The sequence below is a fragment of the Pseudarthrobacter sp. Hb11 genome (genome assembly GCF_059383655.1).
Genome location: NZ_JBWZCM010000006.1, coordinates 56,779 through 113,884, shown reverse-complemented (window position 1 = coordinate 113,884; position 57,106 = coordinate 56,779). Strand labels below are relative to the sequence as shown.

The window sequence follows — 57,106 nt, the reverse complement described above, 5'->3', positions numbered from 1 at the left end:
CACTTTCTGCGCGGAGTTGATGCGCCCGTCGTCGAGGGTTGGCATATCATCCACGGGGTCAAGGGCATCTCCCGTGTCCGAGACGTGCAGGACGGGCAGTGTCACTTCCTCGGCGGCAAAGTGCTCGGCAACCTGGGCTGCCAGCCACAGCGCGCGCTCGTTGGTCCACACGAACGTGTCCGAGATGGCAGCAGCCGCGCATTCCTCAAGCCATTTGGAGAACTCGGGCCAGGCCGGCCCGGGATCGCCCTGGTCAATGGCGGCTTCGGCTTCGCGCTGTATCCGCCGCAGCCGGTCCCGGAGGTCATATTCCATGTCCGCGATGAGATCGCTGATGCCGTCGTTGAGCGTGATCTGCCACCGCGCGGAGCGTTTGCGGAGGTCGTCAGCTTCGGCCCGCGCCGCCTCGAGGCCGGCGATCATCTGCGGGGTCCGTTCCGGGTTCTCGAGTGCTTCAAGTTCGGATTGCAGCGACAAGCGGAGGTTCTCGCACACAGAGAGCAGGTCCTGGCTGACTGACCGCCGTTGGAGGCGCTCGGCCTTGCCCACGATTTCGCTGCGGATGTAGGCCATCAGTCCGGGGAAGCCGGACTCCGCGTTCAGTTCGCCGTCCTGCAGCCGTGCCGCTTCCAGCCGGAGGTCGGAGGAGACGGAAAACAGCGGGATGTCCTGTGCCACGTGGGCGAGGTGCCCCCGGTCGATCTCTTCGACGCGCCGCCAGTCCGGATACAGGTCGGTCTTGGACAGGACACCCACCACGCTGGGGGTGATCCGCATGGCCTGGCGAAGGAAACGCAGCTCTGGTTCCGTGTACTCCTGGGAGGCGTCGGAAACCAGCAGCATGGCGTCGGCAGTGGGGAGTGCAGTCAGGGTGGTGAGAGTGTGGGATGAGTTCAGCCCGCCCACGCCCGGGGAGTCAATGACAGTAAGACCACCCATGAGCAATTTCCGCGGGAGGTAAACCTCGCCCGCCGCAAGTTTCTTGCTGTTTCCGGGGTTGCCCCGCTCGGAGACATAGTTTGCGAGCTCAGTTATCGGGACGGGTTGGCGCTCGACGCCGGCCTCGTCGCCGGCGTCAGCGTCGGCTTTGGAAACCAGGATGGCGGCGGAGGCGGGGTCTCCATAGCGGACCACGGTGGGGACAGAGGTGGCGATGTCATCATCGACAGGACATACCGGAGCGTTCACCAGCGCGTTGATGAGCTTGCTTTTGCCTTGCTTGAATTCGCCGACGACAATGACGCGGATGCTAGGGTCCTTGAGCCTTCCCATAGCCTGTTCCAGGCGTTTGCGGAGATCGGCACGGTCCCCCGTGCCCACCAACCCGAGGCCTTGTTGCACCAGTCGTACGAGTTGGGCGGCCGTCATGGGTGCTGACGGCGATGCCAGTCCTGCTTCTGCCACAGCGTGTCCTCTGCTCAGGTCTCGATTCGGAAACGAGGGATAACCCGAGGAGAGCCCGGAAGGAGGTTAGGCCTCCTGCCGGGCCCCTACTGCACCTCGGGACCGGTGCTTAGCGATTCATTAGTCCTCGATTGTGGCTTCCTCACCGGCTACAGCGGTGTTGACCTCCGCAGCGTTGTCGGCCACGATGAGCGATTCCTCGATGCTGGTGAACTCAGCATCGACCTCAGTAACACTCACGGATTCTTCGTTGTTGCCAAAGTTCTCCAGCTCAGTGTTCTGGTTGGCGACATTTTCAAGCTCGATCTTGGTCGACTCAAACTCGTTTCCGACGTTTTCAAGCTCGGTGTTCTCGTTGCCGACGTTTTCAAGCTCGGTGGTCTCGTTGCCGACGTTATCAAGCTTGATTGTCTCGTTGCCCACGTTGTCCAGGTTAGTGTTTCCGATGTTCTCGAACTCGGTCTGGGAGTTGTCCGAATCGTCGTTGTAGGAATCGTTCGTGGAGTTGTCCGATTTGTCGTTGAAGGACTCATCGACGTCCACTTCAACCTCGTGGTTGAACGAGTCGTCGGCATCAATGTCGGTGTTGCCAATGTTGACGTCCTCGCCGGCGTTGATGGAGTTGTCCTTCGAGTTATCCGAGGAGTTGTCCGTGTTGTAGGAATCCTTGATGTTGTTGGAATCCTCAACGTCCGCATCGTCGCCGGCGGCAATTGCGCGGTCACCGGAGGCCACTACGGCGTCGTTGTCGAACAGCTGGTCAACATCACCCTCAGCCCAGATGTTCTGGTTGACGGACTGGTCTGTGATGGTGTCCCGGTCGTCCACGGTGGAGGTGTAGGAGTAGTTGTTGACTACGTGGTGGAGCTGCTGGACGGCGTGGGCGTGATCGTCGCCGCCGTGGTTTCCACCGCCGTGTCCGCCGTGTCCGCCGCCATGGTGGCCGCCGCCGTGGTTTCCACCGCCGGTGCTGCCGCCACCGCCATTGTCATCAGTGCGGGCGCTGTTGCCACCGGTGTTGTACTCCCGGTCAAACCGGGAGGCGTTGACGGTTACAGGCGCGAAGTCCAGGACAACCGGCAAAGCTGCATCAACATCAGCGGAGCAGACACCGCCCAGGCCGTGGTCCTCAAGGGCCTTTTCCGGATCATTCAGGAAGTCTTGTGCGGCCTGGCGGTCCCCGAAGAGGTTCATCAGGAACTGGACGAGGTCATTGGCGAGTGTCATTTGATGGTCCTCAATCTTCTCTAAGTGGCGGATCGCCCGGCGTCATTACTGGGCTTGAATCAAACGTACGGTTCCCCTTGCGGACCGGGCATCGGGCCCTTTCCCCGTACTGGGGGTTCCCGCGGTGGGAAGCGGCAGGCCCCGCTGTTAGGGGTATTAGGGGATCACTCCTCTGGAGGGTTTTCGGGACCGAGTGCCAGGCGAAGCCTCGCGAGCAAGTCCGAACGGTTTTCCGCGCCGAGGCGCCGGCGCATCCGGGCAATGTGGTGTTCGGCAGTCCGGGGAGAAATATAAATGGCCTCGCCAATTTCCCGGTACGTCTTGCCCTCCAGCACCAGCCTGGCCACTTCCTTTTCCCGTTCACTCAGTCCTGAGTCATCCGACTGCACGCTATTGGCTGCATCGGCCGCCGGGGCGCTCCGGGACTCCGGCACCCCTGGGGCTCCGTTCCCGGCCGAGTGTCCTTGCGGATGCAGGTCCCTGGCGCAGGACAGCAGGCGCACCATGTCCTTGCGATCACCAGCACGGGCAGCAGCGTGTCCGGCCAGCCGGGCACCTTCCCAGGGCATTCCCACCCTGCCGAGCCCCCGCGCTGCCGCTTCGGCGTCGGCGGGAAGGGCCCTTCCTGCAAGTACAGACACCCAAGCCTTGCCCGCGGCTGCAAGCACCGCGGCCAGGTGGCTGTGCTGGGCGGCCCGCGCCAGCGCAGTAGCATGCGGTGCAAGATCAGACGGACTCTCGGCGAGGAGTGCTGCCTGGACGGCCGCCCAGTGGAAGGGCACTGCCCAAAGCGGCGGATTATCGAGGCGCCCCAAAAGTTGTTTGGCCTCGTCGAGGTAATGCGCCACACGGCGGGTTTCCCGCAGCCGTGCAGCCGTGATCATCAGTTCGCCCCACGGCAGCAAGCTGTAAAGGTCCACGGAAGTGTGCAGCATCGCTTCACGCGCCCGTTCCCAGGCCATCACCAGTTCGGCTATCTCGCCGTTCCGCCGGGCGAGGCCGACTTCCAGCGCTGCCCGCAGGAACTCATCCCTGGGTACCAAAGGCCAATGGTTGGCCTTCGACGCCTCATTGATCGCAAGCCTGGCGTCCTCGAATTTGTCCTGCTGCATGGCCGACCATGCCTGAAGCAGGAAGAGCCGCGGCTTTGCGGCGTTACCGCCCTGCCCCGCGGCAGCGGCAGACCGGCACACCGTTTCTGCCATGTGCGGCTCCCCACTGTGCAGGGCCATCAGTGCGGCAAGGGCGGCGGGAGTATCCGGAAGAGGAATGGCGGCACCGGTTGCGTTGAGCATGTCCGACGCATGAATCAGCAACGGGAGCGCCTCCTCCGGATCCTGCGCGAGCGACTCCAGAATCCCCTTTCCGGTCTGCGCCAGCGCAACGGCAAGCAGCGTGGGAGAAGCCGGGGGAACATCCGCCGGGAACAACGATTCGGCCCCGGACCGGTTGCCGCAGCCAATGGCGGCGACGGCGGCCAGCGGCGCCGAGGGCCCCAGTCTCGAGGCCCCCAACCAACTGTAGGCGTCGGCACTGCGCGCCAGCATTCCCCGCTGGGCCCAAACCGCTGACGCTACGTCCACCCCGCGGCGAACGTCAGGCGGATCCGGACAGACCAGGAGGGTGTCAATTATTCGGGTGGCAGTGTCAAGGTCCCCGTCTGCTGCGGCGGCCTGGGCACGCCGTGCGGCGGTTGCCATTTCGTCCGCTCCCGCCAGCAACGCTTCGTCGTAAAGCTGGGCGGCCAGCGCGGGATCATGCTCCAGTGCTCTGTCGCCCGCGTGCTCCAGCTCAGAAGCCACACGGGGATCTGCCAGGCCACCCCGGGCCAGCTCACGGGCAAAGTCCCCCAGCGGCTGACGGTCCGCAACGTACAGCGTTACAAGTTCGCGCTGGAGTGAGTGCACCCTGGCTGTGGGGGCTCCGTTCAGCAGTGCATGCTGTGCCGGTCCAACAACACTTCCGTCCGGCGAGAGCAGACCGGCCGACTCTGCCCGTTCCACCAGGGCATCAACGCCCTCCACCTCGCCGCCGTCCATCCTCCGCTGCAAGTCTGCGGGCAACGGTCCGGGCAGCACGAAACCCACCGACAGTGCCAGCAGCAGTTCACGCACCGCGGCGTTCTCACCCTTGAGCTGCCGGGCCATCTGCTCGGCAACCTTGGGACTTTGGCCTTGGGGGTTCAGCTCCGGGTGCACGAAACCATGCACTTGCTCGCGCGTTTCATGGCCAGTCATCCTAGACCCCCGGCTCGGAGGTGGTTAGGGGCGCAGAAGCGGGAACCGTGCCCGTCGGTGTAACGGGGTCCACGGACTGTGTCACCAGTGTCGGCTCCGGAGCAGGATCCACGGGCGCCGGGTCCGCAGGAGGCGGATCAGCAGGCGCCGGGTCCACAGGAGGCGGATCAGCAGGCGCAGGGCCCGCAGGTGGAGGATCCGCAGGAGGCGGATCAGCTGGCGCCGGATCCACAGGAGGCAGAGTGCCCGGCGCGGTACCGGGATCGGTAGTTCCAGGGACGGTCGGTTGGCCAGTCCCCGGATCAGTCCCGGCGACAGGCGTCACGGCGGGATCCTGGGTTCCGGGACCCGCTCCGCCGCCCGCTCCAGCACCAGTTGTGCTGCCACCGGCCCCGGCAGGTGCACCCGTGCCCGAGCCGGCAGCCGCGCCGCCATCGGTGCCGGCACCTGCTTGGCCCTTGCCTGGGGCTGCACTCGAAGGCGGCCTGCTGGTGGGCGAGGCCGCTACTTCGAGGCCCGCTCCGCCTGCTAACGCGACGTTCGTGTCCAAGCCTGCTTCTATGCCTGCCACCGGATCTCCGCCGGCCGCTGCGGCCCCCGGGCCAGGCCCGCTACCGCCGATGCCACCCGGCGCGGACTCGGCGCCTGGGGCAGCTCCTGCCTCCGGCACAAGAATTGACGTGAGGCTGCTCAGGCCTCCCGGGCTCTGCGCGGCGGTGGCCGTAAGGACAGACACCACGGCTGCAGCAGCTGCTATGGCGGTCAGCCGTACGGCCGGCTTGGGAGCATGCGCGCCGCCGTGGCTGTGCCCGTGTCCGCGGGCTGCCGCGGCATCCGCACCAGCCGCCGTCGCGCTCTTGCGTGACCAGCTGGCCGGGCGGCCGGGAAAGTGCCCGGCAGCTGCCGGAAGCCCGACGGCGGTGAGGCCGGCTTCCACGGGCGCAGCCGCCGTCGCTTCCTTGGCTTCGGGAACTTCCGTGCGTGCCAGAACTGCCGAGACTGCTGCCCCCATGCAGATGGACGACTTCGGATCGGCGTCGACGGCTATTGGCCGGTCCAATTGTTCCGATATCAACTGGGCCACGAGCGGAATCCGCGATGATCCACCGATGAGCAGCACGGCGGAAAGGTCGGCTGGCTTAAGTTCCATCTCGGCCAGTGATTGTTCCAGCGCGTCCACAGTGTCGCGGACTGGATCCTCGATCAGTGCTTCGAACTCCGAGCGGACCAGGCGGACCTGTTGCTGGACGCCGGGAAGAAGCACGGAAATGGTTGCCTCGCTGTCCCCGGAAAGCGCCTCCTTGGCTTCCACGCACTCCCGCCGCAGACGGGCCAGCGCCGCGCGCACCCCTGCATCCGCCGGATTGAGTTTGGAAAGGGCATCTCCGGTGTGTTCGGCCACGTAGCGGAACACTTCCGCGTCAAAGTCGGCGCCGCCCAGGTTTTCGATGCCTTCCGGGCGCCCCACCAATTCAAACCGGCTGCTGCCGGCCTTCCTCAGGACAGCGGTGTCAAAGGTACCTCCGCCCAGGTCGTAAACCGCGATGGTGCTGCCGTCCTCCACTCTCACCTGGGAGGCGTAGTACAAGGCGGCCGCAACAGGTTCGGTGATGAGGGTGACGTTTTCCAGGCCCCGTGCGGCCATGGCCGCCAGGATCACCGAGGTGCGGTGGTTGCCCCAGGCGGCAGGATGGGTGAGGACAACCTCCGACGGAGGCTCGCCCTCCCGCTCCTCGGCCCGGTCGGCCACCCAGCGTGCCATCGTGGCAAAGACGTCTTCCGGGGGAAGCAACAGCGCCCCCACCGAAATAGGCACGGCGTCGCCTACCCGGCGCTTGAATTCGCGCACCACGCGCGATGGGGAATCGAGGCCACGGCGTTCTGCCGCCTCCCCTACCAGGATGGGACCATCCTCGGGATAGAAAATGACGGAGGGCACAGATGTCCCGCGAAGGCCCAAGGGCAGGCACTCGGGGGCGGAGGAAGATCCTTGGTCAAACCGGGCGATTGCGGCAGCAGTGAAACTTGTGCCGACATCAATGGCGAGCGCGTAGCTCATGGGGACCTCGGTAAAGCTGGTGTTTCGCCGGCAAGCTTCATTACGGGCGGACTTCACCAAGGTAGCATCACGGCGGGACCATCGAACAGCCCTTCTTGCTACACCGAATTGTTATGGCCTGGAAGTATCCTTGCCGCCCGCGCGTAAACCCCGTTTAGAGGCCTGAGTACGAATGCAGTCCGTTGAAAAATTGGTTGACAATGGTGAAGTTGAAGATGACACAGAGGTAGCCCACGATTGACAGCCAGGCGGCCCTGGTGCCGGTCCAGCCGCGGGTTGCACGGGCGTGGAGGTAGCCGGCGTAGACAACCCAAATAACGAACGTCCACACTTCCTTTGTGTCCCAGCCCCAGAAGCGGCCCCAGGCTTTTTCAGCCCAGATGGCACCGAACATCAGCGTGAAGGTCCACCCGATAAACGCGATGGCATTGATGCGGTAGGAAAGATTCTCGAGGCTCAGCGCGGACGGCACCAGACGCATAAAGCCCAGCTTGTCCGCACCGCCGGCGGCGACGGTCTTCGACCGGCGTGCCTGAACGAGTTGCAGCGCCGACATCGCGAATGTCAGGGTGAACAGGGCAGAGGAGAGCACTGCGATGGACACGTGGATGATCAGCCAGTAGCTCTGCAGGGCGGGAACCAGGTGGCCCACCGGCGTCCAGTACGCCACGGAGGCGGCCACGAGCATAATGATGACCAGGCCCACCACGAACGTGCCGAGGAAGCGCAGGTCGCGGCGGATCAGCACCAGCAGGAACACTGCGACGGCAACGAAGGCCCCGGTGGTGAGGAACTCATACATGTTGCCCCACGGCACCCTGCCCGCACCCAGAGCGCGGGTCAGCACGCCGGCGCCGTGGATCAGCGCACCGAGGACAGTCAGGGCCACGGCCACCCTGGCGGGAGCGCGCCGCTCACCGGCGTACCGCATGTCGGCGTCGGCGGTAACCACTCCCCCGGCCCCGCTGGCTGCTGCCTGGGCAGCTGACGACGACGGCCGTTCGGCCCTGCCCGCAGGCCCGGCGAGCTGGGACTCGCTGCGGTCCCCTGCACGGGCGCCTACCGGCACCCTGGCCGGTTCTTCGGCCTGCGCGGCCTTGAGGTCGATGGCGCGCAGGGCCTTGCTGCTCTTGGCCAGGTCCCACGCGAATGCGATGAATGCCACCGTGTAGGTGCCAGCGGCCAGCAGCATAAAGAGCTCGCTGTACTGGCCCATCGTTTCGTTGATTCCGTAAGGCATTACTGGTCCTTTTCGGGCCCGGTGGGGCCTGCTGGGGTGGTGGCTGGGCATGCAGTTGTGGCAGGGCCCGCGTTATTATCGCGCGCGCTGCTGGGAGTTTGTTGTGAGGGCCCGTTTGCGCCTGGCTCGGGGTCCAACTTCCATTCCTCCGACAGCAGCTTCCGCACTGCTGCGGCTTCAGCGGCGAGCCGGTGGTCCTCGCCGCGGGCCAGGAGTCCGTACTCCACCATGGTGCGGCCGTCGGCGTGGGTGCCGGTGCGGACCCAAACGCGGCGGCGGTTGACGTAGAGGGACAGGATAAGGCCGGCCACCGCGAGGAGCGCGAAGATGAGGGCGTAGAGCTGGCCCGGGTTGTGGTGGATGTCCACGCCGATGTAGCGCTTCACGCCGTCGAAGCTAATGGTGCCTTTGCCGTCGGGAAGGGTGTAGCTGCTTCCGGGGGCAAGGGTGATGCCGCCGGCGTCCAGGTTCCTGGCGTTCAGGGGCGTCAGGTCCTGCACATCCAGTTCGAAGACGTTCTGCGGGGAGCCGTCGTCCAGGCCCAGGTCGCCGTAGTAGGAGTTCAGGGTCAGCTGCGGGTTGAAGAGTTCGGGGTCGCCGCTGAAGGAAATCCCCTCGTTGGAGACGAAGGCCGTGGGCAGGAAGAAGCCGGCGAAGCCCAGCTGGTCCGGCTTGGCATCGGGAACCTTGATCACCACTGAGGAGTAGTAGTTGTCTCCCTGCAGCTTGGCTACCACCGGTCCCTGCATGGCGACGTTTCCCTCGCCGTCCCGGATGGTGACCACGGGCGCGTAGCCGTTGCCGGTGAGGTAGATGCTGGTGCCGCCCAGGGTGACGGGGTCGTTGACCTTCAGGATCTCCTTTTGCGCGGGCGCATCCGGGTTCTCCTTGGTGGTCACCGCGGCGGAGAAGTCGATGGGCTGGCCTTCCTTGCCCTGCGACTCCCGGTCGAACGTGATGTCGAACTTGTCCAGCTGCACGGAGTAGGGCTGGAGCTGGCTGGACTGGAAGTTGGTGCCGGGGGTGAACTGGTCGTAGCCCACCAGGGTGTTCACAAAAGTATCTCCCTCCACCAGGATCCGCTGGCCGCTGTAGCCGAACAGGCCGCCGACGGCCACGGACACCAGGACCCCGATCAAGGAGGTGTGGAACACCAGGTTCCCCACTTCCTTCGCGAAGCCGCGCTCGGCGCCCAACGAGGGACGCTCGCCGCCGCTGTCCCGGACCTCCACCCTGTAGCCGCGCTTCTTCAGCACCCCGGCGGCACTGGTGATGGCGTCCGACGCCGGGATCCCGGCGTCGGGCGGAATGACCAGGGTGCCGTACTCGGGGAGGCGGGACAGGCGTCTGGGGGTCCGCGGCGGTTGGGAGCGCATCGCCTTGTAGTGGGCGAGCGCGCGGGGCACCACGCAGCCGATCAGGGAAATGAAGAGCAGCAGGTAGATGGCCGAGAACCAGGCGGAGGAGTAGACGTCGTACAGCTGCAGGGTGTCCAGCAGCTCGCCGTAGTCCGGGTTGTCCTTGATGTACTGGGTGACCACTGACGGGTTGGCCGGACGCTGCGGGAACAGCGAGCCCGGGACTGCCGCGACGGCGAGGAGCAGCAGCAGGAACAGCGCAGTGCGCATGCTGGTCAGCTGGGTCCAGGCCCATCGGAGCATGCCCACCGGTCCCAGCGTCGGCAGCGCGGCTTCAGCCTTGGCTGCGGCCACCTTGGCGCCGCCCACCGGGTCCGAAGACTTCTTCTCTACGTTCACACGCTCGCTCATCAGATCGGTAGTTTCACATCGGTTTGGAACCAGTACTGCAGCCCGGTTACCCAGGTTCCCCAGATGCCGCTGGCCATCAACAGCCCAAGGATCACCAATATGCCGCCGCCGATGCGCTGGATGGCGAGGCGGTGCTTGCGGAAGAACGCCATAACGCCCATCCCCCGGCGGAGCGCCAGGGCAATGAGCAGGAAGGGGATTCCCAGCCCGAGGCTATAAACGAAGGCAAGGAATGCACCCTTGGCGGCGGACGAGCCGCCGGAAAGGCTCAGAAGCTGGACGGCTGAGTAGGTGGGCCCGATGCACGGGGCCCAGCCGAGTCCGAACGTGAGGCCCAGGAGCGGCGCCCCCCACAGGCCGGCCGGCGGCTTGGCGCGGATTTTGGCGTCGCGCTGCAGCCAGCTGAAGCCACCCATAAACACGACGCCCATCACGATCACCAGGATGCCCAGCACCTGGGTGATCCAGGCATTCTGCGAGCCGGTGATAAGGCTGCCCAACTGGCCGAACGCGCCGCCAAGGAGGACGAAGATCACGGAGAAGCCCAGCACGAACAGCCCGATGCCCGCCAGCATGCGGCCGCGCTTCTGCTTCTCCAGGTCCACGCCGCTTAGCCCGGTGACGTAACCCAGGTAGCCGGGAACCAGCGGCAGGACGCAGGGTGACAGGAAGGAGACCAGTCCGGCCAGCAGCGCCACCGGAATGGCAAGGAGGAGTGAGCCGTTGAGGATGGCTTCAGCGAAGGGGCTGTTCATGGGTCCGCCGCTACTCTGCCACGGCGGCAGCGATGAGGGCTTTCAGGGTGCCCTTCTGGATTTCGCCGAGGACGCGGGAGGCCACGCGCCCCTGCTTGTCCAGAACCAGGGTGGTGGGGACGGCTCCGGGGGGAACCAGCCCGGAAACGGCCAGCAGGACTCCGCCGTCCTTGTCGTCGAAGCTGGGGTAGCTCAGATTGAAGGACTTGTCGAAGGCTTCCGCCGTGGCCTTCTCGTCCCGCAGGTTGACGCCGAAAAACTGCACGCCCTGGGGCTTGAATTCCTGGTGGAGCTCTTCAAGGATGGGCGCCTCAACACGGCAGGGGGCGCAGGCAGCGAACCAGAAGTTCAGGACGGTGACCTTGCCCTGGAAGTCCGCGGGCGCAACAGCCGTGCCGTTGAACAGCGTTCCGTTGATCTGGACGGCGGACTTGCGGTCGCCCGCAGCGAACTCGGTGACGGAGCCGTCACCGGCCACATAGTTTTTGTTGTCCCCTGCCCTGGCCTGCTCGGCGAGGGCATCCTCCTGGGCGCACGCCGAGAGGCCCAGTGTGAGCGCGGTCAGGGCGAGTCCGCCGGCAGCGAGCACGCTGCGTCGGGAAGTCACGGGCAGGCCGGGCCGGCCCTTGTGGGTAAAACTGTCAGTCACTTCTAGGCTCCAGGGGTGGTGGCAGCACCGGGAAGAAGGGACGCCGCGGGTTCGCTGTAGGTGACGCGCACAAGGGCGCCGTCGTCGTCGAACACCAGCGACGTGATGGAGGTCAGCGTGCACTCACGCTTGCGGGGATCGTGCCATAGGGGCTTGCCCTCGGCGCTGAGCCGGGTGGCCCAGATGGGAAGCTGATGGCTGACCATGATCGCTTCCGGTCCTTCTGTTCCAAAGTCGCCGTCAGCCAGCTCGATGGCCCGGAGACGGGCCTCCTGTACCGCTTCCATGACCCTTGCGGCTTGCTGCTTGTAGGGCTCGCCCCACGATGGCCGGAGGGGGTTGACCAGCCGCGGCCAGTGCTTGGGCCTGCGCAGTTCGGCCTTGGTGACCTTCATGCCCTCGAAGTAGTTCTTTGCCTCGATGATCCGCTCCTCCGTGTGGATTTGCAGATGCAGGGCGTCCGACGTCGGCCGGGCGGTTTCCTGCGCACGGTCCAGCGGCGAGGCGGCCAGGTAGGTGATGCGGGCACCGCTTTCGGCGCGCTGCCGGAAGTGCTCGGCGAGTGTGCGTGCCATCTCCTGCCCCAGCTCGGAGAGGTGGAATTCGGGCAGCCTTCCGTACAAAACGCCGTCAGGATTGTGGACCTCGCCGTGGCGGAGCAGATGGACAGTGGCTTGGGGCATGTTTACCAGTTTCTCAAAGATGGCGTGCGATCCGAAATCTTCTACATCCAGTAGAACTCAAGTTTTTGAAGAAATGTTCCGGACCCGGGAAGAAAACATGCAAATGCATGCTTATACTGGATGCAGCAGTTTGTTGATGCTTCAACAGATGAAGCTTCAATACCGACCCGACCTACAGGTAACACCCTAAGGAGCAACACCATGGCACTTCCCGCAGACGTCACCACCGGCACCTGGACCCTCGACAACTCGCACAGCGAGATCGGCTTCACCGTCCGCCACGCGGGCATCAGCAAGGTCCGCGGCCAGTTCAAGGAAGCAGCAGCAACCCTGGAACTCGGCCAGGACGTGGCTGATTCCAGGATCGCCGCCACCATCCAGACTGCAAGCTTCGATTCCGGCGACGCCAACCGCGACGGCCACGTTCGCGGCGAGGACTTCTTCGACGTTGAGAAGTTCCCCGAGATGTCCTTCGTCTCGAACGGCCTGGTGGCGAAGGGCAACAGCTACGAGCTGACCGGCGACCTCACCATCAAGGGTGTCACCCGTCCCGTCACCCTCGAGACCGAGTTCAACGGCGTGGCCGTGGACCCGTTCGGCAACACCCGCGCCGGCGTCTCCGCTGAGACCACCATCAGCCGCAAGGACTTCGGCCTGACCTGGAACGCCGTCCTCGAAACCGGCGGCGTCCTGGTGAGCGACAAGGTTGCCATCAACCTCGAACTCGCCTTCATCGCTCCCGCAGCGTAATTCCCGCTCAAATTCGTGCGCCCCGGCACCGGCTTCGGCCTATGCCGGGGCGCCGCCCTTTAAGCCGTCGCGCGTGGTCCGCAGGGCTACAGTGATGGCCATGAGCAACTTCGACAGCACCGGGCCCCGCAACGGCTTCGCCGGCATGTTCTCGGTGGCGGGACTTCCCACCGAGCTCAAAGTATCGTTCTGGATCTGGTTCGTCGCCGGCGTCCTCGGCCTATTGGGAGGAATGCTGGGCATGCTTGCCTCGCTGGTGCTTTTTGCCGCGGCCCCCGGTGCGGCGGTTGGGGTTCTGCTGCTCATGCTGCTGGCGGCTGCCGTGGGCGCCGCGCAGATCGTTTTTGCGCTCAGGATGAAAGAGGGAAGGCAGTGGGCGCGGCTGGCCCTCACGGTCCTGGCCGGCGTCACGCTGCTCCTGGCGCTTATCAATCTGGCGATGCGTGTTGGCCAAGGCGGGAACTGGGTGGGCTTCGTGATCAGCCTCGCAGCAACGGTCCTGCTCTGGCTGCCCAACTCGCAGGCCTGGTTTGCGGCGGTAAGGCACAGAGGCTGAGTAGGCGTGGCGGGGCAACCGCCAAACAGAGGCGGAATACCTCCCAGGAATGACTCATCTGCCGCCAGTCCGGGGGTACGGTGGACTTAAGCCATGCTGGGGGTAGGGCGCAGGACCGAAACCCGGCAGCCTACCAGAACCCGACACGCCAAAGGACAGCCCATGAGCAACCCTCCCGTCCCGCCTCCCGTGCCCAACGATCCGGAGCAGGGCAACCAGCAGCCGCGCTACGGGGAGAACGCCCCGCAGTACGGGCAGAATGCTCCCCAGTACGGACAGAACCCGCCTCAGTACGGCCAGTCCGGCGCCCCGCAGTACGGGGAAACCACTCCGCAGTACGGCCAGAACCCGCCGCAGGCTCCGGGCTTCGGCCAGCAGCCGTACGGGCAGCAGCCATACGGCCAGTCCCCCTACGCCCAGTACCCGTCGGAGCAGCCGCAGCCCACGGGCAGCAAGGGCGTGCCGCAACTGGTCAACATCTCGTTCTGGCTGCTGATTGCCTCCGCCGCGATCTTCGTCATCTCGATGCTCACCGGACTCACCCAGCTGGATGATCCTGTTTTCCGTCAGACCTTTGAGCAGCAGGTGGAGGGCACCGGAGCCGGCGTCTCGTACGAGGACATCAAGGGCGTCATCGCCGGCACCCTGGTGGTGTTCGCGATCCTCGGCGCAGGACTCTACCTGCTGGTGGCCTTCTTCATCCGCAAGGGCAAGAACTGGGCCCGGATCCTGGGGACCGTGTTCGCGGCGCTGTCCATCTTCGGCCTGTTCGGCGTCCCGAGCCTCGGCACCCTCGGCACCCTCCTGGGGATCGCCGCCATCGTCCTGCTCTACCTGCCGGCGGCTGCCCCCTACTTCCAGAAGCAGCAGCCCTTCGCCAACCCTTACGGCGGCGGCATGGGGAACCCCTACGGCCGGTAAATAGCGCACTTCCCACCCCTGCGGGCGTGGGTCCCGAAACTGCCTGAAGCCTAGGCGGTCTGCCCCGGGGCCTGCGCCCGCTGTGCGTGGTAGGCCAGGATCTGCAGTTCCGTGGCCATGTCCACCTTGCGGAGGTTGACCCCCTCCGGCACCTGGAGCATAACGGGGGCGAAGCTCAGGACGCTGCGGACACCGGCGGCAACCACCCGGTCGCAGACATCCTGCGCCACGGCGGCCGGCAGCGCCAGCACCACCATGTTCGCTCCGGTCCGGTGCAGCACCGTTTCCAAGTCGGCCACGTCGCTGACGCGCAGCCACCCCACTTCGTTGCCCACCACCATCTGGTCGGCGTCAAAGATGGCAACGACGTCGAATCCCCGGGACTCGAAGCCGCCGTACCGCGCCAGCGCCTTGCCGAGGTTGCCGGCACCAACGATGGCAACCTTCCAGTCATGCGTCAGACCCAGCGCCGCGGCAATGTGCCGGCTAAGGTACTGCACTTCGTAGCCAACGCCGCGGGTACCGTAGGAGCCCACGTGGGACAGGTCCTTGCGCAACGTGGCTGAACTGACACCGGAAGCTTCAGCGAGGGATTCGGAGGAGACCCGCTCCACTCCCTCAGCGAGCAGGGTATTCAAGGCGCGCAGATAGAGCGTCAGCCGGGCCACCGCTGCGGGCGGAATCTGTTTGGCTGGCGTACCCGTGGTGTCCGGAAGATCCGGGACAGCCTGGGGAGTCGGTTCCAGCGAAGCCACCAGCCCCTCCCTCGCATCGCGTTGTGACTCCACTCTAGAGCCCTCCGGCCGGTGCCAACAAAGCAGCCGGCCACAATATGTCAGCGGTCACGGGCGCTGCTCCCTATTGGGCCATGGCCCGCTGCAGCACGCGTTCCAGCCGGACCTCATCGATCTTCCAGAAGTCGCGCTGCACGCCGTCCACCAGCACCACCGGGATTTCTTCGGCGTAGCGGTCCCGCAGTTCCGGCTGGTGGTCCACCAGCTCTTCCGTCCACTCAAGCCCCAGCGAGGCGGTAACCCGGCCAACGGCGTCGCGCGCTTCTTCGCAGAGGTGGCAGTCAGCTTTGGTGATCAGGACGACGCGCGGTGTGGCCATGACATAACCGTAGCCCCGTTGACTGTGCCCCGCGACGCCGCACGGTGTCCACTGACTGGATTGACTAGACTCAGCCTTATGCCCGAGGAGAAATACGTCGCCGTAGTTACCAAGCCGGTTGCTGCGCCACAGCCGGGCGAGGCGGCGTTCTTCGATGTGGACAACACCCTCATGCGCGGCGCCAGCCTCTTCCATGTTGCCCGCAAGATGCACCAGCGCGGAGCCTTCACCCTTGCCCAGGCGGCGGGGTTCGCGTGGAAGCAGTTCAAGTTCGTGGCCCGCGGCGAGAACATGGACGATGTCCACGCTGTCCGGGACTCCGCACTGAACCTCGCCGCCGGCATCACGGTCGACGACGTCAAAGCCCTCGGCGAAGAGGTCTACGACGAAATGATCGTCTCCCGGATCTGGCCCGGGGCAAAGGCCCTGGCCGAGCAGCACCTGCGGGTGGGCCGGCGGGTCTGGCTGGTGACCGCGACGCCGATCGAGGTTGCCACCGTGATCTCGACCCGGCTGGGGCTCACCGGTGCGCTGGGTACTGTCGGGGAGATCTCCGAAGGTATGTACACCGGCCGCCTGGTGGGAGACATCCTGCACGGTTCCGCCAAGGCAGTGGCCGTCCAGGCCATCGCGGACGCCGAGGAACTGGACCTCAGACGCTGCTGGGCCTACAGCGACTCCTATAACGACATCCCGCTGCTCACCCTCGTGGGCCACCCGGTGGCGATCAACCCGGACGTCCGCCTCCGCCGCCACGCCCGCGACCACAACTGGCCGGTCTACGACTTCCGGGCCGGCCGCCGCGCAGCAACCCTCGGCCTGAAGGCAGCCACTGCCTGCGGCGCCGTCTACGGACTCTGGAAAGGCTTCGCCCGCATCCGGGGCCCCCGGGCGTAACAAACCGCCGCAACGGCCACAGAACAGAAATGCCCGCCGCCTCGGAAGGCGACGGGCATGTCCACGCTGTTCGAAGTATCTCTACTTCTTATTGCGGCGCTGGTGACGGGTCTTGCGAAGCAGCTTGCGGTGCTTCTTCTTGGCCATACGCTTGCGACGCTTCTTAATAACTGAACCCACGAAAGTTCCTCACAAACTAGATGCAGTACCTGTCTGATGGAAAGTGTTCGTGGACAGAGCTACGAACTGAACAACTGACAGATTCTTACAATGACGTAAAACGTTCCTTAACAGGGTACCGCTTATCGGGAGCGGCTTCTGACCGCGGGGGCTCCGACCGGCGGAAATAGGGCCATTGCGACGGAAAGGCTCAGGCGGTTTCCGTGTGGCCGTCCACTACGGCGCCTTTGAGGTACTGCTCCACCGCGGTTTCGGGTACCCGGTACGAGCGGCCGAACCGCACTGCCGGCATGTCGCCGGAGTGGACCAGCCGATAGACGGTCATTTTGGAGACGCGCATGACCTGGGCTACTTCAGCCACGGTCAGGAACTTCGCGTTGGAGAAGTTCTGTTCTGCCGACATTTCGCTATTTTCCTTTGCTGACGGATGGACAACAGTGACCCCATTTACGTGCCAATGCGGTGTTCCGATGCTGAGCCATCCACCAACCACCTTCCAGATACTCTAGATGTTCCTGTGGCCAATGTGAAAGTACCGCAAGGGAGCATTTCGCCCCCTCACTCACCTTCTGCGCTTGCGGGCGGATGCGGCCAGCTGGTCCAGCACAGAAACCGAAACGTCCCAGTCCATGCACGCGTCCGTTACGCTCTGCCCGTACACAAGTTCCGACCGGCCGGCCGCGTGCTCCCCGACATTGAGGTTTTGCGCGCCGCCCACCAGGAAGCTTTCCAGCATGACCCCGGCGATGGCCTGCGCCGATGCCCCGCCGTCCTCGAGCTGGGAGCCGATTTCCAGCGCCACCTCAGCCTGGCGATGGTGGCTCTTGCCGCTGTTGGCGTGGCTGGCGTCAACGATGAGGCGCGGGTTCAGCTGCTTGTTGGCGAGCTTCGCCGACGCGGCCTCGACGTCGGCGGCAGAGTAATTGGGTCCCTTGCGGCCGCCACGGAGGATGACATGGGTGTCAGGGTTGCCGGCGGTGGCAACCAGCGCGGCCCGGCCTTCCCCGTCAATGCCAAGGAAGGCCTGGGCCGCCGCGGCCGCCCCGCATGCATCGATGGCTACCTGAAGGTCGCCGTCGGTCCCGTTCTTGAACCCGATGGGCATGGAGAGCCCGGAGGCCAGCTGCCGGTGGATCTGGCTCTCGGTAGTGCGGGCCCCGATGGCGCCCCAGGAGATGAGGTCCGCCATGTACTGCGGGCTGATGGGCTCGAGGAATTCGGTGGCGGCAGGCAGCCCGAGCGCGGTGACCTGCTGCAGGAAGTGCCGCGCAGTCCGGAGCCCGGTGACCATGTCGTGGCTGCCGTCAAGCCGCGAATCGTTGATCAGGCCTTTCCAGCCCACGGTGGTGCGGGGCTTCTCGAAGTAGGTCCGCATGACGATCAGCAGGTCTTCCTTGTGCTTTTCCGCCTGGCTGACCAGCCGCCGGGCGTACTCCATCCCTGCCTTGGGATCGTGGATGGAGCACGGTCCCACAATCACCAGCAGCCGGTCGTCCACGCCGTCCATGATGGCGCGGACTTCGTCACGCCCGCGTTCGACGACGCCTGCCACCCGGCCGTCCAACGGCAGTTCGGTGATGAGTTCCTGCGGAGTGGGCAGCGCTGTGAATTCGCTGACGCGCAGGTTGGACGTCGATTTTTCGGTGGATTCCCTGCGAAGGTTGCCGGCAGTGGTGCCTGCGGGGGCTGTTGCGGTGCTCATGTTCGGGTCCTGTTCCAGATAGGAGCGGGCCCAGTCAGAACCCGCCGGAGAAACGGCGAAGGGCAGAGAATGATCTCTGCCCTGTTGGCTCTGAAGGAAAGTTGGATGCGTGTCAGTTAGACGCGGGCCCCTCCAGAGCCAACGAAAAATACGCATACCAACGGTTTGTCATGCCATGAACCATAACCGCAGCCCGCCGCGGCCGCAAAGTGTTACGTCGCGTCACGCGACAGGCTGGCCACAAGCTCCGCGTGCTTTTGGTCCGTCAGGCGGTACCAGTACATGATCCCGACGGATGCCAGCACCAGGGCCCCCGGCAGCAGGCCTGCCGCTGCCCTGATGGCGAGGGCAGCCGCGTCCGACTGCTCAGCCGTGCCGGAGACGTAGCCGCCCCAGGCGAGCGAGAAGGCCACCACGCCGGCCCCGAATCCCATGCCCAGTTTCCGGGTGGCGGCCAAAAGGGCGTAGTTGATGCCCTGGACCCGGACGCCGGTTTTCCACTCCCCGTATTCCACGGTGTCGGCGATCAGGGCCCACGTCACGATGCTAACCGAAGCAGAAGCCAGGAGCCCCAGGACGAGGCCCAACAGGCCGAGCAGTGGTGCGTCCGCCGGGGCCAGGAAAACCAGCACGCCGCCCAGCGCCCCGAATCCTCCGCCAACACTGTAGACCGCCCGCTTGCCCCAGCGGGCCACAGGACGCGGCATCAGCACAGCCAGCGTCAGGGTAATGACCACCTGCGCGGCGGCCATGACGGGGAACAGGTCCACCCGGGACAGGACATCGCGGAGGTAGTAGAACTGGGAGGCGCCCGTCGCGGACGTTCCGGTGACGAAAAGGACGGAACTGACGCAGAGGATCACCAGCGGGGAATTTGCCTTCAGCGCCGCCATGCTCTGGCGAAGGGTAATTTTGGGGACGCTGCCGTAGACCTGCTCAACGCAGACGGTGCCCGTGAAGATGTAGAGCAGGGACCCCACGATGGCGAAGGCCAGGGTCAGCCAGGTGAAAATCTGCTGCATATCCTGGCCGGCACCCAGGAGCGGTGCGATAAAAAAGCCCAGGGTGGCTCCGACCGACAAACCGCCGATGGTCCTTGCCCCGCCAAGCCGCGCGCGGTCTTTGGCGTCCTGCGTCATGGCCCCCACCAGGCAGCCGTATGGCACGTTGACCATGCTGTAGGTAACACACACGAGCCCATACGTGCAGGACGCGTAAAGCAGTTTCATGGCTGGGTCGACGTCCGGAACGTGGAACACAGCCACGCTCAGCAGCAGGGGAACAAACCCGAACATCAGGAACGGGCGGAATTTTCCCCACCGTTTGCTGTGGACGCGGTCCACGATGCGGCCGGCCGCCACATCGGTGAAGGCGTTAAAGACCCGGGCAACCAGCAGCAGCGTTCCTGCCGCCGCTGCGCCGATGCCCGCGACGTCCGTGTAGTACACGAGCAGGAACATGTTCCCGGTACTGATGATCATGCTGTTGGCTGCGTCGCCGGCGCCGTAGCCGAAAACGCTGAGCCTGCTGAGTTTCTTCATTGCATCCTTGTTCCCGCCGGGCTTGGAAACCGCTTTCTCGAGCCCACAGAAGGAACTTACCCGAAGATTTTGCGCAGAAACAGCAATGGCTGATCCAGTGGCGTTCCTGGCCGCCGAAGGTATCGATGACGGACAGGCAGCCCCGGGCGCCCGAAGGCGCACGGGGGCCAAGGGGCTACAGCCGTGAGAGCTCCGGTACAAAAACCTGCAGTGGACTGCTGCCCGCCACCCGGGCACGGAGTTCTCCGAGCCCGCCGGCAACGGAACCTGCAGCGCGGGCCTGCACAAGGACATTGCCCAGCGCTGTGGCTTCTACCGGTCCTGCTACCACTTTCCTGCCCGTGGCGTCCGCGGTGAGCTGGCAGAGCAGCCGGTTCTGGGAACCGCCGCCCACCACATGCACCACGTCCACCGTACGGTCGGCGAGCCGCTCGGCGTCGCGGATGGTGCGGGCATAGCCGGCGGCGAGGCTGTCCATGATGCAGCGGGTGATGGCGGCAGGATCGTTCGGCAGGACTTCTCCGGTGCGGCGGACCGCACCCCGGATGCGCTCGGGCATGTTGTCCGGGGCGATGAAGTAGGGGTCATCCGGATTGATCTGCGGCCCGCTCGTGGGCAGTGCGGCCGCTGCGCTCAGCAGGGCGGGAAGATCGGGCCGGAACCCTTCCTGTGCCCACGTCCGCTGGCATTCGCTCAATAGCCAAAGCCCGCCCATGTTGCGCAGGTAGCGGATGGTGCCGTCCACGCCGCGCTCGTTGGTGAAGTTTGCCTCGCGGCTGGCCTCCGTAAGGACCGGGTGCTTCAGCTCCAGTCCCACCAGCGACCAGGTGCCGGAGGAGATATACGCGAACTCCTTATCCTCCTTGTCCGCTGTCGCTGGGACTGCTGCGACGGCGGACGCGGTATCGTGCGAGCCCACTGCCACTACCCGGGTGTCCTGGGGCAGGCCCACCTGCGCGGCGATGGCCGGCAGGAGGGTGCCGACGGTTTCGCCGGGCTGGACCAGCGGCGGGAACAGGTCCTTCCGGAGGCCCAGGGCGGTGAGGAACTCGGTGGCCCACTCCCCCGCGACGGCGTCGAACAGGCCGGTGGTGGAGGCGTTGGTGGCCTCGGTCCGGCGCTGTCCGGTGAGGAGGAACGCGATCAGGTCCGGGATCAGGAGTGCCTGCACCCCGTCCAGGTCCCGCTCACTGGCCAACTGATAGACGGTGTTAAACTGCAGGAACTGCAGCCCCGTGGTTCCGTACAGCCGCGCCGGGTCCAGTTTCCGGTGCACGGACTCGACGGCGGCGCGGCTGCGGTCATCGCGGTAGCTGAACGGCTGGGCCGTCAGCTCGCCGGCGGCGTTGACCAGGCCGTAGTCCACGGCCCAGGTGTCGATGCCGATGCTGGCAACCCGCTCACCCTGCACGGCGGCGACGGCGGCCGCCGCTGAAAGTCCCTTGAGTACCTCCGCGAAAAGGGCTTTGAAGTCCCAGCGGAGGCCGCCGTCGATCTCCACCACGCCGTTGGGGAAGCGGTGAACCACCTCCAATCCCACGCCGTCTCCGGTGACCCGGCCCAGGATGACCCGGCCCGAGGAGGCGCCAATATCGACAGCGGCGAAGACACTGCCGGCGAACACCTTGGAGGGCCCTGCGGAAACTGCCCCGGCCTGAGCCGGGGCAGTTTCGTTGGTGCGTTCGGTGCTCATCGCAGGAAGGCTGCAGCCACTCCGGCGTCCACGGGGATGTGCAGGCCGGTGGTGTGGGACAGTTCGTTGCTGGTGAGGACGGCGGCGGCGTTGGCAACGTGCTCGGGCAGGACTTCGCGTTTGAGCAGGGTGCGCTGGGCGTAGTACTCGCCCAGTTTCTCCTCGTCCACGCCGTACACGGCGGCGCGTTTGGCGCCCCAGCCGCCGGCGAAGATGCCGGAGCCGCGGACCACGCCGTCGGGGTTGATGCCGTTGACGCGGATGCCGTGCTCACCCAGTTCGGCCGCGAGCAGGCGCACCTGGTGGGCCTGGTCTGCCTTGGTGGCGGAGTAGGCGATGTTGTTCGGGCCGGCGAACACGGAGTTCTTGGAAGAGATGTAGATGATGTCCCCGCCCAGGCCCTGGGCGATCATGACCTTCGCCGCGGCCTTTGCCACCAGGAACGAGCCCTTGGCCATGACGTTGTGCTGCAGGTCCCAGTCCTTCTCGGTGGTTTCCAGCAGCGGCTTGGAAATGGACAGGCCGGCGTTGTTGACCACCAGGTCCACGCCGCCGAACGCCAGCACGGCGGCATCGATCGCTGCCGCGACCTGGGCCTCGTCGGTCACGTCAGCTTGGACACCGATGGCAACGTCCGGGCCGCCAAGCTCTTCGGCGACCTTCTCGGCGTTCTCCAGGTTCAGGTCGGCGATGACAACGCAGGCGCCTTCGGCGGCGAGGCGGGTGGCGATGGCCTTGCCGATGCCCGACGCCGCGCCGGTGACCAGAGCGATCCGGGTGGCGTGGGACTTGGGCTTGGGCAGGCGGGCCAGCTTGGCTTCCTCCAGCGCCCAGTACTCGATCCGGAACTTTTCGGATTCCTCGATCGGGGCGTAGGTGGAGATCGCCTCGGCGCCGCGCATCACGTTGATGGCATTGATGTAGAACTCGCCGGCAACGCGGGCGGTCTGCTTGTTCGCGCCGTACGAGAACATGCCCACGCCCGGGACCAGCACGATGGCCGGGTCGGCGCCGCGCAGGGCCGGGGATTCGGCGTCGGCGTGGCGGTCGTAGTAGGCCTGGTAGTCCTCGCGGTAGTTGGCGTGCAGCTCGTGCAGCCGGGCGATCGAGTCCTCGATCGAGGCGTCGGCGGGCAGGTCCAGGATCAGGGGCTTGACCTTGGTGCGCAGGAAGTGGTCCGGGCAGGAGGTGCCCAGCGCGCCCAGGCGTGGGTGCTCGGCGGCTTCGAGGAAGTCCAGGACGACGGCGTCATCGCTGAAGTGCCCCAGGACCGGCTTGTCCGTTGAGGCCAGGCCGCGGATCACGGGTGCCAGGGCTGCGGCCTTGGCGCGGCGCTCTGCTTCGGGCAGGGCGGCGTAGCCGGGGAGCTTGGAACCGAAGGGCTCGGCTTTGCCGTTTTCCTCGATGTACTTCTCGGCCTGTTCGATGATCCAGAGCGAGTTGGTTTCGGCTTCCTCGCTGGTGGCGCCCCAGGCCGTGATGCCGTGGCCGCCCAGGATGGTGCCGATAGCCTGCGGGTTCGCTTCCTTGATCGCGGCGATGTCCAGGCCCAGCTGGAACCCGGGGCGGCGCCAGGGAACCCAGACCACCTTGTCGCCGAAGATCTTGGTGGTCAGCGCTTCCCCGTCCACCGCGGTGGCGATGGCGATGCCGGAGTCCGGGTGCAGGTGGTCCACGTGTGCGGCGTCCACCAGCCCGTGCATGGCCGTATCGATTGAGGGAGCCGCGCCACCCTTGCCGTGCAGGCAGTAATCGAACGCGGCCACCATCTCGTCTTCACGCTCAACACCGGGGTAGACGTTCTTCAGCGCGTTCAGGCGGTCCAGGCGCAGCACTGCAAGGTTCTGGGCCTTCAGCGTGCCCAGGTCCCCGCCCGAGCCCTTGACCCACAGCAACTGGACGTCCTCGCCCGTGACCGGGTCCTTCTCGGTGCCCTTGGCGGAGGTGTTGCCGCCGGCGAAGTTGGTGTTCCGCTTATCCGCACCCAGGCGGTTGGAACGCGAAATCAGGTCTTCTACAGTCTCGTTACTCATTGCTGGTTACGCGCCCCATCCGGCTTGCTGGCCGCCTGCGCGGTCGTCGTTGATCTTCTTCTGGTAGCCGCTGGCCTTGAACGCTGCCAGCGGGTCCGCGGGCAGGCCGCGGGATTCACGCCACTCGGCCAGGACCGGGCGGACGTCAGTGTAGAAGGCATCGTTGAAGATGCCGTTAGCGGCCAGCACATCGCCAGCGCGCTGTGCTTCCGCGAGGGCTTCGGTGTCGATCAGCAGGGCGCGGGCGGTCATTTCCTGGACGTTCAGAACCGAGCGGATCTGGCCCGGGATCTTTTCTTCCAGGTTGTGGCACTGGTCCAGCATCAGGGCAACGCCGGAGTCCTTGCCGTAGCCGCCGCCGCGGATTACCTCGTGCATGATGCGGAACAGCTGGAACGGGTCAGCCGCGCCAACAATCAGGTCATCATCCGCGTAGAAACGGGAGTTGAAGTCAAAGGACCCCAGCTTGCCCAGGCGCAGCAGCTGCATCACAATGAACTCGATATTGGTGCCCGGGGCGTGGTGGCCGGTGTCAAGGCAAACAAACGCCTTCTCACCCAGCGCCAGCGTCTGGGCGTAGGAGGTGCCCCAGTCCGGAACATCGGTGTGGTAGAAAGCCGGCTCGAAGAACTTGTACTCCAGCACCAGGCGCTGCTCGTCACCCAGCGCGGCGTAGATCTCCTGCAGGGATTCGGCCAGGCGGTCCTGGCGTCCGCGGATATCGTCCTGGCCCGGGTAGTTGGTGCCGTCAGCAAGCCAGATCTTCAGGTCCTTCGACCCGGTGGCGTGCATGATCTGGATGCAGTCCAGGTGGTGGGCCACGGCGCGGCGGCGGACCGTCTCGTTCGAGGACGTCAGCGAACCGAACTTGTACTCATCATCCTGGAAGGTGTTGGAGTTGATGGTGCCCAAACCAACGCCCAGCCCGGCGGCGTACTCCTTCAGAGCGGCGTAGTCATCCACCTTGTCCCACGGAATGTGGAGCGCAACAGTGGGAGCCAGCCCGGTCAGTTCGTGGACCTTGGCCGCATCGGCAAGCTTTTCCTGCACGGTGCGAGGGGTGCCGGGGGTACCGAACACCTTGAACCGTGTCCCTGAATTTCCATAAGCCCACGAGGGGACCTCGATGGCAAGCTCCCCGAGCCTGCCCAGCGCCGTTGCTACGTCATTCATGATGTTGGTTCTTTCCGGTGTCTTTGTTGAGCTGTTGCCTGATGGGTGTTGCTGTGTTGTGCGGCCCCGCTGCTGGAGCGCCCTGTGCGTGGAAGTTTGTGCCCGTCAGCCTGCGGAGGACTCCGCCGACTCCGCCGCCGTGAGCTGGCTTTCGAGGTTGAAGACTTCCTCAAGTACCTGGAACCCCTCGTCGGGTGCCTGGTCCGTGTCTTCGAAGAGTGTGGCCATTTCAGCCTGCCAGCGGGCGTTCACGTCCGCGAGGGCCATGCGGGCCCGGGCTGCGTTGAAGTCGTCGCATTCCAGGTAGCCAATCAGAAGCCCGTCTTCGCTAAGGAAAAGCGAATAGTTGTTCCAGCCGGCATCCTTGAGCGCCCGGAGCATCTCCGGCCAAACGGCGGCGTGCCGGCGGCGGTATTCGTCGATCAGCGTCGGCTGGACCGAGGAACGGAAGCACACCCTCATTTGGAACTCTCCTGAACTCGCGAATCTTTGAATCGTTTCATTAGTACGATTCAAAGTACTCTTGAATCTGACTAGGTGTCAAGCATTCCGGGACCTGTTTCCCACCAAAACCGGGAGGCATCTGCACTCGGCCCACCAGCACGGAGAATCATGAATCGCTCAGCCAGCATCAAGGACGTAGCCAACCACGCGAGCGTGGCGGTGGGGACGGTTTCGAATGTGCTGAACTACCCGGACAGGGTCTCGCAACGGACCAAGGAGCGGGTGCTGCGTGCCATCGACGAACTGGGTTTCGTCCGCAACGACGCCGCCCGTCAGCTGCGCGCCGGCCACAGCCGCACCATAGGCCTCATCGTCCTGGACGTGGGCAACCCCTTTTTCACCTCCGTGGTGCGCGCTGCCGAGGATGCGGCCGCCATCCAGGGCAGTGCCGTCCTGCTCGGCGACAGCGGGCACGACGCCGGCCGGGAAGCGAACTACATTGACCTGTTCCAGGAGCAGCGCGTCCAGGGCCTCCTCATTTCACCCGTGGGCGATGTCACCGAGCGCCTGGACCTGCTCCGCGAGCGCGGCGTGCCCACCGTCCTGGTGGACCGGTTGGCTGACGAGGATAAGTTCAGTTCAGTGGCCGTTGACGACGACGCCGGCGGGTACCTGGCTGCGCGGCACCTGCTGGACACCGGCCGCCGTCGGCTCGCCTTTGTGGGTGGCTCCACGTCCATCCGCCAGGTGGCAGACCGCCTGCAGGGCGCCCAGCGCGCAGTTAAGGAAGAACCGGACGCCACGCTGGAGGTGCTGGTTTCGGAAGGCCAGACCGTCCTGGCCGGGCGCAGCGTCGGCAACATGCTGGTGGAACGGGAGCGCGGCGGGCTTCCTGACGGGATCTTCTGCGCCAACGACCTCCTGGCGCTCGGGGTCATGCAGTCGCTCACCATGACGCACACCTTCCGGATTCCGGAGGACATCGCCTTGATCGGCTACGACGACATCGACTTTGCGGTCTCCGCCGTGGTGCCTCTCTCATCCATCCGGCAGCCCACCGAGGCCCTGGGCAGGACGGCCATCGAACTCCTGGCGGAAGAGGTTGAAGCCCAAAACCCCCGGCACCGCGCGGTCGTCTTCACCCCGGAGTTGGTGGTCCGGCAAAGTACCGCGGCGCCGTCCGCGCCCTGACCGAACTTTCGCCCTGTCTACCACCGGGCGGACTAGCCTGCCTGCTGCAGCCAGTCCATGCACTCCGTCCTGGAAGTAAAGAATCGGGTGGGGCACGGCGGAACGTGCACCCCGAGGAAAAAGTTAGCCAGGATCCGGTCTACGGGGCTGGAACCCAGCAGTGCGATCCGGCTCGCCGCGCAAGGGATGGAGAACACCGAGCGGGCCGCCCTGGTGACGTTTTCCGTGGTGGCCATGTCCACGAGCATGGGGAAAGTCCTCTCCCCTGCTATCTCGTTGACAGCTGCCATTGCCGCCTGGGCGTCATGTTGTTCTATACGGACTTGCGGCTCCCAGATAAGGTGGATGACGCCGTCGGAACGCAACTCCACCGTACCCTTGCCACCATCGACAATTACAGGCTCCATGCCAGTCTCCCTCCAGTGCAGACTCCCCTATTCTGCTCCAACCTTGACCCGGAGGCGTCCTCACCTTCTTTCACAGCCTGTCACCAGGCTTCCAGAACCGCAGGCACAGTCCCTCTCCGTATGAAAGAGATATGACACAACGCTCAAGACGACCATCAGCCCTCATTGTGGTGCTGGGCATTGATGGTGCGGGCAAGTCCACTGCCGTCCAGGGTGTGGAGGAAATCATGCCAAGCACGCCGGTGCTGGTCCTGGGCAACTACTCGGGGCGCAAAACCATCTCGGCCCTGGCCCGGCGCTTCGGGTTGCCACTGCCCGCCCAGGTGGCGGATATCGTCGAAACCGTTGTCCGGGTCTACAACGTCCTGCTCAACCACCTGCGTGCAGGGCGCTTTGACGGGCTGGTCATTATGGACAGGCATCTGTACTGCCAGCTGGCCCTCCGGAAGGCCCGGGGCATACGCCGCCACCGGATGCTGGAAGCCCTGCTGGGGATGCTGCCGAAGGCCCAGGCAATAGTCTATTTCGACCTCACGGCTGAGCAGGCGTACGAACGGATTGCGCTCAGGGGCGAGGACGAAGAAAACCTCGAGGACCTCCAGAGGTTCAGGAAGGCCTACACGGACCTGCCATGGTTTCCGCGTTTCGTTGTCATTGATGCGGGCGGCTCCACCGAGAACAGTGCCCTGCAGCTGCAACAGGCCATCGCCGGTGCGTTGGAATCTCCCTCCTCCTGCCCCCACTGACGCCGCCACCACAATTCGCCACGGCAAAGGCCGATGAAGCTCTTGTGGGGCGGAGGTAGCAGAAGCAAGGATTGGTTATGGACCACCTGCGGCACACAGCCAGACACCTGCTGCAGCGCAAGGACCTTGGCCTGATCGATCTCTGGATCCTGTACTGGAACTATGGCGGGCACTGCCACCCCTTTGACTTTGATGCCTTTATCCATGAAGTGCTGCCCGTCGAGTGGTTCGACATGGACGCCCTGCAGTCCGCGGTCGAGGAACTCTCACTGGAAGCCATCGCCTGACCTGCCTCCCCCGCATGCCCCAACTGCCGCCGTCGGCATTCTGCAGCCGAGCAGCTCTTCACAAGCGGCCAAATTCCTATGTGCCTGCCCGAACCCTTCTCGCGCTCCTGGGCAGGGCTCCCCGGCAGGCGGAGAAACCCCTGGTGTGGAACCATGTGATGCACTGGGGCACGGGGGCGGTACTGGGCTCACTTCGCGGCATGTGGGCGGTCACCGGGATCCGCGGAGCCCTGGCCAACACCAAGCACACGGCCGTTCGGCTTGCCTTTGACCAGACCCTTGAGAGAATGCCACCGGCATGGGCGCACCACCCGCCTCCTGGAGTCCGCAAGAACAGGCGGTCGACGGCCTGCACAAAGCCATCTATTCGATTGCGACAGGCATTGCCGCCGACCGCTGGATCCCACCTCTGCTGGAGTCCCGCAAAGGAACCACCAGCCACTAGGGGGAGCATTCTGCTGCAGCTTCTCCGCTACCAGGTTCCGGCATGCGGCACGCAGCGGCGCCATCTTCAGAAACCTTATGTAGCCTCCGCCCCAGCACCTTGCCGGAGGGGTCCGTCCGGTTGTTTGAATCGTTACATAACTAGACATTTGGGATAATGACGCTGCACACTGGGAAGCGGAAAGCGCTTGCCACGAGGGCACCGAAGATCGCCGCGCCCTGTACGGGCGGAATGGAGCACCATGGAAACGCCAGCCGGCACCGTCGCCGGGACCCAGCCCCGGAACCAACACCGCCTGACCCCTGCCGCCGAGCCCGGTGCGGAGCATCCCGGCGTGCCCGCTGCAAGGGTGGCACTGGTAGGTGTCCACGGCTTCGGCACACACCACCTGCGGAACCTGGAACGCCTTCAGGGCGCCGGCGTCGTCCACCTTGTTGCCGTTGCTGACCCCAATCCCCCGGCTCCCGGCTCAGTCCCTGCAACAACCGCCGTCTTTCCGGGGCTCACCGAACTGCTCGCGGACACCAGCGGGCTGGATCTGATTATTGTTGCCACCCCCATCCAGACCCATGCCCCGCTTGGCCTGGCAGCACTGGCCACCGCCGCCGATCTCTACCTGGAAAAGCCGCCGGTCGCATCGCTGGCGGACTTCAGCCGGCTCTGCGACGCTGCTGCGGCCAACGGCAGGAGTGTCCAGATCGGCTTCCAGAGCCTGGGTTCCCACGCGCTGAAGGCCATCGAAAAGCTCCTCGCGGACGGAACCATCGGCACCCTGCAGGGCATCTCGGCCACCGGCCGCTGGGTCCGGGACCGGGCCTACTACAAGCGGTCCCGCTGGGCCGGCAAACGCACCATCGACGGCGTGGACGTGGTGGACGGCGTGGCCACCAATCCGCTGGCCCATGCGGTGGCGACAGCGCTGAGGATTGCCGGGGCACGCACCACTGCAGACATCGCTTCCCTGGAAACTGAGCTCTACCGCGCCAACCAAATCGAGTCGGATGACACGTCGGTGATCCGAATCCGAACCAGCGCAGGGCTGCCCATCACCTGCGCCCTCACACTTTGCGCCACCGAGTCCGTGGAACCGTACGTGACCCTTCAGGGCTCGGAAGGAACAGTTGTCTTCCACTACACCGAGGACCGCCTGACTGTGAAGACAGCAGCCGGCCGCTCCGAGGAGGTCTTCGGCCGGGACGACCTGACTGAAAACCTGCTGGCCCACCGCAACACCGGGGCTCCGCTCATCAGCCCGCTCCTGGACAGCGGTGCGTTTATGCTCGTCCTGGAAGCCATTCGAACTGCCCCGCTGCCGGCACCTCTTGACGAGGCGCACTTCCGCTGGGTGGGCGAGGGGGGTGCGGCGCATGCAGTGGTCCCCGGCATCGAGGAGGCCCTGGCACGTGCCGCCCGGCAGCATGCCACCTTCAGTGAACTGGGGCTTCCCTGGGCAGGAACGGCCCCGCACGCCTTCGAACTTCCAGCTTCCTGACATGCCCCGCACCCGGCCGCAGAACACGTAGCGTGATGGTCCATGCTTCGCCGAGGGACGGGTCAGGCGGACCGCACGCGGCGGGAATTCCGCCACAGTAAAAGACCGATCACGGCTGCGGACAGCATGCCCAGCCCGCCGGTGGTCACGAGCCCCAGCCGCACGCCAAACTGCTCCGTCAGCCAACCGGCCAGCAGGCCGCCCAGGGCGTGTCCGCCCAGCAGGAGGGGCAGATACAGCGCCATCACCCGGCCGCGGATCTCCGGGCCGGCCTCAAGTTGCACCGCGGTAGCGGCGCTGGTGAGGAACAGCAGGGTCATCAGGCCAACCACCACCAGCATCACAATGAAGAGGATGAGGCTGGGCATCAGTGCCGCAACCAGCTGGGACAGCCCGAACAGGCCTGCCGCAAGCACGATCCCCTTTCGTCCCAGGCTCCGAAGGCGGGCCGCCAGCAGCGCACCGGCAAGGGCACCAATGGCACTGACGGTGTTGAAGAGCCCGAACCCTTCAACCCCGTTGTGCCATTCGCGTTCCGCAAAGGCTGCCAGCACCACGGGCCCGTTCATGCCGAACATCCCCAGGAGCCCGGCCAGGGCAATAATCAGCAGCAGCGAAGGCCGTTCGCGGACGTAGCGGAACCCGGCCAGGAGTTGGCCCCGGCCCCGTTCCGCCGGGATGCTCGGATGCAGCTCGGCCGGGCGGATGGCGGCAATGAGGCAAAGCACCAGCAAGCACAGCAGCGAGTTCGCAGCAAACGCCGCCGCGGAACCAACCTGTGCAATAACTATTCCGGCCAGCGCTGGTCCTGCCATCGCGCCCAGTTGGCCGATGGCGTTGTTGATGCCGATGGCGGGCCTGAGGGCGGCGTCCCCCACGACTTCATTGACGAACACCTGGCTGGCAGGCTGGTTGATGGCTGAAGTCACTCCGAGCGCCACGCAGCTGGCGTAAACGGCCCAGACGGTGATGGTCCCGCTCGCCGCCCATGCGGCCAGGCCCATGGCCAGGAAGGCAATGACCACCTGGCAGAACAGCATGATCCGGCGTTTGGGAAACATGTCCACCAGTAAGCCGCTGAGTGGTCCCACAATCAGCATGGGCAGGAACTGCAGCGCAACGGCCACACCCACGGCGGCGGGGCTGCCGGTCAGTTGCAGCACCAGCCAGTCCTGGGCGAGCCGCTGCATCCACACACCAACACTGCCGGTGAATACCAGGGCCAGGAAGAGCCGGTAGTTGCGCTGCTTCAGGGGCTGGTACCACGGCGCCTGCTTGGGCTGGCTCGTCGGAGAAGGGAGGGACTGTTCGGAACGCTGGCGGTCGGAAGACACGGCGGACTCAACTCAAATTAGTGACGGGCGGAACCTGAAAATGTTTACAGCGTGCCGTTCTTGCCGGCCGCCGGGGTATTGCTTACCGCCGGGTTCAGGCGCGGGCAGAGCGCAGCTTTACTGCTGCGGCGGCGAGGATCAGGGTGCCGGGAACCACCACGAAAAGCGCCACCAGCATCCACACAAACACCACTGCCCCGAAGAGCGCGGCGGCAAGCAGGAGGGATCCGCTCCAGTCCTTAAGTGACAGGGCTTGGCCGGTCTCAAGTGCGGAGCGCCAGGCACTGCGGGCGTCCGCGCGGGAGCCGGCGACGTCGGACCATGCGGCCGTGGTGCGCAGGAGCAGGATGGCCGCCCCGGCGGCGAGGATCAGGGTTGCCGGCAGGACCACGTCCCGGCCCGGCAGCTGCCCCACCCAAGCGAGCAAAAGGTTAAGGACAATGACGACGGCGGCTGCCGCCGTCGTGATTCCAAGCTTCCAGCTGCCTGGCAGGGCTGCCTTGAAGGTGTCCCAGAGGCCGCGGACGGAATCGTCCCTGCCGGAAAGGTGCCGTTCCAGATGGGCGATCCCCGCCGCGTATGCGGCGGGGATCGTTACCAGTGGAAGGGACAGCACCAGCACCAGCACCCCGGCCAGGAGGGTCTCGGAGAACAGCGCGAAGCGGTTTACCGGGACGGGTTCGTGGTGGTGGGGGGCGGGTGTGGTGCTGTCCATAACGCTCATTTTCTGTCTCGGTTTTCCGGGCCGTTAGCCCTTGAGGCCCTGGGTGGAGACGCCTTCAACAATGTACCGCTGGAACACCAGGAAGAAGATCAGCACCGGCAGCAGGGCCAGGACGGACATGGCGATCATGGCACCGTAGTCCGAGCTTTGGGTCTGGTCCACAAAGAGGCGCAGGGCCAGTGGCAGCGGGTACTTGTCCGGGGTGTTCAGGTAGAGCAGCGGGCCCAGGAAGTCGTTCCAGCTCCAGATGAAGGAGAAGATCGAGGTGGAGATCAGGGCCGGCTTCATCAGCGGCAGCATGATGGACGTGAAGATCCGGACGTGGCCGGCGCCGTCGATCCTGGCTGCCTCGTCCAGCTCACCGGGCAGGTTGCGCATGAACTGGACCATCAGGAACACGAAGAACGCGTCAGCGGCCAGGAACTTGCCGATCAGCAGCGGCACGTAGGTGTCCACCAGGCCCAGCTGCTGGAACACGATGTACTGCGGGATGATCACCACGTGGAACGGCAGGAGCAGGGTGGCGATCATCATGCCGAAGAACACGCTGCGGCCCGGGAACTTGATCCGGGCGAACGCATACGCTGACACGCTGGCCGAGAGAACGGTGCCCACCACGGCACCGATGGCCAGGATCAGCGAGTTGGTGAAGAACTGCAGCGTGGACACGCCGCCGATGCCGTCCATGGCCGTGACGAAGTTGTCCAAGCTGAAGTTATTGGACCACAGCGACGTGTTGGCGCCGCCGATCTCGGCGTTCGGCTTGAACGAGGAGGCGATCATCCACAGGCCCGGGTACAGGACCACCCCAGTGAGGGCGAGGGCCACGATGTGGAAGAGGGTGCTCTTGGCGCGCTTGGCCCCAACCGATTCGGACTTGGGGTTGTAGTTCGGCACCTGTGCGTCCGGGGTGGACTGGGTGGGGGTTGCCGTGGTTGTCATTTTGCATCACCGCTGTAGTGGACCCAGGACTTGGACGTGCGGAAGAAGATCAGGGTGATAATGCCGACAACGATCACCAGCAGCCAGGCCATCGCCGAGGCGTAGCCCATCCGGAAGTCGCTGAAGCCCCGCAGGTACAGGTAGAGGGTGTAGAAGAGGGTGGAACCGGCCGGCCCGCCTTCACCGTTGGAAATGATGTAGGCCGAGGCGAAGATCTGGAACGCGTGGATGGTTTCCATCAGCAGGTTGAAGAAGATCACTGGGGAGAGCATGGGCCAGGTGATGTTGAAGAACTTCCGCACCGGACCGGCGCCGTCCATGGACGCAGCCTCGTAGAGGTCTGCCGGGATTTGCTTCAGGCCGGCGAGGAAGATCACCATCGGTGCGCCAAACTGCCACACGGTCAGCAGGATGAACATTGGCATGGTCATGGACGGGTTGCCCACCCAGCCGCCGAGGTTGATTCCGAAGAAGGACAGGCCCTGGTCCACCGGACCGGCGTCGCCGAACATGGCCTTCCAGACGATGGCGATGGAGACGGACGCGCCGATCAGGGACGGTGCGTAGAACGCCGAGCGGTAGAAACCCTGGCCGCGGCGCTTGCTGTTCAGGAGCATTGCCACTGCCAGTGCGGCGGCGAGCTTGAGCGGGGTACCGAAGACCACGTAGCCCACGGTCACGCCCACGGATTGCAGGAAGCGTTCGTCCTGGAAGAGGGTGGTGTAGTTGTCCAGGCCAATCCACTTGGGCGGATCGAACAGGTTGTAGTTGGTGAAGGACAGGTAGAGCGAGGAAATCATAGGCCCAACAGTGAGGGCGATGAATCCCAGCAGCCAGGGCAGCAGGAAGGTGTAGCCGGCGCGGGCATCCGCCCCACGCTGCCGCGACTTGCGCGGCAGCGTGGAATCGGATTGCGCCGAACGCCTGCTCAATGTTGGGCTTTGAGTCACGAGTTCAATCCGTCAGTTGTGAAAGCCTGGATCAGGCGTTCTGCTTGATGAGGTCTTCGGCTTCCTTGAACCATGCGTCGGCTGCGCCGTCGATGGTCAGCTTGCCGTAGTTCAGGTCCGAGCTGACGCGCTTGAAGGACGCCTCGAGGGTGCCGAAACCGACAATGGGCGGCTCGGGGGCGTCCTTGAGGTACTGCTCGATGGACTTTTCGTAGTCCACCACGAGCTTGTCAGTACCTTCGAAGGTGGTGCCGTCACGCTGGGTCTTGGACGCCGGCACGCCGCGGGAGGTCTTGAAGATCTGGCCCACCTCGGGGTCGTTGACCATGAAGTCGATGAAGCGGGCAGCAGCATCCTTGAACTTGGTCTTGGCGCTGGCCACCATCAGCATGGACGGCTTCAGGAACAGGCCCAGGTTGTCCGGGTCGTCAGACGGAACGGGAACAAGCTTGAGTTCCTTGGCGCCGCTGTCCGCCAGGTAACCGGCCATGAAGTTGTCCCAGGTGACTTCGGTGGCGGTGACGTTGGAGCCGAACGGGGACTTGGGTGCGAGCTGGGTGACACGCTCTTCGGTGATGATGGCGGGGGTGCCGCGAAGACCGGCGGTCTGGTTCCACCACTTCTTCATATCGTCCTTGGTGAAGCCGAGCTTGCCGTCCTCGGTGAAGGCCTCGATGTTGTTCTGGCGGAGCCAGATGTTGAACATCCACCAGACACCGGTGTAGTCGGTCGAGCCGAAGACCGCACCCTTGCTCTTGGTGCCCACCTGAGTCAGGAAGTCGTTGAATTCCTTGTAGGTCCACTTTCCTGTCGGCTCGGCGATGCCCAGGGACTTCAGCTTGGCCGGATCGTAGTAGACGGCGAACGCGTTGGTGCTGGTGGGGATGCCGTAGGTCTTGCCCCTGATCTGGCCCGAGGGCAGGAGGGACTTGTCAAAGGCGTCGGTGTTAATCTTCACCGTGCCCAGGTCCAGGAGCTGGTTGCGCTGGCCGTAATCGCGCAGGTAGGAAAGGTCCCACTGCATCACGTCCGGCAGGCCGCCGCCGGCTGCCTCGGTGGCACGCTTCTGCCAGTAGCCGGCGAAGTCAGTAAAGTTGCCGTTGACCTTGATGTCCGGGTTCTTCGACTCGAACAGGGCAATTGCCTTGCGGGTACGCTCGGCGCGGTCGTCGTTGCCCCACCAGGTGTAGTTGATGGTGACAGGGTTTTCCGCAGAGCCGGTCTCGCCGGCGCTGGTGCCGCCGCCCGTTCCACAGGCTGCCAGGGCCGCGGCAGATGCGGTACCTACGGCTACGGTGGTGAGGAAATTCCTTCTGTTGATCATGAGAGCCTCCTTGCTCGATGTGTGCAACCCCAGTCGCCCAACCTACAACGAGAGTAGTGAGCTGGCTTACACGGCTTCTGAAACGATACAATATCGGCATTCCCGGAAATGGGCAAGCGTTTTCCAATGATCTGATTTTCAGGCCAGTTTCATCTTCCCAGCAGACAAAGGAGTCCCATGACTTTGCAGGAAACCTCCAGCCCGGCCAGCGTCTGGAACAACATCGAAGGCATCGCCTATGGGGGCGACTATAACCCCGAACAGTGGCCGGTCAGCGTCCGGCTGGAGGACCTGGAGCTGATGCAGGAAGCCGGCGTGAGCTTCCTCAGCGTGGGAATCTTCTCCTGGGCACTGCTGGAGCCGGAAGAGGGCAAGTACGATTTTGGCTGGCTGGACGAGGTGCTGGACAACCTCGCCGGAATCGGAGTCAAAGTAGCCCTGGCCACTGCCACCGCCGCTCCCCCGGCCTGGCTGGTCCGCAGGCATCCGGAAATCCTCCCCGTCACGGCGGACGGAACCGTGCTGGGACCGGGCTCGCGGCGGCACTACTCGCCGTCGTCGGCTGTATACCGCCGCTATGCCACGGGCATCACGCGCGTCCTCGCCGAGCGCTACAAGGACCACCCCGCCCTGGCGCTCTGGCATGTGGACAATGAGCTCGGCTGCCACGTCTCCGAGTTCTACAGCGAGGAAGACGCCGCGGCATTCCGCACCTGGCTTGAGCAGCGTTATGGAAGCATCGGCGCGCTCAACGCGGCTTGGGGTACCGCTTTCTGGTCCCAGAACTACGGGTCGTTCGAAGAGATCCTGCCGCCCGGTGTTGCGCCTTCCACCCTGAACCCGGGCCAGCAACTGGACTTCCAACGCTTCAACTCCTGGGCCCTGATGGACTACTACCGCGAACTCGCCGCCGTCCTCCGCGAGGTCACCCCTGGGGTCCCTTGCACCACCAACCTGATGGCCTCCAGCGCAACGAAGTCCATGGACTACTTTGACTGGGCGAAGGACCTGGATGTCATCGCCAACGACCACTACCTGGTTGCCGCGGATCCCGAGCGGCAGATCGAACTCGCGTTCAGCGCGGACCTCACCCGCGGCATCGCGGGCGGTGACCCGTGGATCCTGATGGAACATTCGACGTCGTCCGTCAACTGGCAGCCGCGCAACCAGCCAAAGATGCCTGGCGAAATGCTGCGCAACTCCCTGGCGCATGTGGCCCGCGGCGCAGATGCCGTGATGTTCTTCCAGTGGCGGCAGAGCTTCGCCGGCTCGGAGAAGTTCCACTCGGCCATGGTGCCGCACGGCGGGCGGGACACGCGGGTGTGGCGCGAGGTAGTGGACCTGGGCGCGGCCCTGAAGCGGCTGGCGCCGGTGCGTGGTTCGCGGGTGGAATCGCGCGTTGCGATCGTGTTCGACTACGAGGCGTGGTGGGCGAGCGAAATCGACTCCAAGCCGAGCCAGGACGTGAAGTACCTGGACCTGCTGCGGGCCTTCCACCGGTCACTGTTCCTGCGGGGCGTGTCCGTGGATATGGTCCATCCATCTGCCTCTTTAGAGGGCTATGACCTTGTGCTGGTGTGCACCTTGTACTCTGTCACGGACGAGGCCGCCGCGAATATTGCCGCTGCCGCTTCTGCCGGCGCAACTGTCCTGGTGGGCTACTTCAGCGGGATCGTGGACGAGAAGGACCACGTCCGGCTGGGTGGCTACCCGGGCGCGTTCCGGGAACTGCTCGGCGTGCGCGTGGAGGAGTTCCATCCGCTGCTGGCGGGCGCTCAGCTGAAACTGAGCGACGGCGGCGTCTCTTCCATCTGGAGCGAGCACGTCCACCTTGCGGGCGCCGAGGCGGTCCAAACCTTTACGGAGTATCCGCTGGAGGGCGTGCCATCGCTGACCCGGCGGGCCGTGGGCGACGGCGCCGCGTGGTACCTCGCTACGTTCCCGGACCGGGACGGGGTTGAGTCGATCGTGGACCGGTTGCTGGAGGAGTCCGGCGTTGCGTCCGCTGCAGTCGCAGACCCGGGGGTTGAGCTGACGCGCCGGCGTTCCGACGACGGCCGCAGCTTCCTGTTTGCCATCAACCACTCCCGTACTTCTGGCGCTGTTGAGGCTTCAGGCGTGGACCTGCTCTCCGGCCAGCCCTTCGACGGGGTTGTGCCGCCCGGCAGCGTTGTGGTGATTGCCGAGGACTGACGCGGAGTGCAAGACGCCACTGCAGACCTTTCAGGCTCCTGCGGTGGCGTCATGCCGGCCCGCTGTACCGGGGTTTTCCACATAAGGGTTTTGGCTGGCGAAATTGTCCCACCAGGCTGGAAGACTTTGTTTCATGGAAGCGTTGGGGGCATCGGCAGGAGCAGCTGGGGCAGGGACCCGCTATGTACCCTCTCTCTCCGATGTCCGGACTGCCCTGCTTTCGGTCGCGGTCAGTACTGATGGCGCGGGAATGGTTGACCAGCTCCGAGAGCTGGAGGATTTGAAGTCGTTGGCTGCTGCCAGGCAGGCCGAGATCGCCGTGGCCTTCGATCATTCGCTGCGGCAGGAGCAGGCCTCGGCCGGGGTTCCGGCCGACGAGCAGGGCACCGGAGTGGGGACGCAGGTCGCGCTGGCCCGACGGGAATCGCCGGCAAGGGGCGGGAGGCTCCTGGGTCTGGCCAAAGCCCTGACGGAAATGCCCCGCACCTTGACCGCGTTCCGGTCTGGACAGTTAAACGAATGGCGGACCACTCAGGTGGTGAAGGAAACGGCCTGCCTGTCGGTGGAGGACCGGTTCGCGGTGGACGAGGAACTCGCCGCCGACTCCGGCACCTTCGACGGTGCCGGAGACCGCGCCATCATCGGCGCCGTCCGGGCTGCCGCCTACCGGAGAAACCCGCTGTCGGTCACGAAGCGGGCTTCTCATGCGGTCACAGAACGCACGGTCACCCTGCGCCCGGCACCAGACACAATGGCTTACGTGACTGCCCTGCTACCGGTCGCCCAGGGCGTCGCCGCCTACGCAGCGCTCACCCGGCAGGCCAACACTCTGAAGTCCTCCGGCGATGAGCGCTCCAAGGGCGCAATCATGGCCGATACCCTGGCCGAAGGGGTCACCGGCACTCCGGGCGGCATCACCGGCATCGAGGTCCAGCTGGTGATGTCAGACCGCACTCTGTTAAAGGGGGACAGTGAACCCGCCCGGCTGACCGGCTACGGCGTCGTCCCCGCGGGATGGGCCAGGCAAGCCACTCTGAGAGCAGCGGCTAGTCCGGAATCCGCAGGCACCCAGGAAAGGACAGAGCTCAAAGTCTGGCTTCGCCGGCTTTATACAGCTCCCGGAACAGGCGAACTCGTTGCGATGGACTCGAAGGCCCGGATTTTTCCACCCGGACTCAAACGCTTCTTGCAGGTCCGGGATGATACCTGCCGCACCCCGTTTTGCGACTCGCCCATCCGCCATCACGACCACGTCGTCTCCTGGCTAACAAGGGCGCAACGATTCATCAAAACGGCCAAGGCCTCTGCGAATCGTGCAACCACACTAAAGAAACAACCGGCTGGGCGGCCCGGCCAGTTTCTGGAGCAAGGCATTCGGTGGAATTTACAACCCCCACCGGCCACACCTACCGCTCGATGGCGCCCCCACTGCCTGGCATGCCCCTGAAACCCGTGCGGAAGAAACCAGGCGTCCTCGTACTCGGCCGCGTCGTGCCGCACCGGCCCCTGGTCCGGGCGGCAGCAGGACCTTAGCGGCAGGGCCTTAAACAGCTCCGTCCCGGGAGGAACCAAAGGTTCCCACCGGGACGGAGCTGCCACCCGCCGTCGGACGTTATGGGTGGAGGAGCCTTCTTCCCAAGTCGTCCAGAGTCGTGTTGTTGGCGGCCAGAAATCTAGCTGCTGATAGCGGACGCCATCTCGGCATGTGCCTTCTTGCCGGCTTCGTCCGTGGAGAGCCGTTCGAAGAGAACCTCGGAGGTGTAGCGCTTGATGATTTCCTGGATTGCGCCGGCACCCTTCGGCGGCGGGGCGGGAGCCTCGCCGAGCTCATCCTTGATCTGGTCGATGAACTTGACCACCTTGACGTCGGCGGGGGTCAGCTTGGATTCGATGGCTGTCCGGACGTCCGAGTTCGGGTAAACGCCGCGGTCGGCCAGGAGGGTTTCGCCGGCTTTGACGTTGTTGGTGAGGAAGTTGATGAACTTGGCGGTTTCCTCAGGGTGTTTGGTGCGTGAAGAGGCTGACCAGAACTGCGATGCCTTGTACCAAAGTCCGGCATCAGCGGAGGATCCGGTCTTGGTGGGGAACCGCAGGATCTTCAGGTCAGCGCCGGATGCCTTTTCCAAAGCAGGAGCCTGGTTGGACCACCAGAACGCCATGCCGTTCTTGCCGGTGGCGAGTCCGGACTGGTCAAGCGGGGCAGCTTCAGCTTCCACCACCTCGGATGCCGTGGGAACCGCCTTGTTCTGGCTGAGCTGCTTCAGGAATTCCCACCATTCGGCGATGTCGCTCGGCTCAAAGCCCAGCTTGCCCTCGGAGGTGTACAGGGACTTGCCGTTCTGGCGGAGCCAAACGCCAAGCGAAGCCTCGTCCGTGCCATAGGCGGCGGCGCCGAAAGTACCCTTCGGGGACTTCTGCGTGATCTCGGAGGCGATCCGTTCGAAGTCGTCCCAGGTCCACTTGGAGTCATCGGGCAGCGGAACACCGGCAGCTTCAAAAACCTTCGGGTTGGCCAGGATGGTGGCGGCGTTGATGCCTGCCGCAATGCCGGTCAGCCCGTCCTCGCTCTTGCCGGCGTTGAGTGCCGCTTCGTCGAGCTTGGAGGTGTCGATCTCGTACTTGGAGAGGTCAAGAAGCGCGCCGCGGCTGGAGTACTCCGTGATGTACTTCTCGTCCATCTGGATGATGTCCGGCGCATCGTTTGCGGCCACCTGGGTGGCAAGCTTGTCCCAATAACCGCTCCAGTCGCCGAACTCGGGCTTGATCTTGATGTTCGGGTTTTCAGCCTCGAACTGCTTGATGGCTTCCTGGGTCAGCTGCGCACGCTTGTCGCCACCCCACCAGGAGAACCGCAGTTCAACGGGACCATCAGCGCTTTCCGAAGCGGCTCCCCCGCCACAGGCGCTAAGGGCCATTACGACGGCGGCGGCCGCTGCTACGAGGCCGGTTTTACGCAGCGGACGGCGTGCGCCCGTGGAGGGTGTCTCTGCCGATAGCTTGGCAGCAGACGCAGGGCGGGAAAAAAGCGGCACTGGATACTCCGATCTTCTTTGATCATGGTGCTGGTTGATCAGGTGCGGGGGATGTTGGGGGGATGAAACCAAGAGCAGGAGGGGAAGGCGGGAAACCGCTTTCTGGACCTAATGCTACAAGTGCTGAACTTGTATTACAAGAAGTTTTTGATGACTCTTTCGTAACGGCGGAGACGGCCCACCATTGGACGGGCCGTCTCACCAAAAGCCGTTCCCCTGCAGCACAAACAGCGAGCGCGAGCGGCAGAGGCTACTTGATGCCGGTGGTCGCGATGCCCTTGATGAGGAACCGCTGGCCAAAGAGGAAGACCAGGAATACCGGCAGGAGGGACACGATGGACATCGCGAACAGCGATCCCCAGCTCGTGGCGGACTGCGAATCGACGAAGGCCCGCAGCGCTACCGGGACGGTGAACATATCGGGATCCGTCAGGTAGATCAGGGCGCCAAAGAAGTCGTTCCAGGTCCAGATGAAGGTGAAGATGGTGGTGGTGGCCAAGGCCGGCACCATCAGGGGCAGGATGACCCGCAGGAAGATGCGCGGGTGCCCGGCGCCGTCGATACGGGCGGCCTCGTCGAGATCCTTGGGTATGCCGCGAATGAACTGGACCATCAGGAAGACGAAAAACGCTTCCGTCGCCAGGAGCTTGGGCACGATCAGCGGCCAGAAGGTGTTCACCCAGCCAATCTGCGAGAACAGGATGTACTGCGGCACGATAACCACGTGGAACGGAAGCATGATGGTCAGCAACATGATGCCAAACAGCAGCTTCTTGGCGGTGAACTGCAGCCGTGCGAAGGCGTACGCGGCCATTGAGCAGGAAATCAGGTTGCCCAGGATCGATCCGATCACCACGATCGCGGAGTTGATCATGTAGTGGCCGAAGGGGTGGGTCAGGGCGGACCAGCCGGAGGTGTAGTTGCTCATTTCCAGGCTGTTCAGCCAGAGGCCAGGCTCGCGGAAAATCAGCTCGTTGGGCCGCAGCGAGGAAACCACCATCCACAGCAGCGGGTAGATCATCAGTGCACCGGCCAGGATCAGGATTGCATGTTTCATCAGCGCTTTGCTGCGCTGCGCCTTGCTGAAGGCCAGGGTGCCCCGGGACTCCCTGACTTTGGGCTTGCGGCGGTTCGTTGGCTTGCCCGCGCCGGCAGACTTCTTCTCCGGGGTGGGCAGCGTCTCAAGCTTAGTCGTCATAGAAAACCCAATACTTAGAAGCGATGAAGTTGATGGCGGTGAAGATGCCGATGATCACCAGCAGGAGCCAAGCCATGGCGGACGCGTAGCCCATGTCGAACTGGCCGAACCCCTTTTGGTAGAGGTACAGGGTGAAGAACATGGTGGAGTCCGAGGGCCCGCCGTTACCGCCGGAGACGATGAACGCCTGGGTGAACGACTGGAAGGAACCGATGATTTGCAGTACCAGGTTGAAGAAGATGATGGGGCTCAGCATCGGCAGGGTGATACGCCAGAACTGCTGGAGGGTTGTAGCGCCGTCAACCTTCGCGGCCTCGTAATACATGGTGGGGATCTGGCGTAGGCCGGCCAGGAAGATGATCATGGGGGCCCCGAAGGTCCAGACGTGGAGCAGGATGATGGAACCAAGAGCCGTGCTGGGGTCTGAAATCCAGCCCGGACCCTGGATGCCGAACATCGCCAGGACCTGGTTGACCAGGCCGGTTGTGCCGAAGATCTGCTTCCAGAGGATGGCCACGGCGACCGACCCGCCCAGGAGGGACGGCAGGTAGAACACCGAGCGGTAAAACGGCAGACCGCGCAGGCCCTTATCCAGGACGAGGGCGATCAGCAGCGCCACAGCCAGCTGGAGCGGAACACCGACGAATACATAAGTGAAGGTCACGCCGAGCGAGTTGTGCAGCCGCGCGTCCGTGAGCATCCGGGCGAAGTTATCCAACCCGACCCACTCCGGGGGCTGGAGGAGGTTGTAGTCCGTGAAGGACAAGTAAAGGGACATCAGCATCGGACCGATGGTGATGGCAATGAGGCCCACCAGCCACGGCAGCAGGAAGATATAGGCCGCCTTGTTGTCGCGGCTGTTCGCCTTCTTCTCTTCGGCGGTGGCCTTGCCCTTCCGCCGGGATATCGAGCTGAGTTCGCTGATGGCACTCACTGCGGCAACCCCGTTCCGTGAAGCAGGCCCGCTGCAGCCGGCCTTCCAGCCGGGCGCGGTGCCCTGGGTATGTGTTTAGCGGCCATGTGGTCTCCTTTGGTCATCGTGGCCTTCACGTGTTGGTATCGCCGGGGCGATAAGGGACGCGCGCCGCTCCGGCTGTGCTTCCGTCGGAAGCGGACCAGGAGAGGCGATCAGCCGATCTTCCACCTGGCGGTGGTTCGGATTCAAAAGCGGCTCCGTACCAAAGTAAACGGTTTCTTGACTCTTGTATAGCCCTTTGTTAGTTTTTGAGAAAGCGCTTTCTGTAGCGGGCGTCACTTCAAGGTAAATCACTTACTAAGGGGCAGGACAATGAGGTTTAGTCTCAAAAAGTCATCAATGGCAGTCGCCGGGGCAACAGCTGCGCTGGCACTGGTTTTGACCGGCTGTGGCAACAGCAGCCCGGAAGCCGGCAAGGTGGGGACGGTCGAAGATCCCGTCACCATCCGCTTCGCCTGGTGGGGCAACGATTCCCGTGCCAAGACCACCCTCGAAGTCATCAAGGACTTCGAAGCCGCGAACCCCACCATCAAGGTTCAGGGAGAAAACACCGAGTTCAGTTCCTACTGGGACAAGATGGCCACCCAGATCGCCGGCGGCACCACCCCCGACGTTTTCGCCATGAGCGGCGCCTACCCCAGCGAGTACGCGAGCCGGGGTGTGCTGCTGGACCTCGACAAGGTCAAGGACCAGATCGACACTTCAAAGTTTGCCGAGGGCACAGTGGATCTCGGAAAGATTGACGGCAAGCAGTACACCATCACCGCCGGCGTTAATTCCATGTCCATGGTGATCGATCCAAAGGTCTTCCAGGCCGCTGGAGTTGAGCTGCCCGATGACGAGACCTGGACCTGGGACGACTACGCGGAAATCGCCGCCGAGATCACCAGGAAGTCCCCCAAGGGGACATTCGGCACCACCCCCATGACCAACGACTCGTTCCTGGCAGTATGGGCCCGCCAGCACGGCGAGGACCTCTACACCGAGGACGGCAAGAAGCTCGGCATCAGCGAGGACACCGCCACAAAGTGGTTCGAGATGAACAAGAAGCTGATGGAAACCGGCGGGGCACCGTCCGCTTCCCAGACTGTTGAGGACAACTCGGCCCAGCCTGAGTTGACGTTGATGGGCCAGGGCAAGCAAGGCATGAAGATCTCCTGGAGCAACCAGATGAACTCCTACTCCGGTTCACCGCTGGTCATGATGAAGCTGCCGAACGAGAGCAAGGAGCCGGGCACCTGGCTGCGGTCCTCCATGGAGTACGCCATCTCGTCCAAGTCGGCGCACCCCAAGGAAGCAGCCATGTTCATCAATTACCTCGTGAACAACGTGGACGCTGCCACCAAGATCAAGAGCGACCGCGGCATGCCTGCCAACACCGAACTCAAGGCGGCGATCACACCCCTCCTCAAGGAATCCCAGCAGAAGGAAGCGGAGTACCTGGACCGCATCGCTGAGCTGAAGATCGAACCGCCGCTGCCTTTCCCTGCCGGTTCATCGGCCACCATGGAGGTCCTGAACCGGCTCAACTCGGATGTATTGTTCGGAAAGACCTCCCCGCGGGATGCTGCCAAGGCCATGATCCAAGAGGTCAACTCGAACCTCGGCTAAACCCCACGCACATGCCAATTTCGCACTATCAAACGGAAAAGGAGGCAGGCCAGTGAGCCGCAATATCGAACTGACCAATGACGCACGGCTGCCGCGGCCCAGCGCGATCGCCGGCTACGACGACTGGCCTGCCTACGTCCAGCAGCACCCCCGGTACCAGGGAGCAACCCCGACGGCGCAGGAACTTGCCGACGCGCTTGGGGTACCGGGTGCGCAGCAGCGGCCAGAGGTAACGGTCCACTGGCAGGAGACGTACGACGGCGTCACCACCTCACAGCTCAGCTGGCAGCTGGGCTTCGGCCCCCGCACTACTGGCTGGCTGATCAAGCCGGCCGGCGTTCCCGGCCCCCTGCCCGGTGTCCTTGCCCTGCACTGCCACGGGGGCAACAAGTTCGGTGGCGCCGACCGGCTGGTGGAGCTCCCGGAATCCCACCCGTCCGCGGAAAACGCGCGGGCAGGCCACTACGACGGCCGTGCCCTCGCCACCGAGGTGGCCCGGCAGGGTTTTGCCGTCCTCGCCCACGACACCTTCGCCTGGGGCAGCCGCCGCTTCGACCTCTCGGTTCCGCCGTGGCGGACCGCGGCAGCGCTGGAGGCAAGGCAGGCGCAGTGGCGGGAGGGCGGCGTCGTGCCTTCCGATGCTGACGAATACAACGCCGCCGCCTCATTCCACGAGGAAACCGTGGCCAAGACCGCCGGCCTCTTGGGCACCAGCCTGGCCGGCATGGTAGCCCACGACGACCTGGCTGCCCTGGAAGTCCTCGCCGGGCTGCCGGGCGTGGATCAGGACCGGCTGGGCTGCATCGGTTTTTCCGGTGGCGGCGGCCGCTCCCTGGCTCTTGCCGCCCTGAGCCCACGGATCCGCAGCTACGTGGTGACGTGCATGATGACCACTTTCCAGTCGCTGCTTCCCGCCCACCTGGACGCCCATTCTTGGCTGTTGCAGACTCCTGGGCTGTGGCGGCTCGGTGACTGGCCGGAGCTCACGGCAAGATCAGGGGCCCGCGGACTGCTGGTGCAATTCGCCCTGGCCGATGAACTCTTTCCAGAAATCGGCATGCGCGACGCCCACCGCACCTTGGAGTCGCTGCACGGCCCCGGAAGCTACACCGGAAGCTTCTGGCCGGGCGGCCACGTTTTCACGGCCGACATGCAGGAGGAAGCGCTCGACTTCCTGTCCGGCACGCTGCACGGCGAGCAGGCGCACCCACCCAGCCCGGCAGCTGCCGGCACTCCCGACGTCCAAACCACCTTCAGCCCTCGAGGAACCTCCTGATGTTTCAGCAAGCCGCCACCGCGGAGAACAGCACCCTCCCGGCTGGCCATCCGGCGCCAGCAACTGACCAGGCAGCAGTTCCGCGGATAGCCCTGGTAGGCGTCCACGGATTCGGCGAACGCCACCTTGCCAACCTGGCTCGGCTTGAGGCAGCCGGCGCGCTGGAACTGGCCGCGGTGGCGGACCCCAACCCGCCGGCGGAGGGACGGCTGGCGGGGTCGGTTGCCGTCTTCGATGACCTTGCACAGTTGCTGGCAGCGGAGCCCGGCGTCGACGTCGTAATCCTTGCCACCCCCATCCAGTCGCATGCTCCCCTAGCCCTTGCCGCGTTGGCAGCAGGCAAGGACGTTTATGTTGAGAAGCCGCCGGTGGCGTCCCTCGCCCAGTTCCAGGAGGTGCTGGCCGCGGCCGAGGCTTCAGGACGGCTGGTCCAGGTGGGCTTTCAAAGCTTGGGGTCGCACGCGTTGCCGGCCATCAGGAACCTGGTGGAGTCCGGCGGCATCGGGGACGTCCTCGGCCTGAGCGCCAGAGGGCAGTGGGTGCGCAGCAAGGCGTACTTCAAGCGGTCCCGGTGGGCAGGAAAGCGCAGCCTGAACGGCATCGACGTGGTGGACGGCGTTGCAACAAACGCCCTGGCCCACGCCGTTGCCACTGCCCTTCAGATGGCGGGGGCACACACGCTCGCGGATGTTCAGTCAGTGGAAACGGATCTGTACCGGGCCCATGAGACCCAGAGTGACGACACCTCCATCATCCGCGTCCGCACCACCGGGGGCACCACGTTGCTCTGCGGGCTGACACTGTGCGCACCCGAACAACAGAATCCCTCCGTCACGGTGCACGGCACCCGCGGCGAGATCACACTCTTCTACACGGAGGACGAGGTGGTCATCAGCACAGCCGACGGCGAGCGCCGGCAGACGTTCGGCCGCGCAGACCTGCTGGAGAATCTGTTGGACGCCCGCTCCACTGGTGCCCCGCTGCTTTGCTCACTTCCGGACACCGGCGCCTTCACCACAGTGCTGGAGGCCATCCGCACTGCACCGGCACCGCAGCCCATCAGCGCGGACTACATCACGTGGGAAGGTGAGGGCGACGACGCCCATCCGGTAGTCCACGGCATCGGCCCCCTGATGGAACGCGCCGCCAAGGCCCAGGCCACCTTCGCCGAACTGGGAGTGCCCTGGGCACGGAAACTCCCGCCCGTCCGCACGTTGACCGTAGACGGCAATGCTGTTGCCGATTACCAGGACGGCCGCCGGATCCGGGACGTTTCGTCGCCGCGGCCCTACCTGCACCCCGTCCGCACCCTCAACGGCGCCGTTGTGACGGACCACCAGCCACTGGACCACGTGTGGCACCTCGGCGCAGGCGTCGCGCTGCAGGACGTGGACGGCATCAACTTCTGGGGCGGCCGCACCTATACCCGTGAAGCCGGGCGGTACGTCTGGCGCCCGGACCACGGCAGCATCAGCAGCACCGGAACGTCTCTTGAAGAAACGGATGCCCGGTCAGGCGGCCCGGACGGCCGGCTGCAGGAAACCTTGAGCTGGAACCGGCCCGACGGCTCTCCGATCCTGGTTGAGGACCGGACCTGGACGTGGTCCGGCGTCAGCTCGTCCGCCTGGCAGCTATCTCTGGACTTCGCCCTCTCCCCCGCCGGTGGCCAGCCCGTCAGTCTTGGCAGCCCCGGCTCCAACGGCCGCCACGAAGGCGGGTACGGCGGATTCTTCTGGCGGCTGCCCGCCTGTGACGGGGCCGCAATATGGACGCCGGCCGGCACCGGGGAATCCGAGGTGCACGGCTCCGTAACACCCTGGCTCGCCTGGGCGGGGGAGTTTCCAGGCGGCAGTGCCACCCTCGTTTTTGCGGCGGCGGAAGGTTCCACCGACCCCTGGTTCGTCCGGGTGGACGGCTACCCGGGAGTTGGACAGTCATTGGCCTGGGATACCCCGGTCATCTCTGAACCGGGTACTCCCGTGCAGCGCAGCATCACCGTTTTTGTGGCCGACGGCATCCTGGGCACAGCAGAGATCGAAACATTGATCAACCGGCAGGGGAACCGTTCATGAGCCAGACAACAGCAGACACAGTAGCGCTTTCAGGCAGGGCGGCACCGGCCTCCCCGGAGGACCGCGCCATCAAGCGGCGCCGTGTCCTGGACATCCTCGATGCCGAGGGCCAGGATTCCCTGCTGCTCACCACCCACACAGCGCTGACCTGGTACCTGGACGGCAGCCGCGTGCACATCAGCCTGGCCGGCGATCCCATCGCGGCGGTCCTCGTGGACCACGATGGCGACCACCTGGTCACCTTCAACAATGAAGCCGGCCGCATCGCCGCCGAGGAACTGCCCTCCGGCGTCTCCCTCCATTCGGTGCCCTGGTACAGCAACCTCCACGAGGTGGCGGCCGCCGTCGGCATTGCCGGGAACGCCGCGCCGCTGGCCGAAGCAGCAGTAGCTGCTGAGTTGCGCGCGGCTCGCCAGCAGCTGCTCCCTGCTGAGAGCGCCCGCTACGCCCGCCTAAGTTCGGACGTGGCGGCGATCATGACCGATGTCCTCTCCACGGCCCGGCCGGAAACCACCGAATTCGAGCTGGTATCCGCCCTGGCCGCCCGGGTTGTCGCCGCCGGCGCAGAGCCGTTGGTCCTGCTGTGCAACGGCAGCAGCCGGAGCGACTTCCGGCATCCACTGGCCACCCACTCGCCCCTGGGCCGCCGCGCCATGGCCGTGGTGTGCGCCCGCAGGGACGGCTTGGTTGCCAACATCACCCGCTGGGTAAGGTTCGACGCCGGCACTCCCGAAGAGCGCGACGCCGAGGCCCGGATCGCAGCAGTGGAGGCCGACATCTTCGACGCCACGGTCCCCGGCGCTAGGCTGGACCGGATTTTTAGTGAGATCCAGGCCGCCTACACCCGGCATGGTTTCGGTTCCGAACAGTGGGAACAGCACCATCAGGGCGGGCCCGCCGGCTACGCAGGCCGCGACCCCCGCGTCACCGCTGCCGCCTCGGACACGGTGGTGGTAAACCAGGCCTTCACGTGGAACCCGTCGGGGCCCGGCGTCAAGATCGAGGACACTGTCCAGCTCATGGAAGCGGGCCTGCAGGTCCTCACCGTGGATCCCCGGTGGCCCGCGACGACGGTCAACGGACTCGCACGGCCTGCCACCCTTCAGCTGTAGGCAGTTCAGACGCTCGCTCACATCCTGCCGCCAAACACAAAACGCTCTCTCAGTTACGGCCGTAATCCCGGCCTTAACTGAGAGAGCGTTTCGCTTGAGACGACATCATCTGAGCGGGCGTTCTACGGAAGTTGCAGTTCCCCGTCGACGCGGCGCGCGATGCCCAGCGGGTTGCTCTCGCGCAGTGCCGGGTGCAGGACCGCTTCGGGGGCATCCTGGTACGCGACCGGACGCTGGAACCGGCGCACCGCCGTCGCGCCCACAGAGGTAAACAGCGAGGTGGTGGCCGGGTAGGGGCCGCCGTGCTGCTGTGCCCAGTTGACGGCCACGCCCGTGGGCCAACCGTCGAAGAGGACGCGCCCGGCGAGGTTGGACAGCTGATCCACGAGCGCGCTGACGTCCTCGCCCGGCTGGGCGTGCACCGTGGCGGTGAGGCTGCCGGGCACCTTGGCCAGGACCGCGGCGAGCTCCTCCTGGTCGGTGTATTCGATCAGCATGGTGGTGGGGCCGAAGCACTCCTCCAGCAGTTCCTCGGGACGCTCCAGGACCTTCGCGGCGGAGGTGGAGAAGACCACGGGAGCGGCTCCGTCGGATACTGCGTCCTGGTCCACGCTGCCGCTGACCACGTCCACGCCCTCGACGGAAGCGAAGCCGCGCAGACCGTCAGGGTACGCCTCGGCGATCCGGCTGGTAAGCATGCCGAGGGCAGGCTTGTCCTTGCTGGCTGCCGCCACTTTCGCCGCGAAGTCGGTCCCGGCCGGGGTGAAGACCAGGCCGGGCTTCGTGCAGAACTGTCCGGCGCCAAGGGTGAAGGATCCTGCCAGTCCCTCCGCCAGTTGCCCGGAGCGCTCCGCCAACGCAGCCTCGGTGACAACCACCGGGTTCAGGCTGCCGAGTTCACCGTAGAACGGGATGGGCTCGGGGCGCGACGTGGCCAAGTCAAAGAGGGCACGGCCGCCGGGGATGGAGCCGGTGAAGCCAACTGCCTTGATGGCGGGCTCCTGCACCAGTGCGGTTCCCACCTCACGGCCGCTGACTAGGGCGAAGAGCCCTTCCGGCGCTCCAGCGGCACGCAATGCCTCTGCCACAATCCCGGCGGTCCGTTCGGAGAGCCGCAGGTGGCCCGAGTGGGCCTTGACGATCACGGAGCAGCCTACGGCCAGGGCAGAGGCGGTGTCTCCGCCAGCCACCGAGAAGGCGAACGGGAAGTTGGACGCGGAGAAAACCGCCACAGGACCGATGGGCCGCAGGATGCGGCGGAGGTCCGGCTTGGGCGGTGTGGAACTCGGGTCTGCGTGGTCGATCACGGCCTCGAGGTAGGAACCTTCGGTGATGACGCGGGCGAACAGGCGCAGCTGGCCCGTGGTGCGAGCTACTTCCCCGGTGAGGCGGGGTGCCCCCAGACTGGTTTCGGAATCGGCAAGCTCCACCAATTCTGCGGCGTTGGCATCAAGCGCATCAGCCACAGCGGTGAGCCAGGCGGCGCGTTCGGCGTCCGAGGCCGCTGCGGAAATTTTGGCTGCTTCTGTGGCGGCGGCCGTGAGCTCGGACAGGGGAAGGGTTGCAGTTGTCACGTGGGGTACCTGTTCTATGGATGTACGTTCTTACGGTGCGTCGTGAAACCGGAAGCCGAGGCCGGGCTGGTCCGTGAGCGTCACCCGGCTGTCCCTGAACCGGACCGGCGACGGGCCGGCCAGGATCCCGAGCTTCTCAAAGGATGCCTCCTCCACGTCCTCCACCAGTGTGGGCTCGGCGAGCGTTAGGGCCAGCTGGCCGGACAGCTCCGGGAGCAGGTGCGGCATTACCTTGATGCTGTTGGTCCTGGCAAGCTCCACAATTCTCCGGAACGGTGTGATGCCACCTACCCGGATGATGTTCGGCTGGATGATGTCCACTGCTTCCGCTTCGATGAAATCCCGGAAGCGGTAAATGGTGTGCAGGTTTTCACCGAGGGCGATCGGCACCGGGGAATGCTTGCGGAGCCTGCGGTAGGCCCAGAGGTCGTCCGCGCGGATGGGTTCCTCGAGCCACTCCAGGCCGAATCCGGCCAGCGCATCCAGCGCCTTCAGGGTGGTGGGCAGGTCCCACCGCTGGTTGGCGTCGATCATCAGCTTCCGGTCCGGCCCCAGGGCCGAGCGGACGGCGGCAACACGTTCGGCATCCTCGCGGATGTCCGGCTTGCCCACTTTGATCTTGACCGCCCGGTGCCCCGCGGCAACCCACCGTTCAGTCTGCGCCACCAGTTCTTCCAGGGTGTAGTGCAGATTAACCCCGGAGCCGTACACCTCCGCGGATTCCTGGCGCTGCCCTACGAATCCGGTGACGGAGGTATTGGCGCGGGAAGCCTGCAGGTCCCACAGCGCCAGATCCACCCCGGCCATCGCTATGGTGGTCAGTCCCCCGCCGCCGGCCTCGTGCAGCCGTTTCCACACGGCGTCCCAGACCGTTTCCGGGTTGGCGGGCAACCCGGAAACGAACGGCGCGATGTCATAGTCCAGCAGTGCCTTGACGGCCTGCGGCCCGATGGTGGGCGTCCAGGAGAAACCATGCCCCGCGCCGCCGTCGTCCGTCCTGATTTCCGTGACGATCACGTGGTTTTCCGGCGCCTCAACACCCCAGCTGCGCCGCAGTGGAACCGTGATGAGCCGGGTGGAAAGGCCCGTAATGCGCGGGACGGTGCGGACAGCAACAGCTGCGGGGGCACTCATCAGCGGCCAGCCAGCTCGTAGCCCCTGGCGAGGATGGCCTTCAGCTGCACCAGCTGCTCCTCGGTGGGATCCACCAGCGGCGGGCGGACGGAGCCCACCGGCAGGCCGCCCAGGCGCAGGCCCGCCTTGATCAGCGAAACGCCGAAACCGGGGGTCTGGTCGCGGAGGCGGACCAGCGGTGCGTAGAAGCCTTCAAGCAGGGCATTCCGGCGGTCCTCGTCGCCGGCCACGTACGCGTCGTAGTAGGCCTTGGCAATTTCCGGGGCCATCGCAAAAGCGGCGGAGGAGTAGAGCGGGATACCGAGGCCGCGGTAGGCGCCCTGGGTCAGTTCGGCGGTCAGCAGCCCGTTGAAGAAGGCGAAGTCCTCGCGTCCGGTGGCACGCACGGCCGACACGATTTCCTGAGCCAGGCCAACATCGCCCAAGCCGTCCTTGAAGCCGATGACCTTGGGGTTGGCGGCCAGGCGTGCCATCGACGCTGCGGTGAACTTGGCGTTGCCGCGGTGGTAGACGATCACCGGCAGGCTGCTGGCACCGGCGATGGCCTCGATGTAAGCCACCAGCCCGTCGGCGGGGCCGGTCACCAGGTACGGCGGCAGCACCAGAAGCGCATCGGCGCCGGCCTCTTCGGCTGCCCGGGCCGCTGCCATGGCGTGGCCCAGCGGTCCGCCGGCTCCGGCTACTACGGGTACTTTTCCGGCAACAACCTCGACGGCGGCCGTCACTACCTTGCTGACCTCCTCAATGCTGAGGGCGTGGAATTCGCCGGTGCCGCAGGCGGGAAAAACGCCGCCGGGCCCGAACGGAAGCCGGGAGCTGATGTGCTCCTTGAGCAGTTCCACGTCAACGGCGCCTTCGGCCGTGAAGGGGGTGACGGGAAAGAACAGTACGCCGTCGAATTTCATGGTGTCTCCTTGGCTCCGCTGCCGGCACTGACCAGCGCGGAGTTCTCGTCGTTGAGGGTGGGGTGGGACTTGAGTTCGGTGCGCCAGCTGCGCGTGGGGTGCCAACCCAGGAGTTCCTGTGCCTTGGCAATGGAGAACGCCGGGCTGGTGCCGGTGAGTCCTGCGCTGATGGCCTCGCTGCCGGGCAGGAATTGCGGCATCAGTTCCGCCAGGGGCGCGGTGGCAAGGGCGTCCGCGGCTCCGACGAAAAAGGTTTCCCCGTTAGGGATGGACGGCATCTTCTCCAGCAGCAGGTCCAGGAAGTCCGCCACGTCCCGGGCATCCACGTAGTTGAACAGCGCGGGTGCGGACAGGGCGGGATCGGCCAGCCGTTCAGCAAGGGTGTGGCCCTGCTGCGTTGGCGCCCCTTCCCATTCCTCCGGCGAGATCACGAAGCAGGGGCGGAACGCCGCATAGCGGATCTTCCCGCCCTGGGCGGCAGCGAATGTCTGCACGGTCTGCTCCGCAATGAGCTTGGACAGAGCGTACGCGTTCCACGGCTTTGGCGGAGTCCGCTCATCCAGTGGGAATGACGGCGGAAGCCAGCCCGCGGGTGAACCGTAGCCCAGCACGGTGGGGCTGCTGGCGGTCACGATTTTCTGCACGCCGACTTCCGTCGCCGCACTGACGACGGCAAAGGCGAGCCGCGTGTTCGTGGCGAAAATGACGTCCTCGGGCGCGCTGAACGGTACCGCTATCGCCGCAAGGTGGATAACGGCGTCGGGCGTGGTTTGCCGCAGGAGGCGGAGCGCCTCGCCCGGGGCCAGGAGGTCGGCAGTTTCCTGCACGACGCCGGCCGGCAGCTGGTCCGCCGGGACGGCGTCGCGGTCCACCGAGATGACCTGGTGGCCCTTTCCGGCGAGTCCGGCCACAACGCTACGGCCCAGGCGGCCGGAGCCGCCTGTGACAAAGATTTTGCTCATGGTGTTTTCCTTTTGGGCCGTGCGTCAGTTGCCGCGTCGGAGGTCGACGCCGAGGTCCAGGTCTTCGATGCGCACGGGCAGGGAGGACTCAAGGGAGCGGTTGCCGGCGATGCCCACCGAGACGGAACGCAGCCCGTCCAGGTAGCCGGAGGGGCGTCCCAGCGGATCCTCGCCCGGGCCGTTGAAGAGATCGGACAGGAGGAGCTCGTCGCCGCCGCCGTGGCCGCCTTCGCCGTTGACGATCGGCACTTCGTAGGCGGCTTCCCAGTGGCGCTGGACCACGAGGCGTTCGCCGTTGCGGCGGATGGCGTCACCCTCTTCGATGGGGGTTGCGCTCGGGTCCACCACGGTCTTCTTGTCCGTGCTGGATTCGACGGCGGCGCGTTCCACAACCTCCAGCTCGGCGCGGCCTTCGGTTCCGTTGACCGCCACGCGGTAGCCCTCCCAGGGGCTGTGGGCGTTCAGGGAGTAGCTCAGGCGCGGGCCGCCCTGGTACTCCACGACCAGCGCGAGGTTGTCCTCGATGGTGATGCCTTCGGTGAAAACGTCCTGGTCGCGGCGGTAGCCGTCGTAGTGCTCGTTGTCCAGGAACAGCGCCTTGAGGCGCTCATCTTCCCGCAGGTCCAGGGTGAACGGGTCCTTTTCGGCGGTGGCCGGGGCACCGGCGTCCGGCGTACCGCGTTCGGGGCGGGGGCCAAGGCCGCGCTCTGCAGCGTTCTTGTCGCCGTAGAACTTCAGGCCGCCGGAGGCGAACACGCGCTCGGGGACGTCGTCGATCCACCAGTTGACGAGGTCGAAGTGGTGGGAGGCCTTGTGGATCAGCAGGCCGCCGGAGTTCTTCTTCTCACGGTGCCAGCGGCGGAAGTAGTCCGCGCCGTGCACAGTGTCCAGGACCCAGCTGAAGTCGATGGAGGTGACCTTGCCGATCACGCCGCTCTGGATGATTTCCTTGAGGGCGCTGTTGCGCGGCGAGTAGCGGTAGTTGAAGGTGACCACTACGTTGCGGCCGGTTTCATGGACGGCCTGGGTGATGCGGCGGCAGCCCTCGGCGTCGATGGTGAGGGGCTTTTCGACGACGACGTCGGCACCTGCGCGCAGTGCCTCCACGATGTAGTCGGCGTGGGTGTAGTCCGGCGTAGTCACCACAACGCGGTCGATGGTGTTGTCCCGGATGAAGGCGGTGAGGTCGGCAGGATCAAAGGATGCGACAGGTCCCGGTGCGCCGAGTTCCTGGATGAGCTTCTGGTAGAACTCCACGCGGCCCGGGTTGACGTCCGAGAACGCCACCAGTTCGGCAGTGTCTGCGTGCTTGCCGAAGATGGCGCGGATGTACATCTCGGAGCGGCCGCCGGTGCCGATCAAGGCGATGCGCGCTTTACCGCTGCGTCCTGCGGCACCGGCAGCGGTGGCGGCGTCTGCGGCAGCTCCAGCCGCCCCTTCAGTAGTACTTGACTCGGCTGTGTTGACCATGAGGGTCCCTTTCGAAAGCTGATACCCGGCCGCGCCGGCGGCCTCTGACGTTCGACATTCGGTGCACGGGTGCACCTGCTAAGAAAGCGTTTTCTCAGGTCGCTATTAGATTTGTACCAACCTGGACGGGCATCCGTCAACCATTATCAGCGCTGAGAGAAAGCGTTTTCTACTCCAAAGCCGGAGGAAGTGTGCACTTGAGGCTGAAAGTTCCGGGAAAACTTGGGAAAACAATAGAAATCGCTTTCCCGCGCCGGTATATGCTTTGTCTCAGTACCCGTCAGGCAAAGGCGGCAAGAACCTGCCAGCGGGCAGCACAAAGCGCAGGGCAAGGCCCGCCGCGCTACGGAAGGACCACCATGGCCAGAAGATCGGCAACCGGCAGGATTGGGATCGCAGATGTTGCGGTCAAGGCTGGGGTGTCCCATGCGACAGTATCCCGGGTAATGAACGGCAACTTCACTGTGGACCCGGACATCGCGTCCCGCGTCCGGGCCGCAGCGGCGGAGTTGAAGTACCAGCCCAATCCGGTGGGCCGCAGCCTGGCCCTGGGCAAAACCGACACAATCGGTATTGTGGTGCCGGACCTTGCAAACCCCACGTTCCAGGCAATTCTTCGCGGCCTGAGCCGGGCCGCCGCGCAAGATGGTTACCGCGTTCTGATCGCAGACTCTTTCGAGGTATCCAGCGAAGAAACCATCCTCGCCGGCGAAGCCCGACGCCGGTGCGACGGCCTGGTCCTCTGCGCCCCGCGCATGAGCGACGCTGAATTGGAAGAGATTGCGCCGTCGCTCCACCCCCTGGTGCTCATCAACCGCACCACTGCGGCCCCGAATGTACCCAGCCTGGTGGTGGACTACGGGCAGGGCGTGCAGGACCTCGCAGAGCACTTGGTGGACCTGGGCCACACCCGCCTGGCATTTTTGGCCGGCCCGCCGCGAAGCGCCTCGAACGGCATGCGGCTTCAGGGCCTGGAGGCCTTTAGGGCTGCCCATCCGCAGGTGGATGTCCGGATGCTTGAGGGCGGTTCGGACTTCGACACCGGGCATGAAGCCGTGGACGCCGTGCTGGAAAGCGGCGCCACCGGGATCCTTGCCTTCAATGACCTGGTGGCAATGGGGCTGATGAGCGGGCTGCACGAACGCGGCGTCGACGTTCCGGGCGACATTTCGGTGACCGGATTCGATGACATCCCCTTTGCCAGGTACACCACCCCTGCCCTCACCACAGCAGCCGTCCCCATCACGGAACTGGGCGAGCAGGCCTGGCAACAGCTTCGCGCGTTGATCCGCAAGGAAGAGAATGACGCGCCCGGCAGCCGGTACCAGCCGCGGCTCCAGGAGCGGGCCAGCAGCGGCCCGGCCAAGGCCCCCCGTTCAACGGTGCACGGCTGACCCGATCTCCGAATCGTTGGCTAACGCTGCGCCGGCGGCTTCAGGATGTCGGCGGCCAAAAACTTCGACCACTTCGGCCTAGCGATCCTTGAAGTATCTGTGGGAGTCATGGCCCGGGCCGTTCGCAGTGGCCGACGCCACTGCGTACAACGTTGCGAGCCCGGGCTCCCGTCGGTTCCGCTTCGCTACCCGGACCATTATGGGCAGCGCTAAGGCCGGGCTGGCTCCGGACCTCCGGAAGCCAGCCCGGCCTCTTTGTAGTACCCCTCGATATGCGCGGCCACCAGCTTTGCCGCCCGTTCGCCGTCGTCATTTTGCACAGCGGCAAGGATGCCATGGTGTTCGGAACGCAGCCGCGCCGCGGTGGCGTGCCAGTCCGGCAGGTTGCCGGTAAGCCGGGACGCGTAGCCGGTAATGGATTCGCGCAGTGATCCCATCATGGCGCTGACCACCGCGTTGCCCGCGGCGTCGGCGAGGGCCAGGTGGAAACGGACGTCCAGGGCGAGGAACTCCTCCACCGCTACCTCTTCGGCCTCCATCTCGGCAAGGAGATTGGCAGCGCTGGCGAGTTCCGGGGAGTCAGGCCTGGCATGGGACACCGCCCACGATTCCAGGAGCACGCGCGTCTCCACGATGTCCGCCACGGGAAGGTGCTGCGTGGCGACATGCAGCCGCAGCGCAGATCCCAGGGCCGCTGTCGGATCCGAGATGACCACCGTCCCCGCCTCAGGGCCGGACCCTACGCCGGCCCGGACCACGCCCATGGCCTCCAGTATCCGAATAGCCTCCCGAACGGAGGTCCGTGATACCTGCAGTTGCTCGGCCAGCGAACGCTCGGCTGGAAGTCGTCCGCCTACGGCCAGCCGTCCCTCGGAGAGCTCGTTCTCAATCCAGGTCAAAACAAGCTGGTGGGTCTTCATGTGGCAATAGTAGTTGATGTGGTCGGACCACATGCCTTACAGTGTGGTTAGACCACAGCAGGGTCCGAGCATTCCTGGACCTGTCACCGGCCCAACGGAGGACCTCATGACCCACACCATCCAGCCCAACAACCCCGAGGCTACCCCGGCGCCGGAGGCCACGGACATTCCTGCCACGTCCGCACCTTCGGCAGCCACCAGCCAAGGCGCTGCGGCCTCCGCCGTCCCGGCAGCCTTAAAGCGCCGTATCCCCAAGTACTCCGACCTAGCTCCCCTGATGCAGTTCAAGAAGCCGGAGTTCAGCAAGGAAGCCCGGCTCAAGCGCGCCAGCACCGTGTGGGAACTGCGCGACATCGCCAAACGCCGCACCCCGCAGGCACCCTTTGATTACACGGACGGCGCTGCCGAA

Annotated in this window: 49 protein-coding genes and 2 pseudogenes (2 of these 51 running past the window's edge); 16 read left to right on the top strand and 35 right to left on the bottom strand. The window is 65.0% G+C overall.

All coding sequences use genetic code 11. The annotated features are described in order from the left end of the window. From AC50X7_RS11155 to AC50X7_RS11115, 9 genes are all read right to left on the bottom strand, one after another. Positions 1-1,368, bottom strand: partial view of a dynamin family protein gene (locus AC50X7_RS11155; protein ID WP_494979132.1) — the 5' portion only. It extends 537 nt beyond the left edge of the window; only the first 1,368 of its 1,905 coding nucleotides appear in the window; it begins with the start codon at positions 1,366-1,368; its stop codon lies off the left edge, out of view. A gap of 156 nt (positions 1,369-1,524) precedes the next feature. After that, positions 1,525-2,631, bottom strand: coding sequence for an IniB N-terminal domain-containing protein (locus AC50X7_RS11150; protein ID WP_494979055.1), 1,107 nt, complete (start codon positions 2,629-2,631; stop codon positions 1,525-1,527). A gap of 164 nt (positions 2,632-2,795) precedes the next feature. Beyond that, on the bottom strand, positions 2,796-4,868 hold the full coding sequence (locus AC50X7_RS11145) for a LuxR C-terminal-related transcriptional regulator (protein ID WP_494979054.1): 2,073 nt from the start codon (positions 4,866-4,868) through the stop codon (positions 2,796-2,798). A gap of 1 nt (position 4,869) precedes the next feature. Next, entirely contained in the window at positions 4,870-6,927 is a 2,058-nt protein-coding gene (locus AC50X7_RS11140) for an Hsp70 family protein (RefSeq protein ID WP_494979053.1), read from the bottom strand. Positions 6,928-7,081: 154 nt separating this feature from the next. Beyond that, positions 7,082-8,167, bottom strand: a complete 1,086-nt coding sequence (gene ccsB, locus AC50X7_RS11135; protein WP_494979052.1) for a c-type cytochrome biogenesis protein CcsB — start codon at positions 8,165-8,167, stop codon at positions 7,082-7,084. Then, the gene (gene resB / locus AC50X7_RS11130) at positions 8,167-9,936 is read right to left on the bottom strand and encodes a cytochrome c biogenesis protein ResB (protein ID WP_494979051.1); all 1,770 of its coding nucleotides are present in this window, start codon (positions 9,934-9,936) and stop codon (positions 8,167-8,169) included. The genes ccsB and resB overlap by 1 nt, the downstream gene beginning before the upstream one ends. Beyond that, complete coding sequence (locus tag AC50X7_RS11125; protein ID WP_494979050.1) at positions 9,936-10,691, bottom strand: cytochrome c biogenesis CcdA family protein; 756 nt, start codon at positions 10,689-10,691, stop codon at positions 9,936-9,938. Before AC50X7_RS11125 ends, resB begins: the two co-directional genes overlap by 1 nt. 10 nt (positions 10,692-10,701) lie before the next feature. Continuing rightward, positions 10,702-11,304, bottom strand: coding sequence for a TlpA family protein disulfide reductase (locus AC50X7_RS11120; protein WP_494979131.1), 603 nt, complete (start codon positions 11,302-11,304; stop codon positions 10,702-10,704). Between the two features lie 38 nt (positions 11,305-11,342). After that, the gene (locus tag AC50X7_RS11115; RefSeq protein ID WP_307094010.1) at positions 11,343-12,023 is read right to left on the bottom strand and encodes a histidine phosphatase family protein; all 681 of its coding nucleotides are present in this window, start codon (positions 12,021-12,023) and stop codon (positions 11,343-11,345) included. Positions 12,024-12,224: 201 nt separating this feature from the next. Here AC50X7_RS11115 and AC50X7_RS11110 point away from each other — a divergent pair, with 201 nt between their 5' ends. The 3 genes from AC50X7_RS11110 to AC50X7_RS11100 all read left to right on the top strand — a co-directional run bounded on the left by AC50X7_RS11110 (position 12,225) and on the right by AC50X7_RS11100 (position 14,250). Next, a complete protein-coding gene (locus tag AC50X7_RS11110; protein ID WP_307094009.1) occupies positions 12,225-12,773 on the top strand; it encodes a YceI family protein in 549 nt (182 codons plus the stop codon). Positions 12,774-12,873: 100 nt separating this feature from the next. Then, positions 12,874-13,329: a hypothetical protein gene (locus AC50X7_RS11105; protein ID WP_494979049.1), complete on the top strand. Its 456-nt coding sequence runs from the start codon at positions 12,874-12,876 to the stop codon at positions 13,327-13,329. A gap of 162 nt (positions 13,330-13,491) precedes the next feature. Continuing rightward, positions 13,492-14,250, top strand: coding sequence for a hypothetical protein (locus AC50X7_RS11100; protein WP_494979048.1), 759 nt, complete (start codon positions 13,492-13,494; stop codon positions 14,248-14,250). 50 nt (positions 14,251-14,300) lie between these two features. On the opposite strand, the gene AC50X7_RS11095 is transcribed toward AC50X7_RS11100, so the two are convergent. Together AC50X7_RS11095 and AC50X7_RS11090 are read right to left on the bottom strand one after the other, a co-directional pair. After that, positions 14,301-15,005, bottom strand: a complete 705-nt coding sequence (locus AC50X7_RS11095) for a redox-sensing transcriptional repressor Rex (protein WP_307094006.1) — start codon at positions 15,003-15,005, stop codon at positions 14,301-14,303. Between the two features lie 103 nt (positions 15,006-15,108). Further along, positions 15,109-15,363 (bottom strand): glutaredoxin family protein, encoded by a 255-nt coding sequence (locus AC50X7_RS11090; protein WP_494979047.1) that lies wholly within the window; start codon positions 15,361-15,363, stop codon positions 15,109-15,111. Positions 15,364-15,441: 78 nt separating this feature from the next. On the opposite strand from AC50X7_RS11090, the gene AC50X7_RS11085 reads away from it, so the two are divergent. After that, positions 15,442-16,260 (top strand): HAD family hydrolase, encoded by an 819-nt coding sequence (locus AC50X7_RS11085; RefSeq protein ID WP_494979046.1) that lies wholly within the window; start codon positions 15,442-15,444, stop codon positions 16,258-16,260. An 81-nt stretch (positions 16,261-16,341) separates the two neighbouring features. Here AC50X7_RS11085 and AC50X7_RS11080 read toward each other — a convergent pair whose 3' ends face one another. The 8 genes from AC50X7_RS11080 to AC50X7_RS11045 all read right to left on the bottom strand — a co-directional run bounded on the left by AC50X7_RS11080 (position 16,342) and on the right by AC50X7_RS11045 (position 25,044). Then, on the bottom strand, positions 16,342-16,440 hold the full coding sequence (locus AC50X7_RS11080; RefSeq protein WP_003792170.1) for a 30S ribosomal protein bS22: 99 nt from the start codon (positions 16,438-16,440) through the stop codon (positions 16,342-16,344). A 190-nt stretch (positions 16,441-16,630) separates the two neighbouring features. Continuing rightward, positions 16,631-16,843 carry a helix-turn-helix domain-containing protein gene (locus AC50X7_RS11075; protein ID WP_307094003.1) on the bottom strand — a complete coding sequence of 71 codons (213 nt, stop codon included), beginning with the start codon at positions 16,841-16,843 and terminating at the stop codon, positions 16,631-16,633. A 159-nt stretch (positions 16,844-17,002) separates the two neighbouring features. Beyond that, positions 17,003-18,142, bottom strand: a complete 1,140-nt coding sequence (locus AC50X7_RS11070; protein ID WP_494979045.1) for a 3-deoxy-7-phosphoheptulonate synthase — start codon at positions 18,140-18,142, stop codon at positions 17,003-17,005. 212 nt (positions 18,143-18,354) lie between these two features. After that, complete coding sequence (locus AC50X7_RS11065) at positions 18,355-19,683, bottom strand: glycoside-pentoside-hexuronide (GPH):cation symporter (RefSeq protein ID WP_494979044.1); 1,329 nt, start codon at positions 19,681-19,683, stop codon at positions 18,355-18,357. Between the two features lie 175 nt (positions 19,684-19,858). Then, the gene (locus tag AC50X7_RS11060; RefSeq protein WP_494979043.1) at positions 19,859-21,376 is read right to left on the bottom strand and encodes a rhamnulokinase; all 1,518 of its coding nucleotides are present in this window, start codon (positions 21,374-21,376) and stop codon (positions 19,859-19,861) included. Continuing rightward, on the bottom strand, positions 21,373-23,409 hold the full coding sequence (locus AC50X7_RS11055; protein ID WP_494979042.1) for a bifunctional aldolase/short-chain dehydrogenase: 2,037 nt from the start codon (positions 23,407-23,409) through the stop codon (positions 21,373-21,375). Before AC50X7_RS11055 ends, AC50X7_RS11060 begins: the two co-directional genes overlap by 4 nt. A gap of 6 nt (positions 23,410-23,415) precedes the next feature. Further along, a complete protein-coding gene (gene rhaI, locus AC50X7_RS11050; protein WP_494979041.1) occupies positions 23,416-24,582 on the bottom strand; it encodes an L-rhamnose isomerase in 1,167 nt (388 codons plus the stop codon). Positions 24,583-24,687: 105 nt separating this feature from the next. After that, a complete protein-coding gene (locus AC50X7_RS11045) occupies positions 24,688-25,044 on the bottom strand; it encodes an L-rhamnose mutarotase (protein WP_494979040.1) in 357 nt (118 codons plus the stop codon). 150 nt (positions 25,045-25,194) lie between these two features. Here AC50X7_RS11045 and AC50X7_RS11040 point away from each other — a divergent pair, with 150 nt between their 5' ends. Beyond that, on the top strand, positions 25,195-26,217 hold the full coding sequence (locus AC50X7_RS11040) for a LacI family DNA-binding transcriptional regulator (RefSeq protein WP_494979039.1): 1,023 nt from the start codon (positions 25,195-25,197) through the stop codon (positions 26,215-26,217). Positions 26,218-26,249: 32 nt separating this feature from the next. On the opposite strand, the gene AC50X7_RS11035 is transcribed toward AC50X7_RS11040, so the two are convergent. After that, on the bottom strand, positions 26,250-26,624 hold the full coding sequence (locus AC50X7_RS11035) for a DUF7793 family protein (protein ID WP_494979038.1): 375 nt from the start codon (positions 26,622-26,624) through the stop codon (positions 26,250-26,252). 131 nt (positions 26,625-26,755) lie between these two features. On the opposite strand from AC50X7_RS11035, the gene AC50X7_RS11030 reads away from it, so the two are divergent. The 3 genes from AC50X7_RS11030 to AC50X7_RS11020 all read left to right on the top strand — a co-directional run bounded on the left by AC50X7_RS11030 (position 26,756) and on the right by AC50X7_RS11020 (position 29,594). Next, positions 26,756-27,370, top strand: coding sequence for a nucleoside/nucleotide kinase family protein (locus AC50X7_RS11030; RefSeq protein ID WP_494979037.1), 615 nt, complete (start codon positions 26,756-26,758; stop codon positions 27,368-27,370). 77 nt (positions 27,371-27,447) lie between these two features. Continuing rightward, positions 27,448-27,657, top strand: a complete 210-nt coding sequence (locus AC50X7_RS11025; protein ID WP_494979036.1) for a hypothetical protein — start codon at positions 27,448-27,450, stop codon at positions 27,655-27,657. 686 nt (positions 27,658-28,343) lie between these two features. Further along, complete coding sequence (locus tag AC50X7_RS11020) at positions 28,344-29,594, top strand: Gfo/Idh/MocA family protein (protein WP_494979035.1); 1,251 nt, start codon at positions 28,344-28,346, stop codon at positions 29,592-29,594. 62 nt (positions 29,595-29,656) lie between these two features. On the opposite strand, the gene AC50X7_RS11015 is transcribed toward AC50X7_RS11020, so the two are convergent. From AC50X7_RS11015 to AC50X7_RS10995, 5 genes are all read right to left on the bottom strand, one after another. Further along, positions 29,657-30,928 carry an MFS transporter gene (locus tag AC50X7_RS11015; RefSeq protein WP_494979034.1) on the bottom strand — a complete coding sequence of 424 codons (1,272 nt, stop codon included), beginning with the start codon at positions 30,926-30,928 and terminating at the stop codon, positions 29,657-29,659. Positions 30,929-31,022: 94 nt separating this feature from the next. Further along, the gene (locus AC50X7_RS11010) at positions 31,023-31,652 is read right to left on the bottom strand and encodes a Poxvirus protein I5 (RefSeq protein ID WP_494979033.1); all 630 of its coding nucleotides are present in this window, start codon (positions 31,650-31,652) and stop codon (positions 31,023-31,025) included. Between the two features lie 24 nt (positions 31,653-31,676). Further along, entirely contained in the window at positions 31,677-32,594 is a 918-nt protein-coding gene (locus tag AC50X7_RS11005; protein WP_494979032.1) for a carbohydrate ABC transporter permease, read from the bottom strand. Then, positions 32,591-33,544: a carbohydrate ABC transporter permease gene (locus AC50X7_RS11000; protein WP_307093987.1), complete on the bottom strand. Its 954-nt coding sequence runs from the start codon at positions 33,542-33,544 to the stop codon at positions 32,591-32,593. Before AC50X7_RS11000 ends, AC50X7_RS11005 begins: the two co-directional genes overlap by 4 nt. Before the next feature lie 31 nt (positions 33,545-33,575). After that, positions 33,576-34,868, bottom strand: coding sequence for an ABC transporter substrate-binding protein (locus tag AC50X7_RS10995; protein WP_494979031.1), 1,293 nt, complete (start codon positions 34,866-34,868; stop codon positions 33,576-33,578). A gap of 177 nt (positions 34,869-35,045) precedes the next feature. Between AC50X7_RS10995 and AC50X7_RS10990 the strand changes: the two genes are divergently transcribed. Together AC50X7_RS10990 and AC50X7_RS10985 are read left to right on the top strand one after the other, a co-directional pair. Then, on the top strand, positions 35,046-37,061 hold the full coding sequence (locus tag AC50X7_RS10990) for a beta-galactosidase (protein WP_494979030.1): 2,016 nt from the start codon (positions 35,046-35,048) through the stop codon (positions 37,059-37,061). A 133-nt stretch (positions 37,062-37,194) separates the two neighbouring features. Continuing rightward, a pseudogene (locus AC50X7_RS10985) lies at positions 37,195-38,594 on the top strand (HNH endonuclease). 140 nt (positions 38,595-38,734) lie between these two features. On the opposite strand, the gene AC50X7_RS10980 reads toward AC50X7_RS10985, so the two are convergent. The 3 genes from AC50X7_RS10980 to AC50X7_RS10970 all read right to left on the bottom strand — a co-directional run bounded on the left by AC50X7_RS10980 (position 38,735) and on the right by AC50X7_RS10970 (position 42,225). Continuing rightward, on the bottom strand, positions 38,735-40,093 hold the full coding sequence (locus AC50X7_RS10980; RefSeq protein WP_494979029.1) for an ABC transporter substrate-binding protein: 1,359 nt from the start codon (positions 40,091-40,093) through the stop codon (positions 38,735-38,737). Positions 40,094-40,343: 250 nt separating this feature from the next. After that, the gene (locus tag AC50X7_RS10975; protein WP_494979028.1) at positions 40,344-41,291 is read right to left on the bottom strand and encodes a carbohydrate ABC transporter permease; all 948 of its coding nucleotides are present in this window, start codon (positions 41,289-41,291) and stop codon (positions 40,344-40,346) included. Then, positions 41,281-42,225 (bottom strand): carbohydrate ABC transporter permease, encoded by a 945-nt coding sequence (locus tag AC50X7_RS10970; protein WP_494979027.1) that lies wholly within the window; start codon positions 42,223-42,225, stop codon positions 41,281-41,283. Before AC50X7_RS10970 ends, AC50X7_RS10975 begins: the two co-directional genes overlap by 11 nt. 381 nt (positions 42,226-42,606) lie before the next feature. Between AC50X7_RS10970 and AC50X7_RS10965 the strand changes: the two genes are divergently transcribed. The 4 genes from AC50X7_RS10965 to AC50X7_RS10950 are packed head-to-tail and all read left to right on the top strand — an operon-like array spanning position 42,607 to position 48,338. After that, positions 42,607-43,878 (top strand): ABC transporter substrate-binding protein, encoded by a 1,272-nt coding sequence (locus AC50X7_RS10965; protein ID WP_494979026.1) that lies wholly within the window; start codon positions 42,607-42,609, stop codon positions 43,876-43,878. 52 nt (positions 43,879-43,930) lie between these two features. Continuing rightward, entirely contained in the window at positions 43,931-45,154 is a 1,224-nt protein-coding gene (locus AC50X7_RS10960) for an acetylxylan esterase (protein WP_494979025.1), read from the top strand. Continuing rightward, positions 45,154-47,226, top strand: coding sequence for a DUF6807 family protein (locus AC50X7_RS10955; protein WP_494979024.1), 2,073 nt, complete (start codon positions 45,154-45,156; stop codon positions 47,224-47,226). Before AC50X7_RS10960 ends, AC50X7_RS10955 begins: the two co-directional genes overlap by 1 nt. After that, entirely contained in the window at positions 47,223-48,338 is a 1,116-nt protein-coding gene (locus AC50X7_RS10950) for a M24 family metallopeptidase (RefSeq protein ID WP_494979023.1), read from the top strand. Before AC50X7_RS10955 ends, AC50X7_RS10950 begins: the two co-directional genes overlap by 4 nt. A 122-nt stretch (positions 48,339-48,460) precedes the next feature. Here AC50X7_RS10950 and AC50X7_RS10945 read toward each other — a convergent pair whose 3' ends face one another. The 5 genes from AC50X7_RS10945 to AC50X7_RS10925 are packed head-to-tail and all read right to left on the bottom strand — an operon-like array spanning position 48,461 to position 54,383. Beyond that, a complete protein-coding gene (locus AC50X7_RS10945) occupies positions 48,461-49,912 on the bottom strand; it encodes an aldehyde dehydrogenase (NADP(+)) (protein WP_494979022.1) in 1,452 nt (483 codons plus the stop codon). 30 nt (positions 49,913-49,942) lie between these two features. Beyond that, positions 49,943-51,046 (bottom strand): mandelate racemase/muconate lactonizing enzyme family protein, encoded by a 1,104-nt coding sequence (locus tag AC50X7_RS10940; RefSeq protein ID WP_494979021.1) that lies wholly within the window; start codon positions 51,044-51,046, stop codon positions 49,943-49,945. Beyond that, the gene (locus tag AC50X7_RS10935; RefSeq protein WP_494979020.1) at positions 51,046-51,951 is read right to left on the bottom strand and encodes a 5-dehydro-4-deoxyglucarate dehydratase; all 906 of its coding nucleotides are present in this window, start codon (positions 51,949-51,951) and stop codon (positions 51,046-51,048) included. The genes AC50X7_RS10940 and AC50X7_RS10935 overlap by 1 nt, the downstream gene beginning before the upstream one ends. Beyond that, entirely contained in the window at positions 51,948-52,913 is a 966-nt protein-coding gene (locus AC50X7_RS10930; RefSeq protein WP_494979019.1) for an NAD-dependent epimerase/dehydratase family protein, read from the bottom strand. Before AC50X7_RS10930 ends, AC50X7_RS10935 begins: the two co-directional genes overlap by 4 nt. A gap of 24 nt (positions 52,914-52,937) precedes the next feature. Beyond that, entirely contained in the window at positions 52,938-54,383 is a 1,446-nt protein-coding gene (locus AC50X7_RS10925; RefSeq protein WP_494979018.1) for a Gfo/Idh/MocA family oxidoreductase, read from the bottom strand. Between the two features lie 359 nt (positions 54,384-54,742). Here AC50X7_RS10925 and AC50X7_RS10920 point away from each other — a divergent pair, with 359 nt between their 5' ends. Then, positions 54,743-55,777: a LacI family DNA-binding transcriptional regulator gene (locus AC50X7_RS10920; RefSeq protein WP_307093972.1), complete on the top strand. Its 1,035-nt coding sequence runs from the start codon at positions 54,743-54,745 to the stop codon at positions 55,775-55,777. A gap of 81 nt (positions 55,778-55,858) precedes the next feature. Here AC50X7_RS10920 and AC50X7_RS10915 read toward each other — a convergent pair. Next, positions 55,859-55,966: pseudogene (locus tag AC50X7_RS10915) on the bottom strand (TetR/AcrR family transcriptional regulator); the annotation flags it as partial. Positions 55,967-55,986: 20 nt separating this feature from the next. Beyond that, positions 55,987-56,697, bottom strand: a complete 711-nt coding sequence (locus AC50X7_RS10910; RefSeq protein WP_494979017.1) for a FadR/GntR family transcriptional regulator — start codon at positions 56,695-56,697, stop codon at positions 55,987-55,989. Between the two features lie 106 nt (positions 56,698-56,803). Here AC50X7_RS10910 and AC50X7_RS10905 point away from each other — a divergent pair, with 106 nt between their 5' ends. Next, positions 56,804-57,106: the start of an alpha-hydroxy acid oxidase gene (locus AC50X7_RS10905; protein WP_494979016.1), read on the top strand. 1,047 nt of this gene lie beyond the right edge of the window; the window shows 303 of its 1,350 coding nt (coding positions 1-303); it begins with the start codon at positions 56,804-56,806; the stop codon falls past the right edge of the window.

Coding starts and splice junctions, on each gene's coding strand:
- AC50X7_RS11075 (WP_307094003.1), bottom strand. CDS start 16,843: ATGTCGGCAGAACAGAACTTCTCCAACGCGAAGTTCCTGACCGTGGCT.
- AC50X7_RS11035 (WP_494979038.1), bottom strand. CDS start 26,624: ATGGAGCCTGTAATTGTCGATGGTGGCAAGGGTACGGTGGAGTTGCGT.
- AC50X7_RS11115 (WP_307094010.1), bottom strand. CDS start 12,023: ATGCCCCAAGCCACTGTCCATCTGCTCCGCCACGGCGAGGTCCACAAT.
- resB (WP_494979051.1), bottom strand. CDS start 9,936: ATGAGCGAGCGTGTGAACGTAGAGAAGAAGTCTTCGGACCCGGTGGGC.
- AC50X7_RS11020 (WP_494979035.1), top strand. CDS start 28,344: ATGGAAACGCCAGCCGGCACCGTCGCCGGGACCCAGCCCCGGAACCAA.
- AC50X7_RS10955 (WP_494979024.1), top strand. CDS start 45,154: ATGTTTCAGCAAGCCGCCACCGCGGAGAACAGCACCCTCCCGGCTGGC.
- AC50X7_RS10995 (WP_494979031.1), bottom strand. CDS start 34,868: ATGATCAACAGAAGGAATTTCCTCACCACCGTAGCCGTAGGTACCGCA.
- rhaI (WP_494979041.1), bottom strand. CDS start 24,582: ATGAATGACGTAGCAACGGCGCTGGGCAGGCTCGGGGAGCTTGCCATC.
- AC50X7_RS10990 (WP_494979030.1), top strand. CDS start 35,046: ATGACTTTGCAGGAAACCTCCAGCCCGGCCAGCGTCTGGAACAACATC.
- AC50X7_RS10910 (WP_494979017.1), bottom strand. CDS start 56,697: ATGAAGACCCACCAGCTTGTTTTGACCTGGATTGAGAACGAGCTCTCC.
- AC50X7_RS11070 (WP_494979045.1), bottom strand. CDS start 18,142: ATGAGCACCGCAACAGCCCCCGCAGGCACCACTGCCGGCAACCTTCGC.
- AC50X7_RS11060 (WP_494979043.1), bottom strand. CDS start 21,376: ATGAGCACCGAACGCACCAACGAAACTGCCCCGGCTCAGGCCGGGGCA.
- AC50X7_RS11100 (WP_494979048.1), top strand. CDS start 13,492: ATGAGCAACCCTCCCGTCCCGCCTCCCGTGCCCAACGATCCGGAGCAG.
- AC50X7_RS10975 (WP_494979028.1), bottom strand. CDS start 41,291: ATGACGACTAAGCTTGAGACGCTGCCCACCCCGGAGAAGAAGTCTGCC.
- AC50X7_RS10940 (WP_494979021.1), bottom strand. CDS start 51,046: ATGAGTGCCCCCGCAGCTGTTGCTGTCCGCACCGTCCCGCGCATTACG.
- ccsB (WP_494979052.1), bottom strand. CDS start 8,167: ATGCCTTACGGAATCAACGAAACGATGGGCCAGTACAGCGAGCTCTTT.
- AC50X7_RS11140 (WP_494979053.1), bottom strand. CDS start 6,927: ATGAGCTACGCGCTCGCCATTGATGTCGGCACAAGTTTCACTGCTGCC.
- AC50X7_RS10925 (WP_494979018.1), bottom strand. CDS start 54,383: ATGGTCAACACAGCCGAGTCAAGTACTACTGAAGGGGCGGCTGGAGCT.
- AC50X7_RS11145 (WP_494979054.1), bottom strand. CDS start 4,868: ATGACTGGCCATGAAACGCGCGAGCAAGTGCATGGTTTCGTGCACCCG.
- AC50X7_RS11110 (WP_307094009.1), top strand. CDS start 12,225: ATGGCACTTCCCGCAGACGTCACCACCGGCACCTGGACCCTCGACAAC.
- AC50X7_RS10935 (WP_494979020.1), bottom strand. CDS start 51,951: ATGAAATTCGACGGCGTACTGTTCTTTCCCGTCACCCCCTTCACGGCC.
- AC50X7_RS11125 (WP_494979050.1), bottom strand. CDS start 10,691: ATGAACAGCCCCTTCGCTGAAGCCATCCTCAACGGCTCACTCCTCCTT.
- AC50X7_RS11055 (WP_494979042.1), bottom strand. CDS start 23,409: ATGAGTAACGAGACTGTAGAAGACCTGATTTCGCGTTCCAACCGCCTG.
- AC50X7_RS11005 (WP_494979032.1), bottom strand. CDS start 32,594: ATGACAACCACGGCAACCCCCACCCAGTCCACCCCGGACGCACAGGTG.
- AC50X7_RS11045 (WP_494979040.1), bottom strand. CDS start 25,044: ATGAGGGTGTGCTTCCGTTCCTCGGTCCAGCCGACGCTGATCGACGAA.
- AC50X7_RS11090 (WP_494979047.1), bottom strand. CDS start 15,363: ATGGCCACACCGCGCGTCGTCCTGATCACCAAAGCTGACTGCCACCTC.
- AC50X7_RS11065 (WP_494979044.1), bottom strand. CDS start 19,683: ATGAAGAAACTCAGCAGGCTCAGCGTTTTCGGCTACGGCGCCGGCGAC.
- AC50X7_RS11150 (WP_494979055.1), bottom strand. CDS start 2,631: ATGACACTCGCCAATGACCTCGTCCAGTTCCTGATGAACCTCTTCGGG.
- AC50X7_RS11025 (WP_494979036.1), top strand. CDS start 27,448: ATGGACCACCTGCGGCACACAGCCAGACACCTGCTGCAGCGCAAGGAC.
- AC50X7_RS11010 (WP_494979033.1), bottom strand. CDS start 31,652: ATGAGCGTTATGGACAGCACCACACCCGCCCCCCACCACCACGAACCC.
- AC50X7_RS10950 (WP_494979023.1), top strand. CDS start 47,223: ATGAGCCAGACAACAGCAGACACAGTAGCGCTTTCAGGCAGGGCGGCA.
- AC50X7_RS11040 (WP_494979039.1), top strand. CDS start 25,195: ATGAATCGCTCAGCCAGCATCAAGGACGTAGCCAACCACGCGAGCGTG.
- AC50X7_RS10965 (WP_494979026.1), top strand. CDS start 42,607: ATGGCAGTCGCCGGGGCAACAGCTGCGCTGGCACTGGTTTTGACCGGC.
- AC50X7_RS11030 (WP_494979037.1), top strand. CDS start 26,756: ATGACACAACGCTCAAGACGACCATCAGCCCTCATTGTGGTGCTGGGC.
- AC50X7_RS10930 (WP_494979019.1), bottom strand. CDS start 52,913: ATGAGCAAAATCTTTGTCACAGGCGGCTCCGGCCGCCTGGGCCGTAGC.
- AC50X7_RS11085 (WP_494979046.1), top strand. CDS start 15,442: ATGCCCGAGGAGAAATACGTCGCCGTAGTTACCAAGCCGGTTGCTGCG.
- AC50X7_RS10920 (WP_307093972.1), top strand. CDS start 54,743: ATGGCCAGAAGATCGGCAACCGGCAGGATTGGGATCGCAGATGTTGCG.
- AC50X7_RS11105 (WP_494979049.1), top strand. CDS start 12,874: ATGAGCAACTTCGACAGCACCGGGCCCCGCAACGGCTTCGCCGGCATG.